This window comes from Hymenobacter sp. YC55, from assembly GCF_029433095.1.
Taxonomy (GTDB): Bacteria; Bacteroidota; Bacteroidia; order Cytophagales; family Hymenobacteraceae; genus Hymenobacter.
On sequence record NZ_JARNTX010000013.1, the window covers coordinates 1 to 57,671 of the forward strand.

At 61.0% G+C, this 57,671-nt stretch carries 45 protein-coding genes (1 of these 45 running past the window's edge); 16 read left to right on the forward strand and 29 right to left on the reverse strand.

Features of this window, described 5'->3' with window-relative positions:
* Positions 1-2,458 (forward strand): PAS domain-containing protein (locus tag P1X16_RS30805; RefSeq protein ID WP_277236617.1); only part of this gene is annotated, 2,458 nt, incomplete at its 5' end.
* A gap of 17 nt (positions 2,459-2,475) precedes the next feature.
* Positions 2,476-2,889, forward strand: a complete 414-nt coding sequence (locus P1X16_RS30810; RefSeq protein WP_277236618.1) for a response regulator — start codon at positions 2,476-2,478, stop codon at positions 2,887-2,889.
* A 10-nt stretch (positions 2,890-2,899) separates the two neighbouring features.
* On the opposite strand, the gene P1X16_RS30815 is transcribed toward P1X16_RS30810, so the two are convergent.
* Positions 2,900-3,553, reverse strand: a complete 654-nt coding sequence (locus P1X16_RS30815) for a BLUF domain-containing protein (RefSeq protein ID WP_277236619.1) — start codon at positions 3,551-3,553, stop codon at positions 2,900-2,902.
* Between the two features lie 407 nt (positions 3,554-3,960).
* Between P1X16_RS30815 and P1X16_RS30820 the strand changes: the two genes are divergently transcribed.
* Complete coding sequence (locus P1X16_RS30820; RefSeq protein WP_277236620.1) at positions 3,961-4,494, forward strand: hypothetical protein; 534 nt, start codon at positions 3,961-3,963, stop codon at positions 4,492-4,494.
* 173 nt (positions 4,495-4,667) lie between these two features.
* Here the strand turns inward: P1X16_RS30820 and P1X16_RS30825 are convergent, their stop codons facing one another.
* Complete coding sequence (locus tag P1X16_RS30825) at positions 4,668-5,162, reverse strand: hypothetical protein (RefSeq protein WP_277236621.1); 495 nt, start codon at positions 5,160-5,162, stop codon at positions 4,668-4,670.
* 17 nt (positions 5,163-5,179) lie between these two features.
* A complete protein-coding gene (locus P1X16_RS30830) occupies positions 5,180-6,118 on the reverse strand; it encodes an alpha/beta hydrolase (RefSeq protein ID WP_277236622.1) in 939 nt (312 codons plus the stop codon).
* A 133-nt stretch (positions 6,119-6,251) separates the two neighbouring features.
* On the opposite strand from P1X16_RS30830, the gene P1X16_RS30835 reads away from it, so the two are divergent.
* Positions 6,252-6,581 (forward strand): helix-turn-helix domain-containing protein, encoded by a 330-nt coding sequence (locus P1X16_RS30835; protein ID WP_277236623.1) that lies wholly within the window; start codon positions 6,252-6,254, stop codon positions 6,579-6,581.
* A gap of 606 nt (positions 6,582-7,187) precedes the next feature.
* On the opposite strand, the gene P1X16_RS30840 is transcribed toward P1X16_RS30835, so the two are convergent.
* On the reverse strand, positions 7,188-7,559 hold the full coding sequence (locus P1X16_RS30840; RefSeq protein ID WP_277236624.1) for a helix-turn-helix domain-containing protein: 372 nt from the start codon (positions 7,557-7,559) through the stop codon (positions 7,188-7,190).
* Between the two features lie 128 nt (positions 7,560-7,687).
* On the opposite strand from P1X16_RS30840, the gene P1X16_RS30845 reads away from it, so the two are divergent.
* The 4 genes from P1X16_RS30845 (at position 7,688) to P1X16_RS30860 (ending at position 13,874) form a co-directional block, all read left to right on the forward strand.
* Complete coding sequence (locus tag P1X16_RS30845; protein WP_277236625.1) at positions 7,688-8,476, forward strand: SDR family oxidoreductase; 789 nt, start codon at positions 7,688-7,690, stop codon at positions 8,474-8,476.
* 61 nt (positions 8,477-8,537) lie between these two features.
* On the forward strand, positions 8,538-8,861 hold the full coding sequence (locus tag P1X16_RS30850; protein WP_277236626.1) for a nuclear transport factor 2 family protein: 324 nt from the start codon (positions 8,538-8,540) through the stop codon (positions 8,859-8,861).
* Between the two features lie 713 nt (positions 8,862-9,574).
* On the forward strand, positions 9,575-10,516 hold the full coding sequence (locus tag P1X16_RS30855) for a sugar phosphate nucleotidyltransferase (protein ID WP_277236627.1): 942 nt from the start codon (positions 9,575-9,577) through the stop codon (positions 10,514-10,516).
* 25 nt (positions 10,517-10,541) lie between these two features.
* Positions 10,542-13,874 (forward strand): UTP--glucose-1-phosphate uridylyltransferase, encoded by a 3,333-nt coding sequence (locus P1X16_RS30860; RefSeq protein ID WP_277236628.1) that lies wholly within the window; start codon positions 10,542-10,544, stop codon positions 13,872-13,874.
* Between the two features lie 635 nt (positions 13,875-14,509).
* Here P1X16_RS30860 and P1X16_RS30865 read toward each other — a convergent pair.
* Positions 14,510-16,534 carry a M1 family metallopeptidase gene (locus P1X16_RS30865; protein ID WP_277236629.1) on the reverse strand — a complete coding sequence of 675 codons (2,025 nt, stop codon included), beginning with the start codon at positions 16,532-16,534 and terminating at the stop codon, positions 14,510-14,512.
* Positions 16,535-16,978: 444 nt separating this feature from the next.
* Between P1X16_RS30865 and P1X16_RS30870 the strand changes: the two genes are divergently transcribed.
* The 6 genes from P1X16_RS30870 to P1X16_RS30895 all read left to right on the forward strand — a co-directional run bounded on the left by P1X16_RS30870 (position 16,979) and on the right by P1X16_RS30895 (position 24,869).
* Positions 16,979-17,191 (forward strand): hypothetical protein, encoded by a 213-nt coding sequence (locus tag P1X16_RS30870; protein ID WP_277236630.1) that lies wholly within the window; start codon positions 16,979-16,981, stop codon positions 17,189-17,191.
* Between the two features lie 218 nt (positions 17,192-17,409).
* Positions 17,410-17,802, forward strand: coding sequence for a hypothetical protein (locus P1X16_RS30875; RefSeq protein WP_277236631.1), 393 nt, complete (start codon positions 17,410-17,412; stop codon positions 17,800-17,802).
* Positions 17,803-17,986: 184 nt separating this feature from the next.
* On the forward strand, positions 17,987-21,445 hold the full coding sequence (locus tag P1X16_RS30880) for a PAS domain-containing protein (RefSeq protein ID WP_277236632.1): 3,459 nt from the start codon (positions 17,987-17,989) through the stop codon (positions 21,443-21,445).
* Between the two features lie 2 nt (positions 21,446-21,447).
* Positions 21,448-22,098 (forward strand): response regulator transcription factor, encoded by a 651-nt coding sequence (locus tag P1X16_RS30885; RefSeq protein WP_277236633.1) that lies wholly within the window; start codon positions 21,448-21,450, stop codon positions 22,096-22,098.
* A gap of 293 nt (positions 22,099-22,391) precedes the next feature.
* On the forward strand, positions 22,392-23,456 hold the full coding sequence (locus P1X16_RS30890; protein WP_277236634.1) for a chemotaxis protein CheB: 1,065 nt from the start codon (positions 22,392-22,394) through the stop codon (positions 23,454-23,456).
* A gap of 126 nt (positions 23,457-23,582) precedes the next feature.
* A complete protein-coding gene (locus P1X16_RS30895) occupies positions 23,583-24,869 on the forward strand; it encodes a PAS domain-containing sensor histidine kinase (protein ID WP_277236635.1) in 1,287 nt (428 codons plus the stop codon).
* Between the two features lie 321 nt (positions 24,870-25,190).
* Here the strand turns inward: P1X16_RS30895 and P1X16_RS30900 are convergent, their stop codons facing one another.
* From P1X16_RS30900 to P1X16_RS30950, 11 genes are all read right to left on the reverse strand, one after another.
* Positions 25,191-28,235 carry a PAS domain-containing protein gene (locus P1X16_RS30900; protein ID WP_277236636.1) on the reverse strand — a complete coding sequence of 1,015 codons (3,045 nt, stop codon included), beginning with the start codon at positions 28,233-28,235 and terminating at the stop codon, positions 25,191-25,193.
* An 858-nt stretch (positions 28,236-29,093) separates the two neighbouring features.
* The gene (locus P1X16_RS30905; RefSeq protein WP_277236637.1) at positions 29,094-29,315 is read right to left on the reverse strand and encodes a DoxX family protein; all 222 of its coding nucleotides are present in this window, start codon (positions 29,313-29,315) and stop codon (positions 29,094-29,096) included.
* Positions 29,294-29,485 carry a hypothetical protein gene (locus tag P1X16_RS30910; protein ID WP_277236638.1) on the reverse strand — a complete coding sequence of 64 codons (192 nt, stop codon included), beginning with the start codon at positions 29,483-29,485 and terminating at the stop codon, positions 29,294-29,296. Before P1X16_RS30910 ends, P1X16_RS30905 begins: the two co-directional genes overlap by 22 nt.
* A gap of 8 nt (positions 29,486-29,493) precedes the next feature.
* Positions 29,494-30,075, reverse strand: coding sequence for a DJ-1/PfpI family protein (locus tag P1X16_RS30915; RefSeq protein WP_277236639.1), 582 nt, complete (start codon positions 30,073-30,075; stop codon positions 29,494-29,496).
* A gap of 248 nt (positions 30,076-30,323) precedes the next feature.
* A complete protein-coding gene (locus tag P1X16_RS30920; RefSeq protein WP_277236640.1) occupies positions 30,324-31,991 on the reverse strand; it encodes a Na+/H+ antiporter in 1,668 nt (555 codons plus the stop codon).
* Positions 31,992-32,068: 77 nt separating this feature from the next.
* A complete protein-coding gene (locus P1X16_RS30925; RefSeq protein ID WP_277236641.1) occupies positions 32,069-32,362 on the reverse strand; it encodes an Atu4866 domain-containing protein in 294 nt (97 codons plus the stop codon).
* Positions 32,363-32,402: 40 nt separating this feature from the next.
* Complete coding sequence (locus tag P1X16_RS30930; RefSeq protein ID WP_277236642.1) at positions 32,403-34,637, reverse strand: xanthine dehydrogenase family protein molybdopterin-binding subunit; 2,235 nt, start codon at positions 34,635-34,637, stop codon at positions 32,403-32,405.
* A gap of 66 nt (positions 34,638-34,703) precedes the next feature.
* Positions 34,704-35,717, reverse strand: coding sequence for a xanthine dehydrogenase family protein subunit M (locus P1X16_RS30935; protein WP_277236643.1), 1,014 nt, complete (start codon positions 35,715-35,717; stop codon positions 34,704-34,706).
* 3 nt (positions 35,718-35,720) lie between these two features.
* Positions 35,721-36,326 (reverse strand): (2Fe-2S)-binding protein, encoded by a 606-nt coding sequence (locus P1X16_RS30940; RefSeq protein WP_277236644.1) that lies wholly within the window; start codon positions 36,324-36,326, stop codon positions 35,721-35,723.
* A gap of 220 nt (positions 36,327-36,546) precedes the next feature.
* Positions 36,547-37,479 carry an AraC family transcriptional regulator gene (locus P1X16_RS30945; RefSeq protein WP_277236645.1) on the reverse strand — a complete coding sequence of 311 codons (933 nt, stop codon included), beginning with the start codon at positions 37,477-37,479 and terminating at the stop codon, positions 36,547-36,549.
* Positions 37,480-37,512: 33 nt separating this feature from the next.
* Complete coding sequence (locus P1X16_RS30950) at positions 37,513-38,439, reverse strand: AraC family transcriptional regulator (RefSeq protein WP_277236646.1); 927 nt, start codon at positions 38,437-38,439, stop codon at positions 37,513-37,515.
* Positions 38,440-38,981: 542 nt separating this feature from the next.
* On the opposite strand from P1X16_RS30950, the gene P1X16_RS30955 reads away from it, so the two are divergent.
* Both P1X16_RS30955 and P1X16_RS30960 read left to right on the forward strand, forming a co-directional pair.
* Positions 38,982-39,596 carry a Crp/Fnr family transcriptional regulator gene (locus P1X16_RS30955; protein ID WP_277236647.1) on the forward strand — a complete coding sequence of 205 codons (615 nt, stop codon included), beginning with the start codon at positions 38,982-38,984 and terminating at the stop codon, positions 39,594-39,596.
* Between the two features lie 43 nt (positions 39,597-39,639).
* On the forward strand, positions 39,640-41,058 hold the full coding sequence (locus P1X16_RS30960; RefSeq protein WP_277236648.1) for an alginate export family protein: 1,419 nt from the start codon (positions 39,640-39,642) through the stop codon (positions 41,056-41,058).
* A gap of 239 nt (positions 41,059-41,297) precedes the next feature.
* Here the strand turns inward: P1X16_RS30960 and P1X16_RS30965 are convergent, their stop codons facing one another.
* The 13 genes from P1X16_RS30965 to P1X16_RS31025 form a co-directional block, all read right to left on the reverse strand.
* Complete coding sequence (locus P1X16_RS30965; protein WP_277236649.1) at positions 41,298-41,957, reverse strand: hydrolase; 660 nt, start codon at positions 41,955-41,957, stop codon at positions 41,298-41,300.
* Between the two features lie 199 nt (positions 41,958-42,156).
* Complete coding sequence (locus P1X16_RS30970; RefSeq protein ID WP_277236650.1) at positions 42,157-42,738, reverse strand: Crp/Fnr family transcriptional regulator; 582 nt, start codon at positions 42,736-42,738, stop codon at positions 42,157-42,159.
* Between the two features lie 356 nt (positions 42,739-43,094).
* Positions 43,095-43,709: an NAD(P)H:quinone oxidoreductase gene (gene wrbA, locus P1X16_RS30975; protein WP_277236651.1), complete on the reverse strand. Its 615-nt coding sequence runs from the start codon at positions 43,707-43,709 to the stop codon at positions 43,095-43,097.
* Positions 43,710-43,858: 149 nt separating this feature from the next.
* Positions 43,859-44,611, reverse strand: a complete 753-nt coding sequence (locus tag P1X16_RS30980; protein ID WP_277236652.1) for an SDR family oxidoreductase — start codon at positions 44,609-44,611, stop codon at positions 43,859-43,861.
* A 35-nt stretch (positions 44,612-44,646) separates the two neighbouring features.
* Positions 44,647-45,243, reverse strand: a complete 597-nt coding sequence (locus P1X16_RS30985) for an NADPH-dependent F420 reductase (RefSeq protein WP_277236653.1) — start codon at positions 45,241-45,243, stop codon at positions 44,647-44,649.
* 305 nt (positions 45,244-45,548) lie between these two features.
* Entirely contained in the window at positions 45,549-46,439 is an 891-nt protein-coding gene (locus P1X16_RS30990; RefSeq protein ID WP_277236654.1) for a pirin family protein, read from the reverse strand.
* A 612-nt stretch (positions 46,440-47,051) separates the two neighbouring features.
* A complete protein-coding gene (locus P1X16_RS30995; protein WP_277236655.1) occupies positions 47,052-49,646 on the reverse strand; it encodes a BamA/TamA family outer membrane protein in 2,595 nt (864 codons plus the stop codon).
* A 31-nt stretch (positions 49,647-49,677) separates the two neighbouring features.
* Positions 49,678-50,154 (reverse strand): HlyD family efflux transporter periplasmic adaptor subunit, encoded by a 477-nt coding sequence (locus tag P1X16_RS31000; RefSeq protein WP_277236656.1) that lies wholly within the window; start codon positions 50,152-50,154, stop codon positions 49,678-49,680.
* Between the two features lie 1,758 nt (positions 50,155-51,912).
* Positions 51,913-53,286, reverse strand: a complete 1,374-nt coding sequence (locus P1X16_RS31005; RefSeq protein ID WP_277236657.1) for a nucleotide pyrophosphatase/phosphodiesterase family protein — start codon at positions 53,284-53,286, stop codon at positions 51,913-51,915.
* A 50-nt stretch (positions 53,287-53,336) separates the two neighbouring features.
* Positions 53,337-54,617: a metabolite traffic protein EboE gene (eboE, locus tag P1X16_RS31010; protein WP_277236658.1), complete on the reverse strand. Its 1,281-nt coding sequence runs from the start codon at positions 54,615-54,617 to the stop codon at positions 53,337-53,339.
* Between the two features lie 30 nt (positions 54,618-54,647).
* Positions 54,648-55,835, reverse strand: coding sequence for a 3-dehydroquinate synthase (locus P1X16_RS31015; RefSeq protein ID WP_277236701.1), 1,188 nt, complete (start codon positions 55,833-55,835; stop codon positions 54,648-54,650).
* Positions 55,836-55,945: 110 nt separating this feature from the next.
* Positions 55,946-56,857, reverse strand: a complete 912-nt coding sequence (eboC, locus tag P1X16_RS31020) for a UbiA-like protein EboC (RefSeq protein ID WP_277236659.1) — start codon at positions 56,855-56,857, stop codon at positions 55,946-55,948.
* Between the two features lie 12 nt (positions 56,858-56,869).
* Positions 56,870-57,671, reverse strand: the 3' portion of a protein-coding gene (locus P1X16_RS31025; protein WP_277236660.1) for a TatD family hydrolase. 104 nt of this gene lie beyond the right edge of the window; the window shows 802 of its 906 coding nt (coding positions 105-906); the start codon falls outside the window, past its right edge — the gene reads right to left on this strand; the stop codon is at positions 56,870-56,872.

Consider the following 57,671-nt stretch of genomic DNA (forward strand, 5'->3'; position numbering starts at 1 on the left):
CGCCGAGCAGGCCGCCCGCGCCGAGGCCGAGCGGCAACGCGGGGAGTTGGAGCGCGTTTTCGAGCAGGCGCCGGTGGCCATCGCCGTCTACCGGGGGCCCAAGTACACCATCGAGCTGGCCAACGCCACCGTTGCCCGCCTCTGGGGCCGCACCCGCGAGCAGCTTCTGGGCAAGGGGTTGTTCGAGGCGCTGCCCGAGGTGGCGGGCATGGGCTACGAGCAGCTGCTGGACGGGGTCATGGCCACCGGCATCCCGCACGTGGCCCACGCCATGGAAGCCCAGCATGACCGCAACGGGCAGCGCGAAACGGTGTACTGGGATTTTGTGTACGTGCCCCTGTACGGTGCCGAGGAGCAGATCAACGGCGCCATGGTCGTGGCCACCGAAGTCACGGCCCAAGTGCGGGCCCGTCAGCAGATCGAGCAGCTCAACCAGGAACTGGAAGCGCGGGTGCAGGCGCGCACCCGGGAACTAGCCGAACAAGAGCGCCTGCTGCAGCAGATTCTGGCGCAGGTACCGGCCGCCATTACCACCCTGCGGGGCCCCGAGCACCGCTATACGTTTGCCAACGCCCGCTACCAACAGCTGGTGGAACACCGGGTGCAGGTCGGCCAGACGGTGGCCGAAACGCTGCCCGAAGTGGCCGAACAAGGGTTTATGGAACTGCTCGACAACGCCTACAACAGCGGGCAGTTCTTCGAGGGCAAGGAAATTGCCGTGCTGCTGGCCCAGCCCGCCGGCCCGCCCGCGCAGCACTACCTCGACTTCACCTACCAGCCCATGCCCGACGAGCACGGCCAGCCGCAGGGCATCCTGGTGTTTGCCGTCGACGTCACGGAGCAGGTGCGCACCCGGCGGCAGGCCGAAACCATGCAAGCCGCCTTGCTCGCGGTGGCGCAGCGGCGGGCCCAGGAGCGGCAGGACCGGCAGGCCCTGTTCGAGCAGGCCCCGGTGGCCGTGGCCCTGCTGCGGGAGCCCGACCACCAGCTCGATTACTACAACTCCCGGTTCGCGCAGCTTTTTCCCGGCACCGACCTGAAAGGCCGTACCGTGCAGGCGGCCTACCCCACGCTGGCTTCCATGGCCCTGTTTGCCCAGCTGGACCACGTGTATCAAACGGGCGAAACCTACCAGGGCACCGAAGTGGTACTGCCCACGACGACGGCAGGACCGGCCCGCTACATTACGTTTACGTGCCAGGCGTATTACGAGCACGGCCACATTGTGGGGGTGGCCGTGTTCGTTCACGAGGTGAGCGAGCAGGTGCGCGCCCGCCAGGCCGTGGAGGCGACGGCGCGTCAGTTGCGGCTGATCACCGATGCCCTGCCGGTGCTCATCGGCTACCTGGACCGCCAGCACATCTACCGCTTTGCCAACCGGGCCTACCAGGACTGGTTTGGGCAGACCCCGGCCGCGCTGATCGGTCAGCCGGTGCGCGAGGTGGTGGGGGAGGCGGCCTACCAGACGGCACTTCCCCACATGCAGCAGGCGCTAACCGGCGAACGGGTGGACTTCGACGCGCGCATGCCCTACCGGGCCGATTTTGTCAAGCACATCCACACCAGCTACATCCCCGACGAACAGGCGGGCGAGGTGGTTGGCTTTTACACCTTGGTGGTGGATATTACCGAGCAGGTGCTGGCCCGCCAGCAGGTGCAGGAGCTGAATCAGGAACTGGCGGCTATCAACCAGGAGCTGGCCGCCATCAACGAGGAGCTGACGGCCACCAACGAAGAACTGCACGCGAGCAACGCCCAGCTGCTGCGCACCAACGCCGACCTGGACACGTTCGTGTACGCCGCCTCCCACGATTTGAAGGCCCCCATCGCCAACATCGAAGGGCTGCTCGACGTCTTGGCCGAGTACCTGCCCCCCGGCGAGCAGCAGCCCCTGGTGCCGCGGCTGGTAGCCATGATGCAAGGGGCCATCCACCGGTTTCAGCAAACGGTAGGCCACCTCACCGACGTGGCCCGCCTGCAACACGCCGCCGACTCGGAAGCCCACGAGGTGGACGTTCCCCGCTTGCTGGAAGACGTGCGCCTGGATGTGTTGCCCCTGCTGGAAAGCACGCAGGCCCAGCTGCACACGCAGGTGGCGCGCTGTCCCCGCGTGCGCCTGCCGGCCAAGAACATGCGCAGCATTCTCTTCAATCTGCTCAGCAACGCGCTTAAGTACCGGGCCCCCGACCGCCCCCCCGTGGTGCAGGTCCGCTCCTTTTGCACGGCGACGCACTTCACGCTGACGGTGCAGGACAATGGCCTGGGTTTGAGCGAGGAGCAGCAGGGCAAGCTGTTTACGATGTTTCGCCGGCTGCACACCCACGTCGAGGGCTCGGGGGTCGGCTTATATTTGATCCGCCGCATGATCGAGCTGGCCGGCGGCCACATTGCCGTGCAGAGCCAGCTCGGGGTGGGTTCCACCTTCACCGTTACCTTGCCCCGCACCGACCCCTTCTAAGCTTGCTTGGCGCCGTTATGGAAAAACTACCGCACATCCTGCTCGTCGATGACGACGAGACCACCAACTTTCTCAACGAGACCCTCTTCCACAAGCTGCAGGTCAGCCACCACATCCAGACGGTCACCAGCGCCGAGCAGGCGCTGGCCCTGCTCACGCAGCCCCCGCCCTACGCGCCCACGCTGCTGCTGCTCGACCTGGCCATGCCCGGCATGGGGGGCATGGCCTTTCTCGAAGCCTACGGGCGCCTGCCCCAAGCCCAGCAGGCAGCGACCGTCATCATTGTGCTGACCACGTCCATGGACGCGCGGGACCTGGCCCGCATCAACGAGCTGCCCATTGCCGGGCTGGCCAGCAAGCCGCTCAACCGCGACAAAATCAACACCCTGCTTCAGCTGCACTTTCAGCGGCAGTTGCCCCCCGCTACCTAACCCCGCGGGCCTACCAGACCCCGCCAAGGGCCGGCTTTGGCAGTCGACTTCGTGGGGGACGACGCGCCGGGAAGCGAGCTAGCTCCGGGTCGACTAAATGAAATGCGCGAATGAGGGTTTGCAGGTGCGGATCGGTGATAAGCTCGGGCACAGTCGCCTGCGTTTGCACCGCCCCAAGCACCTGCTCCAGCACCAGTGGCTCAACCAGGCCCCAGGCCATGCTCCACTCGGCAAACCAACGCTGCGGCCCCGGGCCCTCGCTGAGCGTGACGACCTGCTGGTGGCGCGTATCCTGCTGAATCCGGGCAAAAAGCGCCCGTACAACGGCTTCTTCGCCTTCCACTACTTGCACAAACTGCTCGCTACTGTAGAGCAACAGCCCCGTGAGCTGGTGCTGCGCGTTGTAGTGGCGCGACCAGTCCACCAGCGCCTCAATGTCGGGTAGTGCCAGGCCGGGCGCGGCCTGGCTGCGGTAAAAGACGTGGTAGGTACTCGTATCCAGCAAGGCCAGCACCTGGTCGATGCTCAATTCGCCCACTTGGTAGCGCGCCAGCAGCTGCCGTTCGTAACGCGGCGGGGCCAGCGGGGTACCCGCCGTAAAGCGAATAATGGAGGCGACGGCGCGACGGCGCACTGCCTCGTTGGGTACGGAGTGGTCACTCATGAAGACAATATACGCCTAGCCGATACCGGATAAACCCGGATTTTATGCGCTAAAACTACGGATTTACGATTTTGCCTTTGCTGGCCGGGGAGTTCCGAGAAGGAGCGCATGCGTGCTGCTTCGTTCTCACTCCTCGACCGCTAGGGCCAGGATATGTGCCCGGCTACTGGTGCCCGCCACTCAAGCACCCTGCATCAGTAAGCCTAAGTCCACGTCTGAATTACGTTCGCCGTTGTTGCGCCTGTGTCGGTTGCTTTTCCAGTGGTTATCGGGGTAGCAAGTGCTCTAATGGAGGAGTGAATGACTTTTGTTCGGCAAGTGACGAGCGGCCTTATTGGGAGCAGAGGTTGATCATTAGCACAGGCAGTTCTTGAATTATCTAATTTACAGGCGGTTTTCTGCCTGCTATGCCTGCACAACTCCTTCCCCAACGGTCGGTAGCGTTGCTTGACGCGCTGCTGGATATTTCGCTTACGGCCGTGGCCCTGCTGCGGCCGCTCTACTCGGAAGACAACGTTCTAATCGACTTTGCCTGGGTGTACCTGAACCCCGCTGGCCAGCGCATCTTGCAGCAGCCCGAAGAGCCTGCCGCATCCCTGCTGACGTTGTTTCCTACTGCCATAGAGGACGGCGTGTTTGCCAAATGCCGCCACGCGTTTCTCGCGGCCGCAACCCAATACAACGAAACCAATTATCAGGCCGACGGCCTGGACGGGTACTTCCTGCTCACGGCCCAGCGAAGTGGCGACTTGCTGGTAGTTAACTTTACCGACACGAACAACCACCCTCGCCCGCCCGTGGAGGAGGCGTTGCGCACCCGCCAGAAACGGGAGCAGGCCCAGCGGGCGGAAACGGAGCGCCTGAACCAGGAGCTGCGCGCAGCCGTGCAGGTAGCGAAGCAGGCCCAGGTTGCCGGGGAGCGCGAGCGGGCCCAACTCTAGGCGCTGCTGGCGCCGGCGCCGGTGGGCATGGCCTTGTTCAGCAACAGCTACTGGTTTTTCGCTACGGCTTCCTGACCTGAACGGGAAGGATGCTGTGGCGAAAAACCAGCGCTTGTCAATCCCACGGTTGGTTTGTGATTAGGCCCGGGTAATGTACTTCCCAGGCCTTAAAATCAACACGCCAGCCAGAGAACGACCACCACCACCAGTATTGCCCCCGACAGTGGCCCGCTGCAAACCGAAGGCAAGCAAGTAGCCGACCGGCCCCGTACCCAATTTATCTGGGTGCTACCCATGGTCTTTCCGCGCCCTACGCCGTGGTGCCCACCACTACGGAAGCTCAAGATGCACCTCGCTCGACGACTACCGCTATTGTGCGCCACCAGTTGGTTGGCCCCAGCACCACCCCCGACCGGCAGTACGTGGCTTCTACCGTTTTTCTGACCCCGCCGTTTGCCCACGTCGGCTTGCGGGAGCGGGAAGTCCACACCCCGGGCTACCAGGTGCGCGTGGCGAAGCTGCCCGCCGCCATCACGCGGGCGCAAGTGCAGCAGCAGACTGCCGGCCTGCTCAAGGCGGTAGCGGAAGTAAACTCGGGTTGCATTGTAGGGGGCAGCCTGTGCCGCGCCGATGCGGGCGAAGTTTATCACTACCGTACAAGTGGCCATGCAAACCGGAGTGTATTCTACACCCCAGGCGAGGCCTTGTCGAGCTTATCGATTTCCTGCCGCACCTCCGCCAGCCGTTCCCTGCTGCCGTGCGGGGCACCGGCCAGAAACGCTAAGAGCACGCGCTGCAGGTGCTCGGGCTGCTCTTCCTGCACCACGTGGCCGCACTCGGGCACGAGATGGGTTTCCAGCGAATCAGTAACCGGTCCCAATTGGTTGAAGAGCACTTCGCCTACCACGTTGCCGCACACAGCCAGGGTGGGGCAGGTCAGGCGCAAGCCCTGCGCCAGGGCCTCGGCAACTTGCCGGCGGTTTTCCGGAAAGGCGCGGTAGTGTTGAAAGGCGCCCCGCAAGGCGTCGGTGCCGGTGTAGGCCGCCACGTATTCAGCGCGGGCCTCGGGGGCAATGCCGCGCTGCTGGTAGGTGCTGTGCTGGTAGAACCAGTTCAGGTAGAGCTCCTCCTGGCCCGGAATCACTTGTTCGGGGAGGTCGGGCACGGCGTGAAAGCTAAACCACCAGGGCGCCCTTTGCAAGAACTCTTCGGCCCCCGGCAGTCCCCCCACGATGGCCTCGCTGAGCACGAGCTTGCGCACGAGCTGCGGGTAAACTAACGCCGTCATGAAGGCGATTTCTACGCCCAGGTCGTGCCCCATCACGTAGGCCTGCTCGAAGCCAAGGTAGTGCAGCAGGCCGGCCGCGTCGGCCGCGCGGGTACGGCTGTCGTAGCCGGTGGCGGGCCGGCTGGTTTGGCCGATGCCGCGCAGGTCGGGCATGACAACGGTGTAGTGCTGGGCCAGGGCGGGCAGCACCAGCCGCCAGGTGTACCAGGTGAAGGGCCAGCCGTGCAGCAGCAGCAGCGCCTCGCCCCGCCCCGCCATTGCGTAGTGCAGACGAATGCCGTTGACGTCGGCAACCTGGTGGCGGATGGCGGGGGAGGGGATAGAAAGAGGGGTCATTAGGCAGGGCGTTGACTGTCAGTAGTAATGCGCCGCAAACCTATTTAAGGGCCCAGTGCTTTTACAAGTGGTTACTGGTTGGTAAGGCACTATACCAGCAGGAAGTTTCACTCAGTATCAGCGAGAAAAGTTTATGGCGCCTGCCCCTTTTTCCTGCCCCGTCGACCTGAGCCTGACCTTGCTCAGCGGTAAATGGAAGCTCTTGACCCTGCACCACTTGCTGCACGGCACGCGCCGCTTCAGCGAGCTGGAGCAGCTCTTGCCGGCCATTAGCCCGCGCATGCTGGTCAAGGTGCTGCGCGAGTTGGAAGCGTATGGGCTGGTGCTGCGCACCGTGTACGGGGTAGTCCCACCCCGGGTCGAGTACTCGCTGACCGAGTTGGGGCATTCGGTGGCGCCGCTGATTGAGAGCCTGCGCGCCTGGGGCCAGCACTACCGCGCCGAACAGCCACAAGCTTTCTGAGCAGAGTAACCCCCAAGGTCTGGTCTGTCCCAGCCGTCCGCTTAGGGGAGCGGCCCGCAGTGGTAGTTGTGTAGGCCCGCGGTTAGAACAGGCTTTCGGAAGGCGATTTTTGATGTCAAGCTCCCAAGGCAAGCCCCTAACTTCGGCGCGCACCCGCCGCATCTCTACGCGCTCATTTTCTTCACGGACCACCTCCGCGCCGGCGGGCCGGCTTTTGCCACTCGTAAAGCAATTGCGCGGGAGTTATTATGCGCAACAGAAACCGATATATGACCTATGAACACGACGGAGGGGACTAGGGCGAACCACCCGTTTATCCGGCTTCGGTAGAACAGAGAAAAATAGCTCTACTCTTTACTCGGCCGCTTTCCGAACCTGCTAAAAAGGCTCTGAAGGCAGTACTACCCTGGCGGCGGCGCGCACCCGAACGCCAGACACTCGCCCTGCTGGTCGTCCCGACACGGCGCCGCAACGTACCCCGCCCGCCGTGGTACGTTGCCGGGTGGGAGGCCTCCTTTTCGGCATGGGGTTTCGACTAGCGCGGCCACGGTCAGCGCCAGGTTTTAAGCGTTTAGCGAGATGGATTTGGCGCCGGCGCTCGGCCGCTCAGCTTTGCGGGGAAAACTCCAAGTTCTTTACAATGAGCATGCGCAGCCGCTCCTCGTGCTGGTCGGCCCACTGGCCGATTGCGCCGATAACGGGAATCAGTGATTGGCCGAAATCGGTGAGGTAGTATTCCACTTTCGGCGGCAGCACCGGGTAAATCACCTTGGCTACCAGCTCGTGACTTTCCAGTTCCTTTAGCTGCACGTTCAGCACCCGGCGGGAGGCATCCGGAATTTTGCGCTGCAGCTCGCTAGGACGCTGAAAGCCCTGGTGGATAAACCACAACAGACGCATCTTCCATTTGCCGTACAGCACTTCCCCCATCAGGTCCAGCCCACACTGCAAGTTGGGCATCGTCTTTCGTTCGTACATAAGGCAAATATATCCGTATGTTCCGCTTATTGCAATAGGGCTAAATTGGTCCCTATGTGAATCGTAAGTCCGTACTTGTAGGCATGTGCCGTACTGCAGAATTTTGTCGTAAACAAATAACCTACAGGATGGACTTCAACTTTGAAAACGAACTGGCCGGCAAGACCGCGCTGGTAACGGGCGGCACGAAAGGTGCCGGCAAAGCCATTGCCACTCGCTTGTTGCAAGCAGGGGCAACCGTGATTACAACCGCCAGAAACAAGCCGGAAAAGCAGCAGGACCGGCTTTATTTCATTGCGGCTGATCTGAGCAAACCGGAAGGCACCCAGCAGGTAGTCAACCAGGTGCTCCACGAGTTTGGCCAGTTGGATATTCTGGTCAATAACTTGGGCGGGTCGGAAACGCCCGGCGGCGGCTTTGCCGCGCTGTCCGACCACGACTGGGAAACCACCATTCAAACGAATCTGTTAGCCCCCGTGCGGCTGGATCGGGGTTTCTTGCCCGGGATGGTCGAACGGGGCAGCGGCGTGATTATCCACATTGCGTCCATTCAGGCCAGGCTGCCGCTCTACGACGCAACCCTGCCCTACGCGGCCGCCAAAGCCGGGCTGGTCAATTACAGCAAAAGCCTGTCCAACGAAGTTGCCCCGAAGGGCGTGCGGGTACTCACGGTTTCGCCCGGCTGGATTAAAACGGAAAATGGCCAAGCCTTCCTGGAAATAATCAGCAAGGCCCGGAACATTTCGATTGAGGAAGCGCGACAAAGTGTGATGGATGGTTTGGGGGGCATCCCCTTCGGACGACCGGCCGAACCAGAAGAAGTAGCGGAACTAGTTGGGTTTCTGGTTTCCCCGCGCGCCGGTTACTTGACCGGGACGGAATACGTAATCGACGGCGGGACCATTCGCACGATTTAAAACAGGCCGAGCCTTCGTTTCTAAAAACAACCACAGTCAAGCAAGCCGAACACGCTCAAAAATGCAACTACCAGCCACTATCGAAGGGTTTGTGCAGGCCCAAAACGAAGGAGACAGCACGGGCTTTGCCCACTACTTCACGGCCGACGCTACCGTTTCCGACGAGGGACATACCTATGCGGGGCGGGCCGCAATCCGGGATTGGATTCAGCAGGCAACGGACAAGTATCACATGCACACCAACCCCGTTGCCTACCAGCAAGCGGGCGCCTCGGCCATTTTGACCGCGGAAGTAACGGGCACATTTCCCGGTAGCCCGGCCGTGCTGCAGTACCACCTGGAGCTGGACGAGGCCTTGATCAGTTCCTTGCGCATCACCGGGTAAACGGTTAACGCCCGGGTGGCACCCCGGAGTACTAAAGCAAACCCCAGCACCCACCGGAAAAATATAGCGGCCCTGTAGTGCCAGCGCTCCTGCGCGGCTGCGCGCCGGGCGGGCGTAGTCAGGGCCGCCGACAGCAGCCGGGCGGTGGCTATGCTACGGGAGGGCGCTCAGGGAACCCTGCTTCCTTTCAGGTCTGAAACGGGGCGTGACAACCGGCGGGATAGGTAAGCGGCGCAAGGCCGGTTCACTTATCCCGCCGGTTGTTTTTCGGCCGTTCCCGGTAGGCGAGGAGGTGAAAGGGGCTCTCAGGTTTGGCGGTGGCCGCCTGCACCCTTCGCCAAGCGGCCCTCGTGCGCTCGCAGCAGCCCATTGCGCAAGTGGCTTCACGCACTTTCGGCGGGCCGCGACTTGTTTGTAGACCGTGCGCGAAGGGGTAAATTGTGGGGCAGCAGGTAGTAGGCGCTGCCGGCCCGGCCCTGAAAAACGGCATTGCGTAGCTCGCGCTAGGTTACGGAAGTTGACCGGAGCCGATGGTGCGCCCCCAGTGCTTAACCAACAACCACTCAGTATCTTTCCAATCAGCTGGATGGGGCAGTCCTGGCGCCGATAAAGTCAGGCTTCTCGCTTCTCTATCCTCTCTCTGAGGGGCTTGCTGTATTGCGCTGCCTGCCGGCTGGTGTATCTTGCCAGCCGTTTCCCATCGAAGCCCCACTATGAAAGTAAAAAAAGCCGTCATTACGGCGGCCGCCCGCGGCGAGCGGCTCTACCCCGTGGCCGATACCATTCAGAAGGCGATGCTGCCCGTTATCGACCTCGATGGCCTGCACAAGCCCGTTATTCAAATCATTGCCGAAGAAGCTTTCAACAGCGGCATCGAGGAGCTGTGCGTGGTTTGCGCCCCCGGCGACGGCGAGCGTTACCTCAGCGCCTTTGCCTCCCTGCGCGACAACCTGGTGCGCTCGTACCAAGGCAGCGACTGGGCCACCCAGCAGGCCGATAAAATCGACTTTCTGGTGAGCCGGCTGCACTTTGCCGAGCAGGTCGAGCCGTTGGGCTACGGCCACGCCGTGGCTTGCGCCCGCGATTTTGTGCAGAATGAGCCGTTTTTGCTGCTGCTCGGCGACTACCTCTACGTATCGGCCCGGCCGGGGCAGCGCTGCGCGGCGCAGCTGCTGGCCCTGGCCGCCCAGGAAGACTGCGCCGTGTCGGCCGTCAACCCCACGATCGAGCACCAGATTGGGCGCTACGGCACCCTTACCGGCCGGCTCGTGGGCGGGCGGGCGGGCACCTATGAAATCGAGAAAATCATCGAAAAGCCCTCGCTGAGCACCGCCGAGCTCGAGCTGCCCACGCCGGGCCTGCGGGCGGGTTACTACCTGTGCTTTTTCGGCATGCACGTGCTCACGCCCAACGTTTTCGACATTCTGGCGCGCCACCAGGCGAGCAGTAGCGGCAACCTGCTGCTTACGCCGGCCCTGCAGGAACTGGCGGAAACCGAAAAATACCTGGCCCTCGAAATTCAAGGCACGCGCTACGACTTAAGCCGCCGCCACGGCCTGCTGCGGGCCCAACTCGCCCTGGGTTTGGCCGGCGAGGCTCGCGGGGAAACGCTCAGCACCATGGTCGAACTCTTGGCCGAAGCCAATGGCCGCTAAGCACGGAGGCATTGCTGCATTTCCCATGAATATTCTTATCGAGACGATAACCTCGACCGACCCCGCCAAGCGGGACCGGTCGTTTTACGAGCTGGCCAAAGCCCTGCCCGCGAAAGCCTTGCTGCAAAGCCTGCGCGAGCTCGACAACTTCCGCAAGGCTACGCCGAGCCTCTACGACAAGGTGCGGGCCATCCTGTTTTTGTACGCGGGGTTCCGGTTTTTCCTGCAGGAAGCGCCCGCCACGCCGGTGGTGGGCAAGATTCCCTACGCCGGCTTCGAGGACTTGCTGGCGCGGCGCTTCGAGCAGGCCATCAGCACCTTCCTGGCCGAGCTGGACGCGCACGGACCCAACGCCATGCTCTTCAGCGCGCTGGCCGACAGCTACCACCAGCTGTCCTTCCAAACGCTGGCCAACCAGGTGCGCAAGAGCGTGCGCTCGACCAAGGGCAACCAGTGGATGTTCCGGGTGGGGCACCAGGACGAGCACCCCATTCACATCCACAAAGCCTTGTTGCAGAAGCAGGAAGGCGTGCTCTTCTACCCGGTGCTGCACGAGCACACGGCCGTGCGCATGGATTTGACGCACAGCGGCTGGTCGGATATTTTCTTTCTGGGCATGGACTACCCCGAGGGCGCGCGGGTGGTTAATTTGTCGATAAACCTGGGCATGTTTGGGCGCGACAAGGACATCCGGCCGCCGCTGCACGCCTACGTGCGCGTCATCCCCGAGCCGGTGCTGCGCCTGACCAGCATCGACTTGAACACCACCAAGGACGTGACCGACCTGGCCGACTTGTTTAACTTCGGCAACGACTACCTGAGTTTGGTGAAAGCGGGCGTCATTGCCTCGGGCCTGATTCCGCCCTCCTTCGAGGGCACCGGCCACTCCTTGCCGCAGCTGCTGGCCCGCATCGTGGCCCCGGGCATGGGCCTCGAGCTCGTTACCAAGGTCAACGACATTCCCAAAGGCTCCCGCTTTGCCGTGTCCACCAACCTGCTGGGCTGCATTATCAGTTTACTGATGCGCGCGACCGGCCAAACCAAAAGCCTCACCAACGGCCTCACCGAAGACGAGCGCCGCCTAGTGGCCTCGCGGGCCATTCTGGGCGAGTGGATTGGCGGCTCGGGCGGCGGCTGGCAGGATTCGGGCGGCGTGTGGCCGGGCATCAAGGCCATTCAGGGCACCTTTGCCCAGGCCGACGACCCCGAGTTCGGCATCAGCCGGGGCACGCTGCTGCCCCGCCACCGCGTGCTGGCCGGGGACGACATTCACCCCGAAATGGGCGAGCGCATCCGCAACTCACTCGTGCTGTTTCACGGCGGCATGGCCTCCAACGTGGGCCCGATTCTGGAGATGGTGAGCGAGAAATACCTGCTGCGGGGCGAGAAGGAATGGGTTGCCCGGCAGTTCACCAACCAGGTGTTCGACAACATCCTGGGCGCGCTCAAAGAAGGCGACGTGCGCAAGCTGGCCGCCAACACCGCCCGCAACTGGGAGTACCCGATTAAAACGATTATTCCCTGGGCCTCGACCCACTTCACGGAGGAGATTATTGCCCGCGCCAAGCAGCAGTTCGGGGTTGATTACTACGGCTTTCTGATGCTGGGCGGCATGTCGGGCGGCGGCATGGGCATGTTTGTAAACCCCGACCGCTACGAGGACTACAAGGTGCGGGTGCTGGAATTGCTGCGCTCGACCAAGCAGGAGCTGTCGGCGGCGCTGCCCTTCGCCATGGAGCCGGTGGTCTACAACTGGGACATCAACTACCAGGGCAGCTGGGCCACGCTGCACGAGGGCGCTCAAGCGCTCATGCCCGAGCAATACTACGCCATTCACGTCTCGCAACTCGTCAAGCAAGACCCGGCTACCATCTCGTATCTGCGCCGGGCGGAGGTGGATTTCTTCACCACCCACTGCGAGCAAAACAACCTGGCGTACCCGCTACTGCGCACCATCGTCAGCAACCTGTTCCAAGTGTCGGACCCCGGCGCGCAGGGCAACCGCGGCGTTGAAAACGAAAAAGCCGAGCGCATCAAGCAGGAAAACGGCTTCGACTACATTCAGCACGAAGACATCCGGACGGACTTGCAGAAGGGCCGCATCGGCCTCTCCCGCAACCAGTTGCCGCTCGAAACCACCATTGCCGACGTGCTGCCCGGCGACGCGGCGGACCTGGCCGAGTTGCAGGAATACGCGCCCGGCGGGGAGGCAGCCATCCGGGCGGGTAAGGTGGGCGTGTTGAGTTTGGCGGCCGGCGTGGGCAGCCGCTGGACCAAGGGCGCGGGCGTCATCAAGGCCCTGAACCCGTTTGTGGAGATGGACGGCCGGATGCGGAGCTTTCTTGAGATTCACCTGGCCAAAACCCGCCGCTCGGCCGCGCGCTACCAGGCCGTGATTCCGCACCTGGTGGCCACGAGCTACCTCACGCACGCCCCCATCCAGGCGCACCTAGCCCAAACCGGCAACCTCGGCTACGCTGGGCCGGTGTACCTGTCGGAGGGCCGCTCCATCGGCCAGCGCTTCGTGCCCATGGCCCGCGACCTGCGCTTTCTGTGGGAGGAAATGCCCCAGGAGACGCTCGACGAAAACAAGCAGAAAGTGCGCGACGCCGTGCGCAATACCATGATAGGGTGGGCCACCGGCAAAGGCGAAGGCACCGACTACGTGGATAACATCGCGGCCCAGCGCTTCTCGCCGCTCGGCCACTGGTACGAGGTGTCGAACCTGCTGCGCAACGGCATCCTGGCCCGCCTGCTGCGCGAGCAGCCCCAGGTGGAAACCCTGCTGCTGCACAACATCGACACCCTCGGCGTCGACCTCGACGCGGCCGCGCTGGGCTACCATTTGGCCTCGGCCAACGTGCTGACCTTCGAGGTAGTGGCCCGCCGCATCGAGGACCGCGGCGGCGGCCTGGCCCGGGTGAACGGCCAGCTGCGCCTGCTCGAAGGCCTGGCCCAGCCCCGCGAACAAGACGAGCTTAACCTGAGCTACTACAACACCATGACCACCTGGGTGCAAATCGACCCGCTGCTGGCCCTCTTCGGCCTGACCCGCGCCGAGCTGCAAACCGCCGACGACACCCGCCTGGCCCGCGCCGTGCGCAGCGTGGCCCAGCGCATCCCCACCTACGTTACCATCAAGGAAGTGAAGTACCGGTGGGGCCACGGCCAGGAAGACATCTACCCCGTAACCCAAATCGAAAAGCTCTGGAGCGACATGTCGGCTTTGCCCGAGGTGCCCTGCGGCTACCTGGTAGTGCCGCGCCCCCGGGGTCAGCAAATGAAAGACCCCGCCCAGCTGGATGCCTGGGTGACGGATGGCAGCAAGGACTACGTAATGGGACTGGCGGCCTTCTAAAGGTAAAAGAGCCATCAGCAGCCCGGGGAGCAGGAGCGACAAGCTTCTGCTCCCCGTTTTTTACGGCCGTAACGGCGGTGGTCTAGCAGTACCGATTGCAATCAGACCCAACCGGAACCTTGTTTGCCGGTGGGGTTTCAAGTGGCTGGGGGCCGCACAGCCCGCGCGCACCTGCGTCCATCCTAGCAGTCCGAACTGGCCCACAGCGGGAAGCAGCAGGTTTGTGCCTTTCTTCGCGTGCTTGAGCACGTTAGAGCCGGTGCTGACGGAGTCGGGTTAGCGCCTAGCTCTGCGCGCAAGCACGAAGCGGAAAACAGCAGCAACTGCCCCCGGTCCGGCTAAGACTACTCGTTCTTCGGCCGGGGGCCAGCTGAATACCGGATTCAGCTCGCGCAGCAAGGGCGTGTTCCCTTGCCGCCTTGACTCGAGGTCGCTTTCTCTGTTTAGAGCACGTATTGCGATAGAATGCTGAAGCGCAGGCAAGCTACTCAGCTTGCAGGTACTGGCCCTTTTTTAAAGCAGCCAGTACGCTAATCAGTTTGCCCAGAGTGTTTTGCCGCTGCGCTTCGGGATGGGACCCCGTAAGCAGAAAGTAGGAACTTTGCTTTTGTTGCAGGCTCGCTACGGGCCGGAGCCTACTCGGCCAGCTTGGGCGCCCGCCAGGTGTTGTTGCCCTTGTTTACGTCGGGCAGGATGTTGCTCGGGTTCAGCACCACCAACGTGAGCGGCGAGGTGGTGTTGGTGCGGAAGGTCCAGGTGCCGCCGCGCTGCCAAATTTCGACGGGCAGGCGCACGGTGGTTTTCTGGCCGTTGGTTTCCGTGATTTCGGCCGTGACGGGCATGGCGGCCTGGCTCTTGTTTTCAATGGTGACGAGTGCGCCCTTGGTGGGGTCCTGATTCACGTAGGCTACCGAAGTCACGGCTTGGTCGAGCAGCCAGTTTTCGAAAAACCACTCTTGGTAAAACCAGCTCAAATCTTCGCCGGCCACCTCGTTCATGGTGCGGAAAAAGTCGCGCGGCTGCGGGTGCTTGAAGGCCCAGCGCTTGATGTAGGTGCGGAAGGCGTAGTCGAAGCGCTCGGGGCCGAGGATTTCCTGGCGCAGCAGGTACAGGCCGTAGCCGGTCTTGGAGTACGCCGCGTAGCCCAGGTTGCGCGACTGCGTCACGTCGGGCACGGTGTAGGGCACGTCCATGTTGGCTAGCTGCATCGAGAGCGTAATGCTGGCGGCCAGACCCCGGGGGGCCGTCACGTCGCCCTGCTCTTTGTACTCGCCGTTGTTGAAGCTCTGGCTGCTCAGAATATTGAGAAAGGTGTTGAACCCCTCGTCCATCCACGGGTATTTGCGCTCGTTGGAGCCCACGATCATCGGAAACCAGTTGTGGCCAAACTCGTGGTCGGTTACGCCCCACAAACTGCCTTTTTTGGCCTTCACGCCGCAAAACACGATGCCCGGATACTCCATGCCGCCCACCACGCCGGCCACGTTGGTAGCCACCGGGTAGGTGTATTCAAACCACTGCTTGGAATTGTATTCGATGCTCTTCTTCACGTATTCGGTGCTGCGGCCCCAGGCCGAGTCCTGCGCTACCTCGGCCGGATACAGCGACATGGCCAGCGCCTTGCGGCCGCTGGGCAGGTTCATTTTAGCGGCGTCCCAGACGAAGGCGGCCGAGGCGGCCCAGGCCACGTCGCGGGCCCGCTGGCACTTGAAATGCCAGGTCAGGCGGCCGTTGCGGCCGGCCGGGCGCGAGCTGGCCTGGGTCACCTCGGCGGCGCCGCGCACGACCACCGTTTTGTCGGAGCCGGCGGCCTGGGCCAGGCGCTTTACCTGCGTGGTGGTCAGCACTTCGGTGCCATTCACGAGCTCGCCCGAGCCGCCCACCAGGTAGTTGGCGGGCACGTTCACGGTGTAGTCGAAGTTGCCGTAGTCGAGGTAAAACTCGGCCGACATATAAGGCAACGTGTTCCAGCCCGAAATGTCGTCGTACACGGCCATGCGCGGGTACCACTGCGCCACCTCGAAGATTTCGCCATTCGGCGTTTTGAGGCGACCCAGACGGTCGGCGCCGTACTCGGGGATGTTGAAGGCGTAGGCGATGTTGATTTTAAGCTTCTCGCCCTTGGGCTTCAGCGCCTCGGGCAAGATGATTTGCATCCGCGTATCGGTCACGCGGTAGTTGGCTTTCAGCTTCTTGCCGTGCAGCTCGATGGTTACGGTTTGCAGCGAGTCGCCGCCCCGGAAGCCCCGCGCCGCATTGCCGAAGCGCCCGCCCGCCGGGGGCGTGGCCGCCGCCCCGCGCGAGTCACTGCGGAACAGGTTCTGGTCGACTTGCAGCCACACGAAGGGCAGCTCGTCGGGGCTGTTCTTGGTGAAGGTGCTGGCCACGGTGGCCGTTACGCGGGCAGTTTTTTCGTCGAGGCTAGCGGTTATCTGGTAGTCGGCCGCGTTTTGCCAGTAGGTGGCGCCGGGCTTGCCGCCGCCGGTGCGGGTGCTGGGGGCGGGCTGGTTCAGGTAGTCGGGCTGAAACAGCACGCGGGCATCGTAGGGCGGCAGGGTGGCGGGCGGCAGCACGATCGGCAGGTTCTGCTGGGCCTGAGTTGTAGCCGCGCCGAGTAGCGCCGCCGCCGCCGCTAGGAACTTAGTAAAAGAATTTTTCATCCTGAAAAAGTGAAAGACAGTTTCACCAAAAGTAAGGAGGAGGGTAGAGACCTTACGGAAAATTTTCCGGCAAATTTCAAGTCGGTACGCGGGCGGCGCTGCCCCCGCCTCTGTGCGGATGCCGATACCGGTCTGGCCAACCAGGCGGCCGGGTGGCCCGCTACTAGGTGGAGCTTTCTTTCCGTTGTTTACTCCCCTGCTATCTTCTAGCCTGGAAGGGGAATTTGCAATCCCTTGAGGGGGCCTAGCTGCCCGGCGCGTTGCAAGACTTGCTTGTCGTAGGGGTTACTGCCTCACGGGGAACGACACAACTATTCTACGTTCTTGTTGTACGAAATTGCGTATAATCCGAAGTCGAGTTTTCGTATAATCCGAAGTGGGTTGCGGTTTTTCTACCTGCACCTTTGGCATAGCGTATCTCTGCGCTCCTTACCGGTTCTTTGGATGGTATACGATGCCCGCTTTGGCTCCCATGCCCAAACACCCGCTCAACGTAAGTGGGTGCTAGCCCAGATGCAAGCCTTCCTGCCCCGCTTGAAAGCTAGAAATTCCCCTTCCGCGCAGCAGCTCTACGCCCGCTACGTGGCGGGCGAGCTAAGCTGGGCAGCTATGCGCCAAGCCCTCGACGCGGCTTTCGAAGCCGGCCGAGTCGGCTAGCTGCGCCGCCTCTTTATCGCCCCGTTGTTTGTGGGCCCTTAACTGAAAACGACCTTGTTGCCGTGGCTTTGCGGCCCGGGGCCACCGCTCCCGGGGCCACGGAGCCTGGCCGGGAGTAACAATGGGTTAAGCGTTTCGCGTTTTGCCGCTCCTTTGGCCAGATCAGTGCGGAACCAGCAAATCGCAATTTTAATAGAAGTTTTATTTCCCTGTTGGGCATGAATAGTTTCACTTCGGTCCCCGCATACTTGCTGCTGAAGCTGTGCAGCTACGACGAACAGCCCCTGGTCGTCGTGCACGTCGTACTGGCCTGGCACCAGGCCCTGCTGAGCCTGCCCCTGCTAGGCCGGGTAGATCTGGCCGTGCCCGACCTCGGTTCGCGCCGGCTGGTTCTGTTATCGATCAAGCCCGCTCCGGAAGAGCACTCCCCCCGCCTCATCGTCTTCGACGGGGTAGATGGGCCCGGATGTAGGACTGGGCGGGAGTTACCAGTGGATCTGACGTGCTCGTTCGAGCAAGCGCCCATGGTGGCCGCCGAAGCCCGCCAGCACCTGCTGGCCGTGGCTTCCGTTATTTTGGCCGCGGGCCACGAGCGCCGCTCCTTGAATTGACGGCGGTAGCAAGCAAGGGCTTGGCTAATAAGCGACCTGCCCGCAAGCGCTGCTGCCCGCAACCAGTCTAAGGCCCGGTAGTGCTTTGCTCTGGCGTACACTTTCTCGCTTAGTCTAAAACGTACACGCTTGCGTAAACCTTGGTAACAGGCCACTAACCGCTTCCTGTTGGCACCTCTCGTGCATGCGCAAACCCACCTCCCGTAACGATGCTCCGCCGGGGCGGCCCGCTACCCCAGCCCCCGTGGGCGATGCCGCGGGAGGGGGGCCAGACGCGGAATCTTTGCTCGAGACCCTGCCCTGGGGCGTGGTGGTGCTGGACGCGCACGGGACGGTGCTGCGCCTCAATCAGCTGGCCGCCCATTGGTGGGGCGTTCCGCCACTGGACCTGCTGGGCAAGCCCGTGGGGCAACTGCCGGGTGGGACGCTACCGGCTGCGCTCCAGCAGGCCTTGCAACAGGTAACGGTAACGAGCAGCCCGCAGTCCCTGAGCGAGTTTTTTTTGCCTCACCACCAGCAGTGGATTACCATGGCCACGGCCCGGCAAGCCGACGCTTGGGTGGTATACTGGCAGGACATCACCGCGCAGAAGGAGGGGGAACGGCAGCACCAGGCCCAACAAACTGCCAGCGATACCTTGCTCCGGCGCACCGAAGCCGTGGCCCACACCGGCAGCTACGAGCTGGAACTAGCCACGGGCTACCTGCATTTTTCCGATGGCCTGTTCCGCTTGTTTGGCGAACAGCCCGGCGCCTTTACGCCCAGCTCATCGTTCATTGATTCCCGTTCCCACCCCGACGACATCCCGCTGATAGCGCAGGTACTGACCCAAGCCATTGCGGGCCGCCAGCCCTACTCCTACCGGCGCCGCATCTACCACTCCGACGGCCACCTGCGCCTACTCGAAGCCCACGGCCGGGTGGAGTGCGACGCCGCGGGCCAGCCCGTCAAGCTCCTCGGCCTGATCCAGGATATCACCGAGCGCCAGCAGGCCGCCGAGGAACTGCTGCGAGTGAAAGACGAGTTAACCCAGCGCGCCACCGAAAGCTACGCCGCGCTCTACAACTCGATGGACGAAGGCTTCTGCGTGCTGGAAGTTCTCTTCGACGAAGCGCAACGTCCCGTCGACTACCGCTTCCTGGACGTCAACCCGGCGTTTGAAAAGCATACCGGCCTGCGCGTGGCCCCGGGGCAAACCATGAACGAGTTGGTGCCCGCCAGCGCGCCCTTCGCCGCTGACCTGTACGGCCGGGTGGCCCGCACCGGGGAGCCCACGCGCTTTGAAGGCTACGCCGAATCGGTGCACCGCTGGTTTGACGTGAATGCCTTTGCCGTGGGGTTCCCGCCCGCCCAGCACGTGGCCGTGCTTTTCAGCGACATCACGGCCCGCAAGCAAACCGAGCAAGCCCTGCGCGAATCCGACGACCGCCTGCGGCAGGCCATCGGGCTGGCCCACCTGGGCATTTGTACCTGGGACTACCGCCAGGACGTGATGTGGGGCAACGACGAGCGGTTTCTGATGCTGGGCCTCGACCCCGCGCAGGGCGTGCTACCCGTGGCGCAGGCCATAGCCCTAACGCACCCCGAGGACCGCGACGCGACGTGGGCGGGTATTCGCCAGCAGGTGGAGGCGCACGGGGAATTCCAAGCCGACTACCGCATCGTCCGCCCCGATGACGGGGCGGTCCGCTGGCTGTCCGAAGTCGGCCGGGTGGTGGAATGGGAGCGGAAAAAGCCGGTGCGCGTCAGCAGTGTACTCCTCGACGTTACGGCCCACCACGAAGCTGCCGAAGCCCTGCGCCAAAGCGAGGAGCAGTTCCGCTTGCTGGTCACGGCTACGTCGGATACCGTGTACCGGGTGAGCGCCGACTGGACGCGCATGGAACTGCTGATTGGCAAGGATTTTCTGGCTGATGCCTTGCGCCCGACCCCCACTTGGACCGAAGAGTACATCCCGGCAACGGACCGGCCCCGGGTGCAGGCCGCCATCGCCGAGGCCATTGGCCGCAAACTTCCCTTTGAACTCGAGCACCGCGTGCGGCGGGTCGACGGCACCGAGGGCTGGACGCACTCGCGGGCCATTCCGGTGCTCGACGCGCAGGGCAGGCTCACGAGCTGGTTGGGCGCCGCCAGCGACGTGAGCGTCCGCAAGCAGGCCGAACAAGTGCTGCTCGCGTTCAATGCCGGGTTGGAGCAGCAAGTCGCGGAGCGCACCCGGGCCCTGGGCGACAGCCAGGACCGGCTGCAATCGGTGTTTGATTCCAGCACCAATGCCGTCATGCTGCTGCAAGCCGTACGCGACGCCGGGGGCCGCATCCTGGATTTCGAGTACGTGCTGGTCAACCCCGTTACGCAAGCGTATCACCCCGGTCAATCCCTGATTGGCCAGCGCCACAACGAATTGCACCCGGGCGCGCTAAGCACGGAGATTTTCGAGCAGTTCAAGGCCGTCGTGGAAACCGGCCGGCGAGCTGACTTCGAGGTGTATTACAACCACGAAGGGTACAACCACTGGTTTCGGCTGGTGGGAGTGAAGCTAAACGACGGATTGCTGTACAGCGCCGAAGACGTTACGGCGCGCAAGCTGCTCGAGCAGGCGCAAATAAAGAGTTTGACGCTGCTGCAGGAGTCCGAGGCGGTGGCCGGCATGGGTAGTTGGGACTACGACTTGGGCACTCAAGTGCTAACCTGGTCCGACGGCTTGTACCGCCTCTTGGGCCGCCCGGTAGGCAGCGCCGTTAGTCTCCAGCACTTTCTCGATGTCGTGCTCGACGACGACCGGGGCACCGCGGCGCGGCTACTGCGCATCATAACTGCCGGCACGAGCAGCTTTGCCGCCCGACTGCGGCTGCGCGTGGGCGACGCAGTGAGGACCGTGGACTTTAAAGCCGTGCTGCTTCCCGCCGCGCCCGGCACGCCGGAGCGGGTGCTCGGCGTATGCCTGGACGTGAGTGACGTCGAGCGGCTGGAAGCCGAGAACCTAGCCCTGAAGCTGGACCGGCACAAGGAATTGCTACTAGCCATTCTGCAAGCGCAAGAAAACGAGCGGCAGCGCCTGGCGGAAGTGCTGCACAACGGCTTAGGCCAAGTGCTGTACGCCACCAAGCTGCACCTCGACCAGCTGGACACGCCCGCGTTGCAGGCCTTGCCCGCCCTGGCCGGCCTGCACCAGCAAACCGCCCGCCTGCTGGCCGACGCCATGCACCAAACCCGCACGCTGGCCCACGAGCTGGTGCCGACCTCCCTCACCGAGTTTGGCTTGGCGGCCGCCGTGCGCGATGTCTGCCGGGATTTATCGACGCCGCAGTTGCGCGTGGACTGCCAGGTTTGGGGCGAGGAACGGGAGCTGCCGCCGCCCATCCAAGTGACCCTCTTCCGCCTGGCCCAGGAGCTGGCCCACAACATCGTGCGGCACGCCGGCGCCACGCAGGCGACGCTGGAGCTGGAAACCTTGCCGAACTGGGTTAGCTTGCGGGCCGAAGACAATGGCCATGGGTTCGATACGCAGACCGCCGCCGAAGGCCTGGGCCTGCGCACCGTGCGCGACGCCGTGGCGCTGCTCGGCGGCACCGTGGCCATCGACTCCTCCCCCGAATTCGGCACGCACGTCCGCCTGCGCATTCCCCTGCCCTTATTTTCCTAGTTATGATTCGCGTTTTTATCGTCGACGACCACGTCCTGATCCGCGACGGCCTCCGCACGCTGCTCACCGACAATCCCCTCTTTGAAGTGGTGGGGGAAGCGGCCAACGGGCAGGACTTGCTCGATCAGCTGCCGAACGTGGCCGCCGACGTGGTGCTGCTGGACTTGAACATGCCGGTACTCGACGGGCTGGCCACCACCCACCGCCTGCGGGAAGAGCACCCGCACCTGCGCATCCTGCTGCTCTCGATGATGACCCACGAGCGGACCATCGGGGAAATCCTGGCGGCCGGGGCCCACGGGTACGTGCTCAAAAACGCGGCGAAGCACGAAGTAGTCGCGGCCTTGCAGAGCGTGGCCGCGGGCCAGCGGTTTTTGTGCTCGGAAATCGGGTTGGGCCTGCTGGATAAACTCCTGCTGCTCGAGCCCAGCCAACCCAAGGCAGCCGCGGGCGCCGGGGCGCTCCTCACGCACCGGGAGCGCGAAATACTCCAACTGGTGGCCGCCGGGCTCACCAACCAGCAGATTGCCGACAAGCTCTTTACCAGCCGGCGCACGGTCGAGTCGCACCGGCAGAACCTGCTGGAAAAAACCGGGGTCAGCAATACGCCGGCCCTGGTCAAGTACGCCATGGAGCAGGGGTGGCTCCAGTAAGAGTTCGGTTCGCGCCCTCGCTAGGCTTTCGGAATGGAGCTAGTTAAAGCCTCGCGGCTTAGGGCAGTGGCTTGAAGTTAAATCTGGACACCGTATAAACACGGACATGCAATTGGGTATCGACCCCCGTAAAACCCGTAAATCTGCGGGGCGCGTAAGGTGTTGGAAACGGTTCCTTTGCAGGAAACCCGCAGTTCTGGTTTCGGGGGAGCACTGGAGCAAGCAACCGTAGGTAACAACTCCCTTGACTTCCCCGCCTGTGCGCTAGCCCTCCCTCTGTTCCCCGAAACGCCATGCCTACGTCCCCGTCCGCCAAAAGCGGCAAGCATTACCGGGATATTATCGTCATCGGGGCGTCCGCCGGCGGCGTCACGGCGCTAGTAGCCCTGGTGAAAACGCTGCCGCCCACCTTCCCGGCCCCCATCTTTATTGTGCAGCACGTACCGGCCGATTCGCCCAGCATCCTGCCGCAGTTGCTGGGCTCGGCGTCGGCGCTGCCCGTGCGGCACCCGCAGGACGGGGAAGTAATCGAAGCGGGCGTCATCTACGTGGCCCGCCCCGACCACCACTTGCTGCTCGAAGCCGACCGGGTGCTGGTCACGCGGGGCCCGAAAGAAAACCGGTTCCGGCCCTCCATCGACGCGCTGTTTCGGTCGGCGGCCTACACGCACGGGCCGCGGGTTATCGGGATAGTGCTCACCGGCTACCTCGATGACGGCACGTCCGGCCTCTGGTCGGTGCAGCGCATGGGCGGGTGCACCATCGTGCAGGAGCCCCTCGATGCCGAGCAGCCCTCCATGCCCGCCAACGCCCTCGAATTCGTGGCGGCCGACTACATCGTGCCGCTGGCCCAACTCGGCACCCTGCTGGTGCGCCTGACCCAGGAGCGGGCGCCCGCCAAAACCCGGCTGTCGGCCGCCGAGCTGGACTTGCTGAAAATCGAATTCACCATTGCCAAGCAGGGCGGCGGCTTCGAGCTGGGCATCATCGAGAAAGGCAAGCTTACGCCCTTCACCTGCCCGGATTGCCACGGCGCGCTCACCCAGCTGGTGGATGGCAACCTGATTCGCTACCGCTGCCACACGGGCCACGCCTACACCGTCAGCGCCTTGCTCAGCGAAGTCACCGAGTCGGTGGAAAGTATGCTCTACCAGTCCATGCGCGGGCTGGAGGAAACCAAGATGCTGCTCCACAACCTGGGCCTGCATTTCGGGGAAAACGGGCAGGATACCGTGGCCCAGCTCTTTTTCAAAAAGGCCGACGAAACCGGCCGCCAGGCCCGCGTGGTGCACGAGTCCATCTTAAAGCAGGAGGCGTTGAGCGGCGACTTGCAATTCGAGCGCAAAAAGCTGCCCTAAGCCGAAGTAGCCCGCCGCTTTGAACCCCGAAGCCGGTCCCGCCCACCAGTTCTGCCGGGAAAAGCAAGGCGCTGCGCTCCCGGTGAAAAGAGGTACTTGCCCGCTTCTCTACCTACTTGCTTTATCATGTCTGATCTGCCCCCGGCTACACGCCATACTCTCGAAGCGGAAAACACCACCTTGCGGGCCGAGGTGGCGCGCTTGCAGGCCCACGAAAGCCAGCTGGTGCACGTCGAGCGCTACCAGCAAAGCCAGGTCCGCTTTCATACGATCTTCGAGCACTCGCCCTTGGGCCACAAGATCATTGATGCCGACTTGATTATTCGCCAGGCCAACACGACCATAGTGGGGATGCTCGGCTTGGCGTCTCCCCTGGAATTGCTGGGCCACCGCATCATGGAATTTGCGCATCCGGATTACGTGGCCGACTGGACCCGTTTGCAACAGCAGCTCTGGGCGCACCGGCTGCCCTGGTTTGCCCTCGATACCTGTTTGCTGCGCGCCGACGGCCAGCCCCTCTGGTGCCGGGTCACGTCGGTGTTGTTTCCCGACGAGGGCGGCGAGCTCGGCTACACCACGCTGGAAGACATTTCCGTGCGCCACGAGCTCGAAGCCCAAGTGCAGGATGTGGCCCAGCAGCTGCAGCGCGCCAACGAGGACCTGGATGTGCTGATCGAAGAGTTGCGCGTCACCAACGAAGAACTGCTCGAAGCCAACTCGCAGCTGGGGCACGCCAACTCGGAACTTGATACGTTCTTCTACGCGGCCTCCCACGACCTTCGTTTACCGATTTCCAACCTGCAAGGCCTGGTGGAAGTGCTCGTTGAGCAGTTGCCGCCGGAGGCCCGGCGGGCAGAGCAGGTAGAGCCTGTTCTACGCATGATGCAGGAATCGATGACGCGCTTTCGGCACACGCTCGACCGCCTGGCCGACTTCAACTCCAGCCGCCTGGCCGCGGACGCACCCCGCGAAGTTGTAGAACTGGCCGCCGTACTCGAGGAAGTGCGCCGGGAAGTAGCCCCGCTGTTGCTAGCAGCCGACGGGCAGCTCCTGGTGGAGTTGGCGGGGAGCGCCAGAATCTCGTTTGCAACCAAATACGCACACTCCGTGGTGCTGAATTTGGTGAGCAATGCCCTCAAGTACCGGCACCCCGACCGCGCGCCCGTGGTGCAAGTGCGCAGCTATTACGAATTAGGCCAAGTGGTGCTGCGGATTCAAGACAACGGTTTGGGTTTGAGCGAGGTGCAGCAGCAGCAACTCTTCCGCCCCTTCAAACGCCTGCACAGCCACGTGGAGGGCACCGGAATGGGCTTGTATCTGGTGAAGAAGATTCTCGATAATGCGGGCGGCAAGATCCGGCTCGAGAGTGAACTAGACCGGGGCTCTACGTTCATTGTCTTTTTTCCGGCCTAAGCCACGGCTCGGCATAGGCTGGTTCTGCTGCTAAACACAGCCAGCGGGTAGCGGACTGCGCGGGGGCGCCGGCCGGAGCGTGCCGGGAAACGGTACTTTTTTAGGCGGCAGCACCTGATGAAGTTAAAAGCCAAACGGCGCCCGGAAGTACGGGCATTGTTCTGGGGGGCTAGTTGCCGTGCGCGCCGAGGTTACCGGCACATCCTGCGCGGCGTTGACCGAGCTGTGCATGCTGTAGGGCCCCTGGCCCTGCGCCTCGCACACGGGGAAGACCTTTGCTTGAGTCTGGGGCTTGGTGGTATATAGCGCGGGGTGGGTGCTTCAGAGAAGGAAGGTAACGGTGAAGGTGGTGCCCACGTTCGGCTGGCTTTCCACGGCAATGGTGCCGCCCGCGTTTTCAATCAAGCGCTTGGTGATGTAGAGGCCCACGCCGGTGCCCTCCACGTGGGTGTGCAGGCGCTGAAACAGGCCGAAGAGCTGGCGCTGCTGCACCGCGCTCATGCCGAGCCCATTGTCCTGCACGGTGAGCACGACGGCCGCCTCCGTAGCAACGGCCTGCACCCGCACCCGCGAGGGGCGGTCCACCGCGCGGTACTTGATGGCGTTGCTAAGCAGGTTATACACCACCGAGCGCAGGTTAGCCGGGGAGAAAGAAACCAGCAAGTCGGTCGCCACCTCGACCGTGAGCTGCGTGCCCGCCGCCGTGAGCAGGGAGGCCAGGTCGAGGCGCACGTCCTCGACCACCGCCGCGAGGGCGACCGGCTCGGCCGGCCCGATGTGCGCCAGTTGCAGGCGCGAGATATCGGTGAGCTGGCCAATGGTGAACCGGAAGCGTACCACCGTGGTGTCAAACAGCCCCAGTAGGTGGGCGATTAACTCGTCTTGCTGCACCTCGGCGGGCAGGGTGTCGCGCAGGGCCAGGGCAATGCTTTCGATGTTGGTGATGGGCGCTTTCAGGTCGTGCGAGGCGGTGTAGACGAACGTGTCCAAATCCACGTTGGTGCGCAGCAGCTGGGAGTTGCTTTCGTTGAGTTCCTCGTTGGTGGCCGTCAATTCTTCGTTGATGGCCGCCAGTTCCTCGTTCAGACTCTGCACCTGCTGGCGAGCCAGCACCTGCTCGGTTTCCTCCTGGGCCACGCACATGATGTCCGTTAGCTGCCCCTGGGCATCAAACAGCGGCTGGTACACGAAAGTGAAATAGCCGATTTCGTCGGCTTGGTGGTGCCGCAGCTTGGCCGGCTGCTCGCGGGCCGTGAAGGACTGGCGCGAGTGCCAGACCTGGTCCATAAACTCGGCGTAGCCCTGGGTAGCCAACTCGGGCATGGCCTCAAAGTAGGGCCGGCCCAGCAGCTCCTCGGGCGTCCGGCCCAGTATGGTAGCCATGGGCGGGTTAACCACGTCCAGGATGTACGTGGGGCCGTGCAGCACGAAGATGGCCACCGGCGCCTGCTCGAAAAGGGCTTGCAGCCGGACGCGCTGGGCTTCGCGCTCTTGCCGGGCCAGCACCTGCTCGGTGGCATCGAAGGCGAAAATGGAGATGCCCGCGACCTGGCCGGCTTCGCGGTAAGCTTGAAAAGTGAAATTGAAATAGCTGGTTCGCGGCGGCTGGCCTACGGCCGGCGTTGGCGTGAACGGCAACTCGTTGCCAAAAAACGTTTCGCCGGTCTGGTACACCTGGTCCAGCAGCTTCACAAAGCCCTGCGTTGCCGCCTCGGGCAGGGCCGTACCGTACGCCTGGCCTATCAAAGAACGACCTGCGAAGAGCTGCTGGTAGGCCGGGTTGACATATTCGAAGCGGTGCGCCGGGTTGCGCAGCAGCGCCACCGGGGCAGGAGCTTGCTCGAACACTTCATAAAACGCTTCGCGCTCGGCCACCTGGCGCTGGGCGGCGGCCAGCATATCGGCTTGCAAAGCCAGGGCGGCCTGTGTGCGCTCGGCCACGCGCCCTTCCAGTTCTTGGTTGAGTTGCTGCAGTTGCTGCTGCGTCTCGCCGAGCGCCGCGTTGGTTGCCAAATACTCCTCGTTGCTGGCCCGTAGCTCTTCGTTGATGGCGGCCAGTTCCTCGTTGAGCTCTTGCACCTGCTGCCGGGCCCGCACCTGGTCGCTCACTTCTATGGCCGAAGCTATCAGGCCCGTAATGTGGCCCTCCCCGTCGTAGGCGGGCTGGTAGGTGATGTTGAAGTAGCCTTGGTAGGACTGCTGGGCCTGCGCGATGGTGACGAGCAGTTCCCGGAAATAGTAGGGCTCGCCGGTTTGCAGCACGCCAGCAAAGACGGCTTCAAAACCCTGGCCCCTTAAGTCGGGCAGGGCTTCAAAGTGCGGGCGGCCCACAATCTGGTCCAGGGGGCGACCCCAGATCTGCGCCATGCGGGTATTGGCAAATTCCACCACGAAGTCCGGGCCACGCAGGCGGGCCAGGGCAATGGGCGCCTGCGCGAAAACGCGCTGCAGCTCGCTGCGCTGCGCCTCTGCTTCGGCCCGGGCGGCCTGCGCCACCAGGTGGAGCTGCTCGACCTGCCGCCGGGCCTCCACTTGGGTTGTCACGTCCACGGCGAAGTTGAGTACCTCCGTTACTTCGCCCTGCGCGTTGCGGATGGGCTCGAACGAGGTGTGATAATAGCGGCATTGCAGTTCGCCCGTGCCCGCAAAGTCGGCCCAGGCTTCGGTTTCCGCCTCGTAGAAGGGTTCCCCGGTCTCATACACCCGGTCGAAGAGTTCGTAGAACCCCTGGCCTTCGAGCTCGGGAATAACTTCGCGCAGAGGCCGCCCCAGCGGAATGCGGGCCGGAAACAGGCGTTCGTACGCGGGATTAACTAAGTCGTAGACGTGGTCGGGGCCGCGCAGCAAGGCGATGTTGGCGGGCATGCGCATGAGCACCTGGTAGAGGCGCTGCCGCTCGGCTTCGGCTTCCGCACGGGCCGCTTGCTCGCGGGCCTGGCTATGGCGCAGCGACACCGCCGCTACGGATTGCTGCTCGGCCGTGTCCGAGAAACTCACCAGCAGCAACTCACCGCTGCGCTGCGCCGCGAGCAGAAAGAAATTATCCAGCCCGTCGTAGGAGTAGTTTACCTCGTACTGGCCCGGCTGGCCCGAGAGGAAGGTATCGCGGTAGAAAGCAAAAATGCCCGTGCTCAGCGCGTTGGGGTACAGGGTGCGAAACGTCTCGCTGGGATAGGCGGGCAGCCCAAGCATACGCTGCGCGGCGGGGCTGAGCTGCACGTAGGCCAGGTCTACCAGTTCACTTCCTTCCCCCGCCGCATACACGGGCCGAAACAGAATAATGCCCGTTAAGGAAACGGCGAGCAGCGCGTGCAGCAGTTCGTGGCTAGCGCTGAGGTCGGTCGGTAGGCCAGCAGGAGGAGGCATAGGTAGCCGATAAGGAGGTTAGCCGATAAGTAAGAGTAGCCGAAGGTACTACGTTCCGCTCGCCCGCGGCGGATTGCTGCTGCTCTCTACCGCTCGCCTGCTGGCTCGCTAGCGGCCGCCGCTCGCCGCTTACCTGACCAACTACAGGGAATGGAACAACGGGGTGCCCATGCATTAAGCAAGCCAGCGGCCCGACTCGTGGTACGCTCCGACCAGGGCAGCCAGGACACGGCCCCGCTTCCAAGGCCTGGTTGCCCAACCCTCATTCTTAATTTCCAGCGCGGAGCAGGGCCCCGCCACTGATAAAAACTTGCCATTCATTTAAAGTCGATCCCATCGCTGCTAAAGGGTATATCTTATCCCGCTTTAGTATAAAAACCTGAGTATTTAAAAACTGTCAACCCCCGGCCCACTAGCAATTCTCGAGAGCACATAAAAGTATATTTCTTGAATAATGGCTTTTGTGCGTTTTTATACTCTTATTGTTAAACTATTTTGTAAAGCTTCTAACTTGGTACAGTCGATATTAGGAACGCCTTTCTTATTCAATAAATAGGAAGTCGCTGGGGATTGGTCGCCACAAAACTTAACTGCGAATAATGCGACAATATCCTATTGGGTTGGGGGCGTTGCGTCAAGCCATTTACCCCATGTATTGAACTCGAAGCGCAGTCTTTGCTAGCGAGCACAGGGTGAAGCCAGATCGCCCAGTAAGATTCTTCGACTTGGTCAGGTAGCGCCGTTTCTTGCCTGCGGCGCTACCTAACCAAGTGGGCTTTGCGGTTTCCACGTAACTAGCACTGGCCTCGCCTCGCACTGGCAGCGTAATGCTGTTGCCAGCACGGCAGCCCGACTGGGCTACCAGCGCCCCCACACTACCATTAGCGCGGCGGCCAGCAGTACCAGCAGCAAGGGCAGGCAGTTGTACTCGCGTTGCTTGCTGTGCACGAGCGCGGCCGCGGCGAGCACCAGGGCCAGCGCCCCGGCGGCCAGGGCCGTCATTTGGGGCCAGTAGCCGCTTATAGTCGGCAGCACTACCCCCGCCGCCCCGAGCAGCTCTAAGGCGCCCAGCGTCCGCAAAAACGCCAGGGAGAAAAAACCGGGGCCAGGGGGCGCACCCGGGTTGCCGGCTGGGTGAGCTTCACGCCGCCGGCCAGCACAAACACGGCGGCCAGGGACCCGTAGCGATGTAGCGATGGAACCGTGGAGTTGGCCGATAAAGCGGGATAATCGTAGAATAAATGTGCCAAAGGGTACCTCAACGGTATTGCAGGTAAGCGGCCGTGGCGGCGGCGACCGGTTCACCAAGCAACTTGCCCACGATGTGCAGTGAGGCCTCAATGCCCGCGGCGGCGCCCGCAGCCGTCACAATGCGGCCATGCTCCACAAAGCGCGCGGGATACTCGATAGTGGCGGTAGGTACTAATTGGGCCAGTTCCTGCACAAAGAACTGGTGCGTGGTGGCCCGGTGGTAGTTTAGCAGCCCGGCCTGCCCGAGAATGAAAGCTCCAGTGGACACCGATAATACCATTTCCGCCTGCTGGGCGCGGCTGTGCAGCCAGTGCAGCACCGCTTGGTTGCGCATAATTCGCTGAATGCCCACCCCTCCCGGTATCACGAGCAAATCGGCCCTCGGGTGATTGTTAAGGTGATAAGCGGGCAGCAGGCGCAGGCCCTTGCCCGTGCGGACGGACTTGATTGCGCCCACGGTGAAAACTTGGAAGGGAGGCTCGTAAAACAAACCTACCGTGTTGACCCCAGCTAGCCTAAACACTTCCGCCGGGCCGGAAAAGGCCAGTAAATCGACTTGGTTGAACAGCAATACCGCAACAGTACGCATGGTGGGGTGGGATAGAGGCAAACCGAGTGTACAGCAACGCTAACGTAGAGGCCGGAACAACTTGGTTGAGGGACAAGGCTTACCCAAGCAGTTGCTACTTGCCAGCGAAGTCGCCATTTCTTCTGTGCCGCTACATGCCGGAAGCACAAGTCCGAACTGGCAGTTACTGCTTCCTGCCCGAATAAGGAAGATTTTTGCTGTGTTCCCGGCTAACAGCAGCGGAAGCTCCAAGGGCAGATCGCCAGGGGTTAGTGGCTGTTTTTGGGGGTGACATTTGCCCTTGATGGAACTGCTAGCTGGTGGGACGGGGCATAATAGGCTAGGTGGAATAGCTTTTCTTCCTCCAAGTCGAGTTGGCCTTCCAGATATCGGATAACTTCCGCGTCGTAGTGCCCCAAGCGCCTCAGCTTGTGCAATTCCAGCCGTTGGGCCCGGAGCAAGTCGCTAAAGATGTGGTGGTATTGCGCTACTTCCGCTTCCACGCGGTTATCGGTGAGTAAGGCCAGGCGCTGGCTGGTGAGTTGTACTTCTTTTTCCAGCTTCCTGCCCAGCGAGTTCACTAGGCTGTTGTGCTGCTTTTCGCGGCGGTAATGCCGCTGCAAATAGCCTAGCGAAGTTTGCGCCAGGTGCTGACGCAAAGCCATCTGTTGCTCGTGTTCGGGCCGCGCCGCGTCGCGGTCCTCCACCCCAATCCAGCGGATAAGCAGCGGCAACGTGAGGCCCTGCCCCACGAGGGTGAGCAAAATAACCACGAAAGTGATAAACAGAATTAAGTTACGCTGAGGAAAAGGCTGACCACCCGGGGTAAGCAGGGGGATGGACAGGGCCGCGGCCAGCGACACCACCCCGCGCATGCCCGCGTAGCCTACGATCAGCGGACCCCGCCAGCCGGGGTTGGCATCGCTCACCGCAATGAAACGGCTCATAAAGTGGCTGAAGGGCGAGGCCAGCAGCAAAAAGGCAATGCGGGTCAGCACGAGTACGGCCGTAACCAGCACGCCGTAGCCCATGGCCTCGAGCTTGGAAAACGCGCCGAGCTCGTTGACAATGACGGGGAGCTGCAAGCCGATAAGCACGAACACGGCCCCGTTCAAAATAAAGCCCAGCGAGGCCCAGGTGCTCAACCCTTGCCGACGGTTGCCGGGGCTAAAGAGGTGGGAACTGTGGTAGGACAGTAGCAGCCCCCCGCTAACCACGGCCATCACGCCCGAAACGTGGAGCGTTTCAGCCGCTACGTAAAGCAGGTGGGGCGTAATGAGCGTCAACACGGTATGGGCGCTCGGGGAAGTAGGCAGCCAGCGGTGCAAAGCGTAGAAAAGCAGCGCCACCCCGAGCCCTACCGCAATACCGAGCAAGGTCACCAATAGAAAGCTAGTGGCCGCCTGCTGCCAGCTAAAGACGCCGGAAAGCACGGCCGCCAAGGCAAACCGAAACACTATCAAGCTGCTAGCATCGTTGACCAGACTCTCCCCTTCGAGAATGGCCGTGATGCGCCGGGGCAGCTTCATCGTCCGCATGACGGACGTGGCGGCCACCGCATCCGGGGGGGACACCACCCCGCCGAGTAAAAAGCCCAACGCCAGCGTGAAACCCGGGATTACGGACCAGGCAACCAGGGCCACGACGCCGGAGGTGAGCAGCACCAAACCGAAAGCTAAAAAGCCAATTAAACGGCGCCAGCGCCAGAATTCCTGCCAGGAAGTAAACCAGGCGGCTTCGTAGAGCAGGGGCGGCAGGAAGATCAGAAAAATCAGATCCGGCTCCACCTTCAACGGGGGCAGGCCCGGAATAAAACTGATGGTGAGCCCGCCCACTACCAGCAAAATCGGATACGGCAGGCGCAGACGCTCACTGAGCATCACCAGTAAGCATACTGCCATCGTCAGACCCAAGCACAGCAAGAGGACGTGGTGCATTCGCAGCGAAAAGGGAATGAGCTAGGAGCAATCAAAAAGAAACCACCTCGTAGGGATTCTAGGCACGCGGGGCAGCTTTAGGGCGCAGGTTCTTCTCGGTACAAGACCATGCCGGCGTGGTAGAGCACGCCCCGGCGAAAGTCACCTTCGGCAGTGAAGCCCGTGTCATCGACGTAGTCGATGTGGTGACCGGTGATGGTATAGTAACCTTGATAGGCGCTTTTTCGGTGGCCGCGCGCCTCGTCGTAACGGCCGTTAGGCAGTAGTTCGTGGCGGATGTGCCCGTCCTGCGTGACCCACATACCCACGTAGGGATGAGCTAGCGGGGCAGCGGCAGGGGTACCGGTTGCGTTCTGGGGAGCTTGTTTCATAGGGTTAGCTAGGCGGTCAGGGTAGCGTATTTGCGCAGCCTTAAAGCAGCTTGTCGCGGGTGATGGGCAGCTCGCGCAGGCGGCGGCCAGTGGCGTGGTACACCGCATTGGCAATGGCCGCCGATACGCCCAAAATGCCGATTTCTCCGACGCCTTTAGCGCCCAGGGGGTTAACGATATCATCTTCCTCCTCCACGAATATGACTTCCAACTCGCGGATGTCGGCGTTGACGGGCAAGTGGTATTCGGCCAGGCTGTGGTTCATAAAGCGGCCGAAGCGGTGGTCCATCACGGTTTCTTCCATCAAGGCCGCCCCAATACCCCAAACCATGCCGCCGAGCACTTGGTTGCGGGCCGTTTTGGGATTAAGAATGCGCCCCGCGGCCACGCCTTCCACGAGGCGGGTAACCCGGACGGTGCCGATTACCGGGTCCACCTGCACTTCCACGAAGACTGCGTTGTGGACGTTCACCGAGTACTGCTGCTGCCGCTTGGCATCGGGGGAGGCCGTTACTTCCGCTTCCAAGTGGGGTAGGCGATGGGCCCGCAGCACCTCGGAAAAGCTGATTTGAGTTTCCGGCTGACCAAGCAGGCCGAGCTTGCCGTCGGTGAACTCTATTTCACTGGGACCCGCTTGGCGCCAAGGCGAATCGGGTAGTTGCTGGGCCAGCGTCAGTAGTTGCTCGCGCAATTGCCGACAGACTTTCTGCACCGCCGTTCCCACCGAGCCTGCGGTCCAGGAAGCGCCTTGCACGGGTGCCGCGGGCATCGTGGACTCGCCCTGCCGGAACGTTACCGCGCTCAGGGGCAAGCCAAGGGTTTCGGCGGCAATCTGGCAGATCACTGTGGCCGTGCCGGTGCCAATATCACCGTTGACGCCGTTGACGACCGTTAGTTTCCCGTCCGCCGTAAGGGTGGCCTGGGCGCCGGCCTCCGCTTGCGAGGAGTCCCACACGCCGCTGGCCATGCCCCAGCCTACCAGCAAGTCACCGTGGCGCATGGAGCGAGGCTCGGGGTTGCGCTGCGCCCAGCCGAACCTTGCCGCAGCCTGCTGGTAACACTCGCGCAGCTTTTTGCTGGAAAAAGGCTTGTCCATCAGGCCATTACGGTCGGCGTAGCTGCGCAGGCGCAGCTCCACGGGGTCGAGGCCGGTTTCGTAGGCCAGCTCATCTAGCGCCACTTCCAGGGCAAACAGGCCGGAAGTAGGGCCCGGGGCCCGCATGGAAACGGGCGTCATCACATCCAGCGGGGCCAGCAGGTGCTCCAGCTTTACGTTGTCGCAGCGGTAGAGCACCCCCGACCAGTGGGTGACGGTTTCCGCGTAGGGCTCGAACTGGGACGTGGCCTGCAGGGCTTCGTGGTGCAAGGTGGCCAGGGAGCCGTCGGGGTTGGTGCCTAACTTCACGTGCTGCAACGCCAGGGGGCGGTAGCTGAGGCTGAACATCTGCTGGCGGGTGAGCGTTACGCGCACCGAGCGTTTGAGGGCCAGCGCCGCCATAACCGCCAATGGCACCTGGTAGTTGGGCCGCAACGCCAGCCCAAAGGCGCCCCCCACAAAGTAGGAGTGCACCTGCACGTTCTCTTTCTTCAAGTTGAATACGTTGCAGATATACTGCTGGCTGTTGAAAGTGCCCTGGGTTTTGTCGTACACCGTCAACTGGCCGTCGCCGCGCCATTCCACCGTGGTAGCGAAGGTTTCCATGGGGTTGTGGTGCTGGGTGGGGTGGGCGTAGTCGCCCGCCACCCGGTGGGTGGCGCTAGCCCAGGCCTGCTCGGGTAGACCCCGGCTGGGCGGGTAGTCGTAGAAGCCGTTGGCTTGGTGCGGGGCTTTGAAAGCCGCCCCCCGCTGCTTACTAAGGTCAGTTTGATGGGGCTCCTGCTCGTAGTCTAGGCGCAGCACGGCCGCCGCGTAGCGAGCCAGCTCGTACGTTTCGGCCACTACCAAAGCCACGGGCTGCATGTTGAACTTGATGGTGGCGTCGAAGAGCGGCCGGAAAGGAGAGCCGCCCGGGGCCAACTGGTCCATGTAGCAGTTGTCGTCGTCCGGCAGGGGCAAACGATTCTCGTGGGAAAACACAGCCAGCACTCCCGGCAGCGCGAGTACCTCGGCGCTGTGCACCTGGGTGATGCGACCCTTGGCAATAGGACTGTTGACGACGTAACCGTACGCGAGGCCTGGCACCACAAACTCGCCGGCGTAGGTAGCCGCGCCCGTCACTTTAATTGCGCCGTCGACGCGGCTCGTGGGCTGGCCAATCAGAGTGGTTGAACTCATAGCAAAGAAGGCTAGGGCCTGGTCGCGGCCAGGCAGATGTTGGAAATAAGTGGCAGGGCAGAGTCGCTAGGCCCAGGGGAGGGCCCGCGGCCCGCGGGGCTCGGCAGCGGCTTGCTGCAGGGCGCGCACGATACCGCGCTTGGCCAGCTCGATTTTAAAGTCGTTGTGCCCGTAGCCCCGCGCCCCGCGCAGCAAGTAGCTGGCGGCTTTGGTGAAGGTCGCTTCCGTGGTGGGCTGGCCAATCAGCAACTCCTCGGCTGCCCGCTCGCGCCAGGGCTTGTGGGCCACCCCGCCCAGCGCCACCCGGGCCTCGGTGATGGTGTCGCCGTCGAGCTCGAGGACCGCCGCAATGGAAACCAATGCAAAAGCGTAGGAAGCCCGGTCGCGGATTTTCAGGTAGTGGTAGTGCTGGGCGAAGCCTTGTTTGGGCAGTTCGAGGGCCGTAATCAGCTCGCCCGGCTTGAGGTTGTTGTCCTGGTGCGGCGTGGAGCCGGGCAGCCGGTGAAAATCGGCGAAGGGCAGCACCCGCTCGCCCTGGGGCCCCTGCACGCACACCAAGGCATCGAGAGCGGTCAACGCCACGCACATGTCGGAAGGGTGGGTGGCAATGCACTGCTCACTAGCGCCCAGGATGGCGTGAATGCGGTTGAACCCTCCAAGCGCCGAGCAGCCCGAGCCGGGCTCGCGCTTGTTGCAGGGCGTAGTCAGGTCGTAGAAATAGTAGCACCGGGTGCGCTGCATCAGGTTGCCGCCGTTGGTGGCCATGTTGCGCAGCTGAGCGGTGGCTCCCGACAAGATGGCCTGCGAAAGCAGGGGGTAGCGCTTTTCCACTTCGGGGTGGTAGGCGGTATTGGCGTTGGTGGCCAAAGCGCCCAGCCGCAGGCCCCCTTCCGGGGTGTCTTCGACAAAAGCCAAAGGCAGTTGGTTTAAACCAATCAGGTGGGCCGGGCGGGCTACGTTTTCCTTCATCAGGTCCAGCAGGTTGGTGCCCCCGGCTATGAAAGTTGAGTGCGAATGGGTTGCCTGCTCGCGCACGGCTGCCGCCGCGTCGTTAACGCTCGAATACGAAAAGGGGTGCATATGCTAGGCGGTTTGGGCGTCCACTACTTCCTTGACGGCCGCCAAAATGTTGACGTAAGCGCCGCAGCGGCACAGGTTGCCGCTCATCTGTTCCCGAATCTCATCCTCGGTGTGCGCTTTGCCTTCGTAGAGCAAACCCTGGGCCGAGCAAATCTGGCCGGGCGTGCAGTAGCCGCACTGAAACGCGTCGTGGTCGATAAACGCCTGTTGCAAAGCACTCAGGCTGGTTGCCGTGCCCAGGCCTTCGATGGTGGTAATCTGCTGACCTTGCTGCATCACGGCCAGCGTTAGGCAGGAGTTGATGCGCGTGCCATTCACCAGCACCGTGCAGGCCCCGCACTGGCCGTGGTCACAACCTTTTTTGGTGCCCATGAGGCCGGCGTACAGGCGCAACGCGTCGAGTAGGGTAGTCCAGGGGGCGAGGTGGAATTCCCGCGGCTGGCCGTTGATGGTCAGGTGGACGCTGCTCGTTTCGACGGGGCTTGTCAAGCCGAAAGCTGCGCGGGTTGGAGCTCGGTACTTCCCGAAAGCGGCGGGCGCGGCAGTGATTTCCGAAGCGGCAGGCAGGGTTGATTGCCCGGTGGAAGGAGAGTCTTGATCGTCGTTCATAAGGCTATCAGCTTGTGAAGTGGATACTGCTGCTGCCTGCAACCCGCGGTACGAGTGCGGTACAGCTCAGGTAAGCAAAAGTAGATTCCCCCGGAAAGCGATGCTCTCGCATTCTTGCGCAGGTCAGCCGGATTCTTGCGCAATCAGCTGCTTCACTTCCTGTGAGCCACCAGTAAACTACCAGTAACCTTGCCCTGCTGCCCTGGCCCTGGAAAGCCCGCTAAACTTTGTCGGCAGCTCTAGGCCACCGCTGAAATTCGGTGGGCGCGCAACCAGTATGGCGCTGAAAAAGCTGGGCGAAGTGGCCCAGGCTGCGGTAGCCCACCGCGTAAGCCACTTGCGTGACGCTGTGGTCGGTACTGCGCAACAAGTGCACGGCCCGTTCCATGCGCTGCTGAATTACGTACTGGTTGGGACTTTGGCCCGTGGTCTGTTTGAAAAGCCTACAGAAGTGGTAAGGACTCAGGCAAGCCTCCGCCGCCAAGCTTTCCAGCAAAATGGGTTCGGCTAGGTGCGCCTGCACATAGTCCCGCACCAGACTCAGGCGCTGGGGTAGCAGCTTGCCCCGGTACTCGGGCACTTGGTAGCTCCGGGCGCAATGCTGGCGCACCAGCTGCACGGCCAGCATGCGGGCAGCCGTATCGGCATACAGCTCGCTCTGATTTTCCGGAGTCTCCAACTCCTGCGCCAAGGACAAGCTTAGTTGCCGCAAAAGCGGGTCCGGAATGCAAGATCCCTCCCGAAGCTTCACTTGCGCGGCATCGGCCCCGCTTTCAGTTGCGGCCGTAAGGGCCAGCAGCTGGTTGCTTAAATACAAAGAAACGCAGCGGGGCGCTTGCGCCACCAAGCTGGTCCAGCTTTGCTCGTAGGCTTGCCCGTGCGGGCCCGTCAGAAATAAATCGCCTGTTTGCGCCTGGTAGCTGCGCCGGGGGCCGTCATCCTGAAGTTCCATGCGCATGGCGCCGGCCGTGAGCACAATTATCTGCGTTTCCGCGACGGGCTGTACCTGAGTGGGGGGCAGGTGCAGGGCTTCCTGGCAGGTGCGCACTTCCAGGTGCGCGTAGCGGCGGCGGCGCAGTACGTGCGACTCCGTAGTAGGAAGGACAAGCGGCTGGGCAGTAGGCGGCAAAGCAGGAGAATGGGAATGGGCCATAGGGTTGTAGTTCTCTTCTTGATGTAGCGCACCCTAGCGATGAAGCTGCTGGAACTCAACGGGTGAGCATTTGGTGTGGCGCTGAAAAAGCTGGGCGAAATGACCGGGGCTGCGGTAGCCCACCGCGTAAGCTACTTGCGTGACGCTGCACTCCGGCAAGCGCAACAGCTCCATGGCCCGGGCCATGCGCTGTTGAATAACGTACTGGTTGGGACTGAGCTTCGTCGTTTGCTTGAACACCCGGCAGAAGTGGTAGGGGCTCATACAAGCTACCGCGGCGAGGTCTTCCAGCAGAATGGGCTCCTCTAAATGGGCCTGCACGTAGTCGCGCAGCATGCCGAGCCGCGCAGGAGAAAGTTTACCCCGGAAAGTAGGGAGGCGGTAGGAGCGAGTGCAATGCTGGCGGACCATCTGCACGGCCATCATCTGGGCGATGGTGTCGACGTACAGGTCGTTGGAGGCTTCCGTCTTTTTCAGCTCCTGGGCCAGCGCAAAGCTTAACTGCAGCAGCAGCGGGTCGCTAATGTAGGCTCCGCCTAGCATTTCTATCTGGGTTACGTCCACTTCCATTTCGGTGGCTGTCCGGGCCAGCAGCTCATTGCTCAGGTACAGGTGCATCGTGTGCAGCGGGTCTTTGCTCAGGGGCATCCATTCCACGTCGAAGCCTTCCCGCTGCACCCCCGTTAGGATCATGGTGCCGGGTTTCGTTTCGTGGCGCTCCTGCCGGTCCCGGTGCGTAACCCCGACCCGTTGGGCGCCGGAAAGCTGTACAATCAATTGGGTTTGCTCGACCGGGTTAATGGAAACCGGCGCGACCAGCAACGGTTCCCGGTGCAGCTGGGCGCTCAAGTGCTTCCACTGCTGCTTGGCCAGCACCTGGGTTTCCATTATGTCCACCAAGCTTTTGTCGGGCTTCCAAAGCCAGCCCGGGGTGCGGCGGTGCCCAAGCCCGCTGCTCATTTTCGTGCTGTTACCTAGCTGCATGACGAAGTCTGATTCGTGTACCAACGCAAATTATCGAACATTGCGCAATCTGTATATTTGTTTCCTGCTATCCCTTTCGGGCAACTAACTAGCGCTGACCACTAACCGGCGCGTTTTCAGGCCTCAGGCCAGAAAGTACGCCAGGCAGCCTGGTGTAGGAGCGCAAGAATCCGGCGGTGTTTAGCAAGGATCGGAAGTTGGGGCGGGCGTACTTGCCGCCCTGCAACTCAGTGACTGGTCTTAGGGGGGAGAAGCCAGCCAAGCAGGAAGCGCAGAGTGATACCGAGTCCCTAAATACTATCGTTCTGCTTGCTTTTGCAAGCGCAAGAGCTAGTACGACCCGCCTTGCGGGCTAAGACGAGGCTACTTTCTTGCTGCTGACTGTCGGGGCACTGGCTCCGGGGCCTTGTGCCCTAGTGCCAGCATCCGCTACCCTTGGCCTACCCTTGGTGCTGCCCACCCCTGGTTGGCTGTTTTACGGCCTTGCCTATTTTCACCTTTTCACTGCTTTACTACTTATGTCCTGCTACGAAGCACTCCGCATCTATATTGAAAGCTACTGCCGGGCTACCATGGACGCCACGGAATACCAACTCATCCAGCAAGTGTTTCAAGTCCGAAAAATTCGCAAAAAGCAGTTTTTGCTGCGCTCCGGGGATATCTGCTGCCACACCGGCTTTATTGTGCGGGGCGCCATGCGGCAATACCGCATCGACCGCCGGGGAGGTGAGCATATCGTGCAGCTAGCCATCGAAAACTGGTGGATCAGTGACCGGGAAAGCTTTTACCGGGGGGTTCCTTCGGCCTATACAATCGATGCCTTGGAAGACACGGATCTGCTGGTGTTCACGCAGGAAGGCTTCAACACCCTGCTCAAGCAGGGCCCGTGCTTTGCCCGCATGGTAACGTTGTTGGACGAGCGCAACACCATTGCCATTCAAAAGCGTCTGCTGGCCGCCCTAAGCCACTCGGCGGAAAGCCGTTACCTGGATTTCCTTGACCAGCACCCCTGCTTTGCGGGTCGCTTTCCTCAGCACATGCTTGCGTCTTACCTGGGCATTTCCCCCGAGACGCTGAGCCGAATTCGCAGGAGCATCGAAGACAGAGCCCCGGAACTACAACCCGGGCTTTAGTAACCGTTATCGCCGTCGAGCGCTTCGTTTACCTGCTTACAATATGCCCAACCTAGCCTTGCTTTTTTCGCCGAGAGGGCAGCTTTTCCGCACGGTCAGCGGTCTGCTGATGGCCAGCTTCCTGCCGGCGAGACTTCAGGCGCAAGGGCTACCCCTAACTTCGACTGGTTTCCTGCCCGACGCGGCCGAAGAGCAGTGGCCGATGCGCCCAGACACGCTTGGTCGCTTACCAGCAAAGTCGCGGCCGTGGCGAGCCGCCAAGGGTGCTTTCACTTGGGGAGGGCAGTTGCGGGAAACCTACGAAAACTACCAAGGCTATTATTGGGGCTTAGGCCAACAAGACCGTAACGGGTACTTTTTGCAACGGATTCTTGTGCACGCGGACGGGCGCTGGAACGCGCGCTTGCGCCTGTACGGGGAATTGCAAAGCAGCTTGCTGTGGGGGCGCAACGGCGGCCCTCGGCCGGTGCAGGATCTAAACCAACTCGCCGTTCAGCAGCTCTTCGGAGAAGTACGGGTATGGGAAACCGGACCAACGAGCGTAGACCTGCGCTTCGGCAAGCAGGTGCTGCACTACGGCCAAGGCACGCTGCTCGATCTTCGCGACGCCAACGTTCGGCGTTCTTTTGTGGGGGTGAAGGCCATCCTTCGGCGCCGAGCTCTGCGCGTCGATGCCTTTCTGATGCGTGCGGTGCAAACCCAGCCCGGCCTGTTCGATGACCAGGCGGATGCCACCCAGCAAGTGGGTGGTATTTGGGTAACCCAACGCAAAAGCAAAGCCACGAGCGCGCTTTTCCATGCGTATTACCTGGTGGTGCGCCGAGTGCAAAGCCGCTTCACTCAAGGGGTGGGGCCGGAAACCCGGCACACGGTAGGAGCAGCCTGGCAGTATCGCCAAGGAGTCTGGAGTGGCTATTCGGAAGTTGACGGGCAAGCAGGAACTTTTGCCGGTCACCCACTTGCGGCCTGGAAAGCCGCTCAGCAAGTGACTTACACGGTGCCGGCTCGTTTTGCCCCGGCTTTTTCCTTGCAGGCCGCCATTTCCAGCGGTGACGCCAACGCCCAGCACAAAGAACTGCAAACGTTTAATCCCCTCTATCCCAAAGCCATTTACTACGGCTTCATCGACAATATTGGCTCGGCTAATGTGGTATTGGTACACCCCAAAGCAGAAGTGGCATTTCTGCCGCGGCTAAGGGTAGTGGCTGGCTACTACCGGTTCTGGCGGCAAAGCACACAGGATGGCCTGTACGCCCCCAATGGCGCCTACCTACTGCCTGCCCTCACCCAGGAGCGCGCCATTGGCCAGATGCTGGATGGGGTGGTTAGCTATGGTCCCTCAGCGGCTTGTGCTCTACAGCTAACCAGTAGCTACTTTATCCGCGGGCCTTACCTGCGCGGGCAACCTGGCCTTAAAGCCAATATCTTCTTTACGGGCCTGCGGGCGACGCTCACTTTCTAGTGTTCCGCACAGCCAGATCAACACCGGAATCTAGTTGCTTGGGGGCCCCTGTTTCTTGGGATTCGGTTAGCTGGCAGCAGTGCTAGCCCAGCCTATCTGATGAGGCCAAGCTCGGCAGGAGATAGGGGTGGCGGAAAAGGGCAACCGTACCCATCCTCTTGAGCACGATTACCCCGAGCAAACCGCTGCTTTCTTAACGTAGGAAGTGCTGCCGCACCCCGCTAGAGAGCTTCGTCAGGTTAAGCCCCGGCCCCGACACTACCGAGCAGCTGCCACTCCCAAGCTAGGGCAACCCCGCCGCCGCCGCCATGCTCAAGCATGATCTTCGCCACTGCCGGTACCGTTTCTTCCCGGGCCCAGTCGCGCTGCAATTCTGCTAGCACGGCAAACCAGGTGATTGGTACGGCCCCAGCCTGAATCATGCGTTGCACGGCCATGTCGTGGGCTTCCTTGGTTACCCCACCCGAAGCGTCGGTTACGAAGAACACGTCGTAGCCGTCGGCTAGAGCCTGGATAACCGGCATCGCCAGGCAGATTTCGGTGTAAAGACCAGCCATGATCAGGGTTTTGCGGCCGGTCTTTTCAACTGCTTCCACTACGCGCTCGTCCTCCCAGGTATTGATGGTAGTGCGGTTGATAGGTTTCTGCTCAGGAAACACCTCCTGCAGTTGCTTGAGCAAATAGCCCCCGCGCTCTTCTACCACCGTCGTCAGCAGGGTAGGGATGCCGAATGCTTCGGCCGTTTTAGCTAGGCCCACCACGTTGTTGATGATCAGCGTCGTGTCGTGGCTGTGCAGGTTGGCAAATTGGAACGCTTGGTGATCGATAAGTACCAGGGCGCAGTTGTCAGGAGAGAGTAGGGCTTCCAGGCCCGTTTTGGCGGCACGTACAGTTGTCATTCGAAAAAAGAGTTGGAGGTGAAAGGCTATTTTCTTCGGTTCAAAGGTGCCACCAACCTGCCGCCGCATGCATTGACTCACATCAAGGAATACCCTTGACATAAGTCAAGAGTCCTGAAACTGCGTACCATATTCATTTGAAAAAAAGCGAAGCGTAAGGTGCAAACTCGGTTGCAGGAGCGCGAGCTGTCTGGTTGAGCTACTGCCGCGTCGCTTTTTGTCGTACCCGGCTCAGCGTTTCGGCGGTCACCCCTAAGTAGGAGGCAATCATGTGCTGCGGAAAGCGCTGCAAAAAATCAGGGTGCTGCTGCTGCAACTCCGCGTACCGTTCTTCGGCCGTAGAGCCAAAAGAGGCATGTAGCCGGCGCTGGGTGGCGATAAAGTTCCGCTGGTCCAACTCGCGCACCAGCCGCGTCATGGCGGGCACAGTAAGCATAAGTTCTTGAAGCTGCGGGTGGGTAATCAACAGCAAGTGAGAGTCCTCCAGCGCGTCGATGTTGTAGGGCGAGGGCGTAAGCATTACGAAACTCTCCCGGTCGCCAATCCACCAATTCTCGACCGCAAAATGAAGGATATGTTCCACGCCCTTGTTGTTCACGCTGTATTGGCGCAGTGCGCCTTCAAGCACGAACGCGAAATACTTGCACACCTCTCCCTCCTGCAGCAGGTACTGCCGCCTACGCAACCGTTTGGGGGTGAACGCCGCTGCCACCAAGGCAAAATCATTATCCGATAAAGTTGTCGACGTATAGTTTTCGATGTGGGTCCGAAGTGCGAGCATGCAGTAGTAGGCCGAACAAATTCTACGGTTTTTTGACTGGTTTACGAGCAGTCTATCGTCCAGCGCTAGCTGGTTTGAACCTGCTAATATATCCCTGCCGCAATAATAGCAGTGCTATTACCCGTAAAAGCCAGAAGGCACCAACCCGTCCCCGGTAGCTTGTCAGGCAGCCGAACGACTGCCTGACAAGCAAGGCCTCAGCACGCTTCGTACTTCGACCAGCAACGTAGCAGAGCCCCATAGGCTGCGTACATCCCGGCCTACTGCTACTTTTCCTTTAGAACCCGCAACAAAGGCGCAGGCCGGGTACCCAATAGGGTGCCCGGCCTGCGCCTTTGTTGCTGACAAGTAAGAACTTAGATTGCTGCTAGTTTACGGGCTATTTCGGCCGTGTGCCGGCCTTGAAAGCGGGCGCCTTCTAGTTCATTCTCACTGGGTTGCCGCTCCCCCTGGCCCCCGGCTACGGTGCTGGCCCCGTAGGGGGTGCCGCCGGTTACCTCGTGGTGGCCCATCTGACCCTGCCAGGCGTAGGGCAAACCTACGAGTACAAAGCCGTGGTGCAGCAGTTCCGTGTGCAAAGAGCGGATAGTAGTTTCCTGGCCCCCGTGCTGAGTGGCCGTGCTAACAAAAGCTCCGCCCACCTTGCCAATCAGCTTTCCTTGGGCCCAGAGTCCACCGGTCGCATCCAGAAAACTTTGCATCTGCCCGCACACGTTACCGTAGCGGGTTGGCGTGCCGAAGATGATGGCGTCGTAATCCGCTAATTCGCCCGGCGCGGCAACTGGCACATGCTCGAAAACTTTTTGCGCAGCGGTAGCTCCCATCTGGTCGAGTAGGGCGGGCGGTAAGGTCTCGGGCACCCGTTTAATATAAACTTCGTTGCCGGCAACTTCGCGGGCCCCGCTGGCAACGGCCTCGGCCAAGTGATAAACGTGCCCGTAAGTGGAATAGAAGAGGATGAGCGTTTTCAAAGGAAAAGAAGCTTGTAAAGGGTAGAAAGAATTACTCGCGGGCTAGGCTGTCGTAAGGCCAGTAGCAAAGGGGGCTCCTTTCAGTAGACAGCACGGTATCGGAAAGGAGCGTTGGCAACAATAAAGCGTCGGCATGCTGCTCCGTGGCTCTAGAAAGCTGTGAAGCCCCCGTCGATGACGAGTTCGGCCCCCGTGATGTAAGAGGCTTCCGGACTAGCCAGAAATAAGATGCCCTGCGCTACTTCGTTTGGGGAGCCGCCGCGGCCGAGCGGGGTATGGCTAACGGCCATCTGCTTGAAGTCGTCGGCTCCGGCCATGTCGCGCACCATGGGAGTGTCTATAAAGCCGGGGTGCACTGAATTAACGCGAATCCCCTGGGCTGCCAGCTCCACGGCCGCGCCCTTGGAAAGCAGGCGAGAACCACCCTTGGAAGCCGTGTAGGCGTTGGCCCCGGCGTTCCCAGTGATGCCGGCAATCGATGACACATTCACAATGGACGCGCCCAATGGGAGGTAAGGGGCCGCCGTTTTCAAGCCCAGAAACTGCCCCGTCAGGTTGACACTCAGCACCCGAGTAAACTCTTGTTGGGTTCTTTCCGCCAGCGGCAGGGCCAGGTTGCCGGAGATGCCCGCGTTGTTGACCACAATGTCGAGCTGCCCATAGAGCGCCACGGTTTCTTGCAGCGCCCGGTTCCAGTCTGCTTCCTGGGTTATATCGAGCAGGGTATACGCGGCCGTGCCCTGGCTTTGGTTGATGGCCTGCGCCACCTCCTCAATACTAGTTTTCTGGTTGCCGGTAATCATTACTTTGGCGCCTTCCTGAGCAAATAGCGCCGCCGTGGCGGCCCCGATACCCGTGCCGCCGCCCGTAATAAGAGCCACTTTGTCTCGTAATCTGTTCATAGATGCTCTGTAAGAGGTATTACAGAAAAGGGATCCTAAGCTAATTGCAGCAAATTTTTACCGATGAGGGGGCCCCCAACCTGCTGCAAGGCCGCGCCCGTCACCAGGTCGCCCAGGTCGATGCCGGCAAACCCGAGGGTGCCGAGCAAGTGCAAGACTTCCGTTTTGGCAGTTGCGTCGTCACCGGAGATAAACACCACCCGCTTACCATTTCCTTCGGCGGGGTCAGCCGCCAGCGTAGCCGCGAACAGGGTGTTGAAGGCTTTCACCACCCGGGCACCGGGGGCACGTTCGGCCACGAGCTGGGTGGAAGTTTTGCCCCCCAAATCAAGGGGCTGGAAGTCGGGAAAGGAAGCGGCGTTGGTGGTATCCAGAATGATTTGCCCCCGCCAAGACGGAATTCTACGAAGGACGTCCTCCACCTCAGTCCATGGTACCGTGAGTAACACTAAGTCAGCTTGGGCAGCTTGTTCTACGGTACCGGCCGTAACGGTTGAGCCAAACGATTGAGTGAGCTCGGTCAAGGATTCCGGACCGGTTCGGTTGCTTACCACAACCTCAAAGCCAGCTTTAGCGACGTGTTTGATAAACGCTTGGGCGATGCGCCCTGCGCCGATAGTTCCAATTTTCATGACGGGAGAGTGAAGGGTGAAGAGATGATGCGTAAAGAAGTGTTGCCAGGCAACGTTTGGCATGGGATAGCTAACTCGGTGCAACAAGGCGGTACTACTCACTACTCAGAGTAGCGCAGGAGGTAGCTTGCCCCGCAGGGGCATTGCGGGATCAGCTTTAACGGTTGCTGTGTAATTTCCTGCCGGGCTTTTTCCACAATGGCCATCCCCGCGTCCTGTCCTGCCAGCCGCCGCGGCACCTGCCGTTCACTCGAAGCGCTGGTCGCAGGCGTTGTCGAGAAAGAGGAGGGCCCGGTTTGCGTCTTTCATGATTGGATTGCCAGGGGCTGGTAATGAATCTGGCCGTACTTGCCAGCAAAAAAATCCTCGTAGGCCTCGGCGATTTCTGCGTGGCTGTTCATGATGAAGGGGCCCTGCGCCACCATGGGCTCGGTGTAAGGCTCCCCGCCGAAGAGCAGCACATCGGTGGGGGTGATGCTGGTGCTGGTAAACGTAAGCACGGTTTCGTTGGGCGCCACGACCAGCAGTTCACTCTGGCCGTAGGCGCGGCCGTTAACCAGCACGGCATCACCCGGCACGAAGGCGGCGTATTCGAGGCCGGGTTTCATAAGCCAGCGAAAGCTAGCTTTGGGGTTGAGCTGCAGGTGGTAAAGATACTGCTGGCTGAAAGTTTTCACGGGCGAAGCAGTATCGCCGAACGAGCCGATAACAATGCGCAGCCGCCCAGCTTCCGCGGGCAAGTCAACTACGGGAATGTCCTGCGGGTGCAGGGCTAGGTATTCCGGCGCCTCCGCCTTGACACTGCTGGGTAGGTTGATCCAGAACTGCACGGCGTGCAGCACGCCCCCTTCCGCTTGAAAGCGGGGGCTGGGATTTTCGTCGTGCATGACGCCGCGGCCCGCTTTCATCCACTGGGCTCCGCCTGCCTCCACTATCCCGTGCTGGCCGTTGCTGTCGTAATGCTCCAGAGACCCACTGAACAGGTAAGTGAAGGTGGCAATGCCCCGGTGCGGGTGAGCAAACTCGCCCGTAGGCGCTTGGGGGGCTTTCGCCTGATGGCTAGTTGGGTAGAGGTGATCCAGAAATACAAAGTGGCCGACCGATTGCAAGGCTTGGCTTGGCAGGAGGCGGTTAACCAGCAGGTCGCCCACTTTGGCATTCACGCCACTATAACGAGTTACGCTTGCCTTTTCCATTCTCTTTGTTGGTTGTTAGCCTGAACGAAGCCGTTGACCCTGCAAAGATGAGGGGGCACCCTGCCCGTTTTCCTTGATGAATGCCAGGAAATTACCTTGACTTACGTCAATGAAATGACCAGGGTAGGCCATCACGTAGGTGGTTTAGTTTAACCTTGCTGGGTTGGCCGCGGGGCAGACGCTCACTGCTTTGGCATACGGGCTGGAGAACCCGGCAGCAGCAGGGACGCCTACCTTGGCGGCTAGCCAAGAATACTTCGTAGCGTTGATGAGTTAACTTTTCCGGCAGCAGCTGGACAATTGCTCTTTACAAGGATGCAAAGGCTTACCCTAAAGCGAGGCAGTGGTAGGGAACATTAATGCTCGGGCTTCGACAAGCCGACTGCTATCGGTGACAAAAGTAATGTTGCCGTCCGCATGGAAAGAACATGACAAGGAGTACGGCACCCAGTTTGTGGTTTCAAAGACGGTGGTGCTGGCGGATAAGTCATGCAGGTGCGACAAGCGTTTCTAACGCCACGAAACGGGTTGGGTTGCTTCTAGGTGGGGTAGCGCCTCCCGTCCCTCCCCCCACCTAGAGTACCTTTCAACGGAGAATAGCGCGTCCGAAAATCAAAAGAAGAAGCCAACCCGTACCAAGGGTAGTCGGTCCTCGCGGGAGAAGCCATAAATCCCCACTACAATAACTCGTGGGAAGGGCTGCAACCATACGCCGCCGCCGTAGCCGCGGTGCCAGGTGGTGGACTGCTCCCCTTCTTGCCATACCCGGCCCGTGTCATGGAAGCCCAGCACCCCCACATCAGCCGAGAGCAGCACCGTATGGAAGCTGCCGAGGCGGGCGCGCACTTCCGCGTTATGATACAAGGCGCTAGCGCCGGCAAAGCGGGTGCGGCGGAAGCCCCGCAGGTTACTAAGGCCGCCTAGGGTAGCGGCCTGAAAAAACTCGTACTGGCGAAAGTTTATGGTGGCGCCCACTCGTGTTGCTAGGGTCAGGCGGGGCCAGGGCGTCCAGAAACCTGTGGCTTCCGAGTTCAGCCGCGAAACCGGCCGGGCGGCGGAGTTGAGGGCGCCAAGCCCGGTGTATTCGGTGCGCCAGTACACTCCTCTGGTTGGTTGCCAAGCAGCATCGCGGCTATCGTAGCGGTAGCCTAGCTGCACCCCGGCGTAATGCTGGGCATGGTACAGCGGGTTCGAATGGTCTGCCGGAAAGTTCTGATCGAGGTAGCGGCCGGGGGTGCGCTCGACTTCCACTGACTGGTAGAGGGGGCCGGCGTACACTTGCTGGTGCACCCCAATTTGCCGGCGCAGCTGCGCCTGCAACGCAACGTTGCGAAACCGCACTCGGTAGTAGCTGATGTTCTGGGACTGATCCAGGCGGGTATCGTTGCCAAGGCCAAAGAAGTTGCGCACATAGTTGGGCGCCTGCACCTCGGCCTTGAGTTGCACGTCCTGACGACCTAGCAAGTGGCGAAAGTCGCCTTGGTAGGAAAAGCTGAAGGCCCCGGTTTGCAGGGCCACGTTGCCTTGCAGACGGTGCACGCTGGCCCAGGGCTCTTTGCGAAAACCCGGTCGCCGCACTTCCAGGCCCAGCCCGAGAAAGACGCCGTCATCGAGGTTATAGCCCCAGGGCAACAAGGGTGCGAGGTAGGGGTAGCGGTACGCCCGCCGGTTGTACTGGTTGACAGTTGAATCGGTGGCCGTGCGGTTTTGGGCTTCCGGTCCGAGCTGCAAGTCGTTGTTGGTACGCGTATCATATACCACTGTTTTGCGCGCCAGCCCCCGGACCCGGGAGCTGTCGGTGATGAGGTCGTGGCCCGGGCCCCCGATCAGGCGGACGCGGATGCCCCGGGACACCTGACCCCGCACTTGCACTACATCGTCGCCGGCTCCGGCATACAGGCGGATTTCCCGGGTCTCGGCTGCTAGAAACACCCGGTCGTAGAGGGGCGGGGCCATCGGCTCGGTTAACGCATAAGAGCGCACACGCGTGCGTTCTTCATCCAGCCGCTCGACCTGGAACCGCTCGGCTTGATCGGAACCCGTGACGTCCACTTCCTGGGCCAGGAAGGAGTAGTACTGCTCAGCGTAGCTGGGCAGGGCGTTGCGGTGCGTTTTGAGCTGGGTTGCAATCCTGGGGCCCGACCAGCGGTACACGGAATCCGGCAAGCAATGCAGGGCCTGGCTTATAACGGAATCGGAGAGGCGGGTTTGCAGCTCCCGGGCCAGGGCCACCCACTCGGTGCGGGATAGCTCATTGAGAAAGCTGCGGTCGAAGTAGCGCCCGTTGAACATAAAGGTATTGACGTTGCGCAAGGTCCCGTCGAAGCCCTGGATTTTGGGCAGAATCCACTCCCGGCTGGCGATATTGGGGATCAAGCCCTGGTTAACAAAGTACACCTGGTCCCGGTCGCGGGGCAAGGCCCGCAGCAGCAGCCCGCCTTGGGGCTGGGGGTAGGCCAGCCAACGCCACTGGTCGTCGTGCCGGTCCCAGTCTCCGAGTACCAGGTCGAGCAGACGCGCCCGCAGCAGTTCACGCTGATCGACCCGGTTGTGCGGATCTTGACGGAGCAGCGCTAGCACGTGCTCAGTGCTGTAGCTTTTCACCCGCGTGGAGTTACCAAACTGAGCGGGCGCCCCGGGGTCACGCTCCTCTAGCAAGGCCAAGGTGTTAGCAAAGTCGGTTCGAAACTCGCCTAGGCGGGCATCGTCGGGCACGTACACCAGCACCGGATTGGTGTGCCCTACGCCCGCCGCTTGAGCGAGCAGCGGCACGGTCAACGCCCCGTAGGGGTGCGAGGCCGATATCTGGTCCTGCACTACTTTGGCGGCCAAGGTATGGCGGAGCTCCTGCTGGATAACCTGCTCGGTGCTTTTCTCCACCGAGCGCAGCACGTATTCCTGCCCATTAGCAGCCCGCAACCGCAAGGATTTGGTTTGCTGCCCACCCCCCCGGCGGAGCGGGGTTAGGCCTCCCTGGGAGGTAGCCAAATTCAGCAGAGGCACATGCACGGGCTGTTGCCATTCCTGGCGATAGTTGGCACCCAGCAGCAGGGTCTTGAAGCCGGTGGCTTGATACTGCGAGCTGGCGCGCACCACCACACTATCCTGGACTTGAAAAGGCGCCGAAGGCGTCGGCCCTTGGCCCCACGCAACGCCGGGGCACGCGAGGCCGCACCAGGCAAAAAAAACGAACAGACGAGTGGCCATCAGCAGGCGAGACGTAGAGGTAGGCAATAGCTTAATTTTTAGAAATTAACGGCCGCGCTGGCAACTTCACAAAAGCATGCATTTGCGGGGTAATCAGCACACGGCCATGGTTAGGGATCCGCATCAGCAGGGTAGGATGGGAAGCAACGGAAGCAACTTGTACTACGCTGCCGCGAAAGCGCTGCGTGGGCAGCTCCGCCACGTAAACCGCCAGGGTATCGTGGTCATTCAGGGCCTGAGCTTGGGCAAGGGACAGGGGCACTGCTAGGTGCACCGCCGACCAATCCTGCAGCATTGCCACGGATTGTCTCTGGTGCACCGGGCGGCCCACCTCTACGCGGCGGGCCGTGATGATGCCGGCCGCCGGGCTAAAGATAAATCCGCGGGTTAACTGCCGCGCAGCTAACTGTGAGTCAGCGTCGAGCTTCACCAGGATTTGGCCAGCTTGCACCGCCTGCCCATCCTGAAAATACACTTGCTTGACATAACCTGAAAGAGGGGATACCACGGGCCAGCTTCGTTGCGGTTGGGGAGTGCCAGCGGCCACATACCCCGTAGGACAAGACCGCTGGGCAAGTTGATTTGCTGTCTCAGTCGGGGAAAGCGACGGGGAGCTGGGAGGCAGCTTGTGGCGCGCGATGCGCTTCTCCTGGCAGCAACAAGCCACTACGCCAAGCCAACCGAGTGCAACGAGCTTAAGAAAAAGCGAGTGAAGCAGGTGATATCGCATACAATTCGTCTGGCCAATGCAGGACGCCCATCCACTGCCTATTTAACGCGGGGTTGGCAGATGCCGCGGGGACGGCGCTAAGTACCAGCGTAACTTATTAGCCTTTCTATTAGCCTGATGCGGACCGGACAGTAACCATAAAGCCACTAAGGCCTTGCCACTGCTAGGGTGAGCCTCTAGCCCAAATTTCAAGTAAAACTGCCTGGTAAAGATGTCGGTAAACCCGCAGCCAAGCGTTGACATAAGTCAAGAAATTATCTCTAGTTACGCCCCGGTTTAGCACTTAAACATTCTTTCTCCTCCCGGCTGCTATTTATCTACAAGGTCAAGTGAGCGTCAATAAACAGGTTGCCTTAGCAGCGGCCAGTACCCCTGGACCAGTAGCTTGGTTAAGTGATTACCTCCTTAGGCAGCCATGTGTAAACTTGCCTTGTTACCTATAGGATGCAGAATTGGATGGCGGCGTTGGGTCCGTAATCACCACTTCAACATTAGGTCCGATACCTGTTCCGGTGGATTCTACAAGCCGAGGAACTTGGCGGCATTGCAGCGCTTGACGTCATCGAGGGCCTTGTTAAAAAACGGCCAAAAAGAAGAAGCGCTCCGAACCTATCAACAATCTGTCGATCTCAATCCGGCGAATCAGAATGGGAAAAAAGTGCTAGAGCGAATGGAAAACTAGTTGGGGCTAGGCAGCTGGGGGATAAGGAAGAAGTTGCATCTTTCCCAATTGAATGATCTAGCCGACCGCAAGCTAGGAGTTCAGTTTGTGGCTTACCAAAGTGCTCACCAGTCTTCCCCTTACGAACGGCACCTTCGGCGTACAGACGCACTTGCCGGCCTTCTGCCTTATTGGAAGGAAGAAGCGCTTACCATTGGCGACCAGCCCCTAGCACAGAAGTAATCGGCTCCCAGCTTAGCGGTAATCTTACAAATTCTATCTTATATCATTTACTTGAACGCCCGTGACTGTTGCAGAACTGCAGCAATGGATCAAATTGCTCGCAGCAGCGAATAAAGCAGGTTAACAAGTCTGTTTAGCGCTACAATTTTTGGTGAAACAGTGTTCGGCAGATAGGGTTCTGCAACAACCACGGGGGCTCTAGAAAAGATACAGCGAGCAACCCAAGGGTTATTAACCGAATCGGCTGCCCGTCCCGCTTTCTAGTAAAAACGCGGGCATCTAATCTGGCGGCGGCAACCCGCTGGGCTATCTGATGCGCTTGCCAGGCGAGAAGGTAATGCTCGACAAGGAGATGATTCCTATCAACTAAACCCTCTTGGCTGCTGCAGAGCATTGAGCACAAGACCTACCTACTGCGAAAGTGGATTGATAAGGAAGTGGAAGCGGGAAAAAAGCGCTTTTCCTGTCTCTTATTCGCTGCTTTGCCGCCTCCAGAGACGGAATGAAACTTCTGCGACTGCCCCTGCCAGTAAAAAGACGGGCAAAACAAAAATCTAAAGTGGTAGGTGAGCCCACCTTGGAGGGCAGGGCAGCAGAAAAGGTAAGAGTTGGGAGAGCGAGGGCGTGATTTTTCACGCTCGCAGGTGCGCCAGAATAACATCAAATACATCGGGGGCTATCAACGTATCGCCGGGAAGCAACTGCTTGCTGCGGCTCATCAGCAGCGGTCCTTCGGCAGGCGTATCGGGCGGGCGGCCGTGCGATCCTTTTACCAACGTGGCATCGAGGGGAATGATATCCATCAGCATGCGAAAGCCTAGCTTTTTGCGCAGCACTTTGAGCCCCACTTTCGGCAGCAGGAACTTGATGTTGGGGTCGGTAAACATCTCGACCGGGTCGTAGCCGGGTTTACGATGAATGTCCACGATGCGGGCAAAATCCGGCGCTTTGGCGTCGTCCAGCCAGTAATAATACGTAAACCAAGCCCCTTTTTCGGCTATAGCGACTAGTTCCCCGGCCCGGGAATGGTCTAGGTGATAAGTTGCTTTTTCTTCGGGACCAATAACCTTTTCCACGCCGGGCACCTTTTCTAGCAACTGCCGGACCGCGGCGAGCTTAGATAAATCGTTGACGTAGATATGGGCTAACTGGTGGTCAGCCAGGGCAAACGCCTGGCAGGTGCCGGCGTCCAAAAGTTCCAAGCCTCGCTCTTCGCGAATCGACAAGTACCCGTTTTCGCGCAGCACGCGGTTCAGGTGTACCGGCCGCGAAGCCGCGGCAATGCCGTACTCGGACAAAAATATTACCTGGGCGCCTCTGCCCTCAAAGTAAGTGGCTAGCTTCTCGCATTCCTGATCGATTTCGCGCAGGTCCCTCGCAACGCGGGCGTCGGCAGGGCCGTAGCGCTGGGCATTATAGTCGAGGTGGGGCAGATACACCAGCGTCAGGGTCGGGTCGTAGAGTTTGTCGGTCTCGATGGCGGCCTCGGCAATCCAGCGGCTGGAGTTGATGGTGGTGCGCGGCCCCCAGAACTCGAATAGCGGGAACGTACCTAGTTTGGCTTCCAATTGCGTACGTAGCTCCATTGGATACGTGTAGCAATCGGGCATTTTGCGCCCATCGGACAAGTACTGCGGTCGGGGGGTAACCGTGTAGTCGGCTGAACTATACATGGCATACCACCAGCAGATATTGGCGCAGGTAAACGTCGGGTCTTCGGCCTTGGCTACTTCCCAAATCTTGGTGGCTTCTACTAGCTTGTTGGATTGGCGCCAGAGCTTGGGCTCACACTCGTCGCGGAAATACCACCCGTTGGCTACAATGCCGTGCTCGGAAGGCCATTTGCCCGTGAGGTAGGTGGCTTGTACCGAGCAGGTTACCGCTGGCAGCACGTGTCCAACCGGTACTATCTTGGCAGCTTCGGACCACTTTTTTAGGAACGGAGTGTTTTCTCCTATGCTCGCGGGCGTTAAGCCCACAACATCAATCACGACTGTTTTACGCATATAACCTTGAAAATCTACTAGGGAATGCCCCAGCGCCACCGGCTTCGGGTCTAACCCCGGGACGGAAGAGCGGCCAAATTTGGGGGATTGGAAGCCGGGGGCTCGGGAGTGGAAAGAGCAGGAAAGTTTTGCTTTACCCACGTCAGCTCCCGGGCAATAGAAGTTACCAGGTCCTGCTTGATGGCAACCGGCAGCACGTCCCAGGTGTACGTTTCCACTTCCAAGTAACTAGTGAGGGGGTGAGCGGCGAGCAGCCGCAGCACTTTTTGGATTTCCAGCTGGGTGGATTGCAGCAAGTGGTAACGCTCTAAAAACACCGGCACGTGAAAGTGGGAGCGCCACTCTCGGGCCGTGCTGGTTAGCAAGTGGGGCAGGGCGGCCGGCAAGTCGGGGTACTGGGTGATGCTCTCATCCTGGTTGCGGATCAGCACCTGGTGCAAGTAGGTGGACTCGGTGAAGGCCTCGAACTCACTTAGCACCACCTGCCGCTCTGGCAGAGCCGCGGGCAAATCAACTTTAAGAGCCGCGCTGATTTGCACCCGGCCCACCTTGATACCCCGGGCAGCCAGCTCCGCAAAAACGGCCGCCGGCTCCTCGTAAGCCAAGGCGAAGTGACACACGTCGTAGCACAGCTGCACGCAGTCGAGCACGGCTTGGGTGGCTTCTTGCGAGCTCAGCCCCAAGCGGGATTGCAGACGAGAGGAAACCTGGGGCAGCAGGTAGAGTTCGTAGAAGTTGATGAACTCCTGGGAGTTTTCCAGCACGCCATCTGGCTCCGGCTCGATATCGAGGTGGATAAGTTGCCCAGTTTGCTGCCGCAGGCGCACTAGGTCCTCTACCAGTTCCGCCAGATGCTGCGTGCTGTCCTGCAATACAGTTTCGGTTTGCGCAGCGTCTTCAGCGTGCCAAAGTTTGTAGGAAAGCGGAGACGTGGAAATACCGCCATCCAGCCCCGGAGGGAGCAAAGCCGCTAGCAGCCGGGCTAGGCGCCTAGTGTAGGCCAAGCGCGCGGGAGTGGTCCAGTCGGGGCGGTGCACGTCGTCTTTCACCTTTTCCCCGTGGAAGCTGCCGAAGGGAAAACCGTTGATAATGGGCACGTACAGGTCGTGCTTCGCTAACCAAGCCTTGAACTCGGTTAAATTCTCGCCTTGCTCTAGCTCCCGGCTGGCCACATCGGACAAGCGCAAACCCACGGCAAAAGGCGCAGTCGGCGATACCCGGGCCCTGACGGGCAGCAGGTACGTTTTCAAGCTCTCGAAAACCGCCGCCCAGGTTTCGCCCGGGTGGATGTTGGTGCAGTAAGTGAGGTGGTAGCCCGGCCTAATATTCATGGCGTGAGGGTGGCAATAAGCGGAAAAGAGTTATTTAAAGCTGGCCAGTTCCACTAAACTAGGGTACTGCTGCAGCTCTTGCACGGCGGCCACTACAAGCTGGTCGTTTATCTCGTGCACTTCCACGCCGCGGCCGATTTGCGTCAGCAACGTAATAGTTAACCTGCCGCCAAGGTGCTCACGGAACTCCTGCAAGCCGTGCAGCAAACTATTTGGGTGGGTGGCGTCGGTGAGGTGGAAGGCCAGTTCGGGAACGTACAAAGCAAAGCCCAGCGTGCGAATCACCTCGATAATCCGCACCAGTTCCGTCGCGCTTAGCCATCCCAGTAGGTGCGAGTACACCGAGTCCAGCGCAATACCGATGGCGACGGCCTCGCCGTGCCGGATGCGGTAGTTGCTAAGCTGTTCCAGCTTGTGAGCCGACCAGTGGCCAAAGTCCAGGGGCCGAGAAGAGCCCTGCTCGAACGGGTCGCCGCCGGCAATGTGCTGCAGGTGCATCTCGGCGCAGCGATGAATCAAGTACTGCATGGCCGGCATGTCGCGGGCGGCCAGCTTGGTGGCGTTTTCTTCGAGGAAGTGAAAAAACGTGGCATCTTTGATGAGCGCCACTTTTAGGGCTTCGGAAATGCCACTGCGCCAGTCGCGGTCCTCTAGGGTAGGCAGAAAATTGAAATCGTTGAAGACGGCGTAGGGCGGAGCGAAATTGCCGAGGAAATTTTTCTTGCCGAAAGCGTTGACGCTGTTTTTCACGCCGATGCCGGAGTCATTCTGCGACAACACCGTGGTGGGAATGCGCAAGTGCCGAATCCCGCGGTGGGCCACCGACGCCACGTAGCCCGCCATATCCAGCACGGCCCCGCCGCCGAGCGCGACAAAGTAGGAATGTCGGTCGAGGTGGTGAGTGTTGACGGCCGTGAGCAACTGCTGAAGCAGCGCGGGGTCGTTCTTGCACTGCTCGCCGCCGGCTATCACCATGATGGGCCCACTGAGCTGCAGCACGGCAGCATGCACTTGGGCGTAGTGAGTAATGGCCGCCACCAGCTGCGGGTGCTGATCGGCTACACCGCTGTCAACAACGAAAAAGATCTTGCGTGCCCCCTCGCCCCCGTCCTGCGCTAGCACGTTGCGCAGCAAGTGGTTGGCTGGGTCGAACAGGTTTTCTGTAAAATGAACGGGGTAGGAAAACGCAACCTGAAACTGCTGCTGCAACGAAGAAATAGGCATAAAACTATATTTATCACGCGCAAGAGGGACCGGATGGGGCTGTTTCAATTCCCGAAAAACCATGCAATCAACAGGGTAGGGGACAGCCCTTAAAATTGCTGCTGTCAAGTGACGGCGAACAGGTTGGCCAGCAGCCGAGACACTGGAAACAAGGCCAGCACTAGCAGCCCATACCACCAACCGGCAAAGCCCGCGGCCACAGTAGCATCGAGCAAAATCAGGGCCATGACGCCCGCTTTGACGGCCAGCCGAATATCAAGCGGCTTAAGCGAGGAAATAGCTTTCAGCAGAGGCGGAAAAATCAGGTAGCTGAACAAAGCCAGAAACGGCACTGAATACCACCCGTGCATTTGGGGCAGGCCCAGCAGCACCAGAATGCCGCCAATCACCAGCCCATATAAGCCCAGCGACCCGAGCAAAATTCTTTTATCGCCGCCGTGCACTTCCCCCCGGCTGATACTGGTGATGGCCGCAATGTAAACCACCGGTAGCAACGCCAGATACCAGTACGCGCCAACCGCGGCGGGTACGGCGCTTAAGCCCAGCAGCAAATTGCCACCCCGGCAGGCGCCCATATTCAACGGGCCCAGCACCGGGTGGTGCTTGGCTACGGCATTGTAGAGCAAGGCCAGCCCCGCCACTACGCCCGCTACCAGGCCGCTGGTGTTGTTCACTTGAAATGCGGCGGCTACGCCGCCCAACAGCAGCGTGGCCCCGAGTAGGGTCGCGCTCAGACGGCTGGCAGCCCCGCTCGGAATCGGGCGCTCGGGCCGCTCCAGCCGGTCGAGGTCGGCGTCGAAGACGTCGTTGAACACCACGCCGCCGCCGTATAAGCCGATAGTTGCCGCCACCAGCCAGTACAGGGCTTGCAGTTGCGGGTGCGTGGCTACTACTGGACGGCTCTGCAACAGCAATTGTACCGAGCCCGAGGCGGCAAAGCCAAGCAGAATATCGGCAATGGCCGTGATGATGTTGGCGGGCCGCATCAGCACTAAGTGGGCAAAAAACCGATTCATACGCACTAGAAACTAACGAATAATGCTGCTGTCGGTCTCCACTTTCGGGGTTTGCCCGCCGCGCAGGATGGAGTTGCCGGAAAATTTCTGGCTTTGGTCGATGGCGCTGGCCGTCAGCCAGTCGCTTTCCGGCATTTGGCCGCTTTGCCCGAAGGCTACCAGCGCATTCTGATACGCCACGAGCTGCACCGCCTCCGCCGAAATGCCGCGCTCGAGCATGAGCTGAGCCGTTTTGGGCACGGCCAGCGGGTCGCTGATGCCCCAATCGGCGGCGCTGTTGATAATAATGCGCTCGGGGCCGTACTGCTTGACGATTTCCGTCATGCGCTCGTTGCCCATCTTAGTGTGCGGGTAAATAGTGAAAGCGGCCCAAAAACCCCGGTCGAGCACATCCTGCACGGTTTCCTCGTTGTTGTGGTCGACGATAACCATGCTTGGCTCCAGGCCGTGTTCCAGGGCCACTTCCATGCTGCGCAGGGTGCCCTTTTTCTTATCGCGGTGGGGGGTATGAATCTGCACCGGCAAATTCGCTTCCTTGGCTAACTCCAGCTGCAGGCGATAGTACTTGTCTTCGGCGGCAGTTTGGTCGTCGTAGCCGATTTCGCCGACCCCGACCACGCCCTCTTTGTAAACAAACAACGGCAGCAGCTCCATCACTTCTTCGGCTAGCGCTTCGTTGTTGGCTTCTTTGGAATTCAAGCCAATAGTGCAGTAGTGCTTGATGCCGAACTGGCTGGCGCGAAAACGCTCGAAGCCAATCAAATGACTGTAGTAATCCTGAAAAGTACCGACTTGCGTCCGGGGCTGGCCCATC

Coding starts and splice junctions, on each gene's coding strand:
- P1X16_RS30875 (WP_277236631.1), top strand. CDS start 17,410: ATGAATAGTTTCACTTCGGTCCCCGCATACTTGCTGCTGAAGCTGTGC.
- P1X16_RS30825 (WP_277236621.1), bottom strand. CDS start 5,162: ATGGCCACTTGTACGGTAGTGATAAACTTCGCCCGCATCGGCGCGGCA.
- P1X16_RS30955 (WP_277236647.1), top strand. CDS start 38,982: ATGTCCTGCTACGAAGCACTCCGCATCTATATTGAAAGCTACTGCCGG.
- P1X16_RS30835 (WP_277236623.1), top strand. CDS start 6,252: ATGGCGCCTGCCCCTTTTTCCTGCCCCGTCGACCTGAGCCTGACCTTG.
- P1X16_RS30920 (WP_277236640.1), bottom strand. CDS start 31,991: ATGCACCACGTCCTCTTGCTGTGCTTGGGTCTGACGATGGCAGTATGC.
- P1X16_RS30965 (WP_277236649.1), bottom strand. CDS start 41,957: ATGACAACTGTACGTGCCGCCAAAACGGGCCTGGAAGCCCTACTCTCT.
- P1X16_RS30895 (WP_277236635.1), top strand. CDS start 23,583: ATGTCTGATCTGCCCCCGGCTACACGCCATACTCTCGAAGCGGAAAAC.
- P1X16_RS30935 (WP_277236643.1), bottom strand. CDS start 35,717: ATGCACCCCTTTTCGTATTCGAGCGTTAACGACGCGGCGGCAGCCGTG.
- P1X16_RS30960 (WP_277236648.1), top strand. CDS start 39,640: ATGCCCAACCTAGCCTTGCTTTTTTCGCCGAGAGGGCAGCTTTTCCGC.
- P1X16_RS30925 (WP_277236641.1), bottom strand. CDS start 32,362: ATGAAACAAGCTCCCCAGAACGCAACCGGTACCCCTGCCGCTGCCCCG.
- P1X16_RS30915 (WP_277236639.1), bottom strand. CDS start 30,075: ATGCGTACTGTTGCGGTATTGCTGTTCAACCAAGTCGATTTACTGGCC.
- P1X16_RS30970 (WP_277236650.1), bottom strand. CDS start 42,738: ATGCTCGCACTTCGGACCCACATCGAAAACTATACGTCGACAACTTTA.
- eboE (WP_277236658.1), bottom strand. CDS start 54,617: ATGAATATTAGGCCGGGCTACCACCTCACTTACTGCACCAACATCCAC.
- P1X16_RS30885 (WP_277236633.1), top strand. CDS start 21,448: ATGATTCGCGTTTTTATCGTCGACGACCACGTCCTGATCCGCGACGGC.
- P1X16_RS30980 (WP_277236652.1), bottom strand. CDS start 44,611: ATGAACAGATTACGAGACAAAGTGGCTCTTATTACGGGCGGCGGCACG.
- P1X16_RS30830 (WP_277236622.1), bottom strand. CDS start 6,118: ATGACCCCTCTTTCTATCCCCTCCCCCGCCATCCGCCACCAGGTTGCC.
- P1X16_RS30900 (WP_277236636.1), bottom strand. CDS start 28,235: ATGCCTCCTCCTGCTGGCCTACCGACCGACCTCAGCGCTAGCCACGAA.
- P1X16_RS30810 (WP_277236618.1), top strand. CDS start 2,476: ATGGAAAAACTACCGCACATCCTGCTCGTCGATGACGACGAGACCACC.
- eboC (WP_277236659.1), bottom strand. CDS start 56,857: ATGAATCGGTTTTTTGCCCACTTAGTGCTGATGCGGCCCGCCAACATC.
- P1X16_RS30820 (WP_277236620.1), top strand. CDS start 3,961: ATGCCTGCACAACTCCTTCCCCAACGGTCGGTAGCGTTGCTTGACGCG.
- P1X16_RS30815 (WP_277236619.1), bottom strand. CDS start 3,553: ATGAGTGACCACTCCGTACCCAACGAGGCAGTGCGCCGTCGCGCCGTC.
- P1X16_RS30985 (WP_277236653.1), bottom strand. CDS start 45,243: ATGAAAATTGGAACTATCGGCGCAGGGCGCATCGCCCAAGCGTTTATC.
- P1X16_RS30940 (WP_277236644.1), bottom strand. CDS start 36,326: ATGAACGACGATCAAGACTCTCCTTCCACCGGGCAATCAACCCTGCCT.
- P1X16_RS30945 (WP_277236645.1), bottom strand. CDS start 37,479: ATGGCCCATTCCCATTCTCCTGCTTTGCCGCCTACTGCCCAGCCGCTT.
- P1X16_RS30865 (WP_277236629.1), bottom strand. CDS start 16,534: ATGAAAAATTCTTTTACTAAGTTCCTAGCGGCGGCGGCGGCGCTACTC.
- P1X16_RS30850 (WP_277236626.1), top strand. CDS start 8,538: ATGCAACTACCAGCCACTATCGAAGGGTTTGTGCAGGCCCAAAACGAA.
- P1X16_RS30990 (WP_277236654.1), bottom strand. CDS start 46,439: ATGGAAAAGGCAAGCGTAACTCGTTATAGTGGCGTGAATGCCAAAGTG.
- P1X16_RS30930 (WP_277236642.1), bottom strand. CDS start 34,637: ATGAGTTCAACCACTCTGATTGGCCAGCCCACGAGCCGCGTCGACGGC.
- P1X16_RS30860 (WP_277236628.1), top strand. CDS start 10,542: ATGAATATTCTTATCGAGACGATAACCTCGACCGACCCCGCCAAGCGG.
- P1X16_RS31005 (WP_277236657.1), bottom strand. CDS start 53,286: ATGCGTAAAACAGTCGTGATTGATGTTGTGGGCTTAACGCCCGCGAGC.
- P1X16_RS30845 (WP_277236625.1), top strand. CDS start 7,688: ATGGACTTCAACTTTGAAAACGAACTGGCCGGCAAGACCGCGCTGGTA.
- P1X16_RS30995 (WP_277236655.1), bottom strand. CDS start 49,646: ATGGCCACTCGTCTGTTCGTTTTTTTTGCCTGGTGCGGCCTCGCGTGC.
- P1X16_RS30855 (WP_277236627.1), top strand. CDS start 9,575: ATGAAAGTAAAAAAAGCCGTCATTACGGCGGCCGCCCGCGGCGAGCGG.
- P1X16_RS30870 (WP_277236630.1), top strand. CDS start 16,979: ATGGTATACGATGCCCGCTTTGGCTCCCATGCCCAAACACCCGCTCAA.
- P1X16_RS30840 (WP_277236624.1), bottom strand. CDS start 7,559: ATGTACGAACGAAAGACGATGCCCAACTTGCAGTGTGGGCTGGACCTG.
- P1X16_RS30950 (WP_277236646.1), bottom strand. CDS start 38,439: ATGAGCAGCGGGCTTGGGCACCGCCGCACCCCGGGCTGGCTTTGGAAG.
- P1X16_RS30890 (WP_277236634.1), top strand. CDS start 22,392: ATGCCTACGTCCCCGTCCGCCAAAAGCGGCAAGCATTACCGGGATATT.
- P1X16_RS30880 (WP_277236632.1), top strand. CDS start 17,987: ATGCGCAAACCCACCTCCCGTAACGATGCTCCGCCGGGGCGGCCCGCT.